Annotated in this window: 49 protein-coding genes, 1 tRNA gene, 1 other RNA gene and 2 pseudogenes (2 of these 53 running past the window's edge); 32 read left to right on the top strand and 21 right to left on the bottom strand. The window is 65.6% G+C overall.

Annotated elements, in window-relative coordinates; all coding sequences use genetic code 11:
- The 8 genes from ACSBOB_RS34080 to nhaA form a co-directional block, all read left to right on the top strand.
- A protein-coding gene (locus ACSBOB_RS34080; protein ID WP_442580409.1) for an imelysin family protein crosses the window boundary here: on the top strand, window positions 1–496 show its final stretch. It extends 545 nt beyond the left edge of the window; only the last 496 of its 1041 coding nucleotides appear in the window; its start codon lies beyond the left edge, outside the window; the stop codon is at window positions 494–496.
- 12 nt (window positions 497–508) lie between these two features.
- On the top strand, window positions 509–1609 hold the full coding sequence (locus ACSBOB_RS34075; protein ID WP_442580408.1) for a DUF1513 domain-containing protein: 1101 nt from the start codon (window positions 509–511) through the stop codon (window positions 1607–1609).
- Window positions 1610–1642: 33 nt separating this feature from the next.
- Entirely contained in the window at window positions 1643–4285 is a 2643-nt protein-coding gene (gene hrpB / locus ACSBOB_RS34070) for an ATP-dependent helicase HrpB (protein ID WP_442580407.1), read from the top strand.
- A 75-nt stretch (window positions 4286–4360) separates the two neighbouring features.
- Window positions 4361–4612 (top strand): type II toxin-antitoxin system prevent-host-death family antitoxin, encoded by a 252-nt coding sequence (locus tag ACSBOB_RS34065; protein ID WP_442580406.1) that lies wholly within the window; start codon window positions 4361–4363, stop codon window positions 4610–4612.
- Window positions 4609–5019 (top strand): hypothetical protein, encoded by a 411-nt coding sequence (locus ACSBOB_RS34060; protein ID WP_442580405.1) that lies wholly within the window; start codon window positions 4609–4611, stop codon window positions 5017–5019. The genes ACSBOB_RS34065 and ACSBOB_RS34060 overlap by 4 nt, the downstream gene beginning before the upstream one ends.
- Before the next feature lie 86 nt (window positions 5020–5105).
- On the top strand, window positions 5106–6431 hold the full coding sequence (locus tag ACSBOB_RS34055; RefSeq protein WP_442580404.1) for an ActS/PrrB/RegB family redox-sensitive histidine kinase: 1326 nt from the start codon (window positions 5106–5108) through the stop codon (window positions 6429–6431).
- A gap of 63 nt (window positions 6432–6494) precedes the next feature.
- Window positions 6495–7058, top strand: coding sequence for an ActR/PrrA/RegA family redox response regulator transcription factor (locus ACSBOB_RS34050; protein WP_442580403.1), 564 nt, complete (start codon window positions 6495–6497; stop codon window positions 7056–7058).
- A gap of 98 nt (window positions 7059–7156) precedes the next feature.
- Entirely contained in the window at window positions 7157–8356 is a 1200-nt protein-coding gene (gene nhaA / locus ACSBOB_RS34045) for a Na+/H+ antiporter NhaA (RefSeq protein ID WP_442580402.1), read from the top strand.
- Between the two features lie 117 nt (window positions 8357–8473).
- On the opposite strand, the gene ACSBOB_RS34040 is transcribed toward nhaA, so the two are convergent.
- Entirely contained in the window at window positions 8474–9334 is an 861-nt protein-coding gene (locus ACSBOB_RS34040) for a hypothetical protein (RefSeq protein WP_442580401.1), read from the bottom strand.
- Between the two features lie 488 nt (window positions 9335–9822).
- Complete coding sequence (locus tag ACSBOB_RS34035; protein ID WP_442580400.1) at window positions 9823–10323, bottom strand: MmcB family DNA repair protein; 501 nt, start codon at window positions 10321–10323, stop codon at window positions 9823–9825.
- Between the two features lie 280 nt (window positions 10324–10603).
- On the opposite strand from ACSBOB_RS34035, the gene ACSBOB_RS34030 reads away from it, so the two are divergent.
- Window positions 10604–11224: a L,D-transpeptidase gene (locus ACSBOB_RS34030; RefSeq protein WP_442583926.1), complete on the top strand. Its 621-nt coding sequence runs from the start codon at window positions 10604–10606 to the stop codon at window positions 11222–11224.
- Window positions 11225–11323: 99 nt separating this feature from the next.
- Here the strand turns inward: ACSBOB_RS34030 and ACSBOB_RS34025 are convergent, their stop codons facing one another.
- From ACSBOB_RS34025 to ACSBOB_RS34005, 5 genes are all read right to left on the bottom strand, one after another.
- Complete coding sequence (locus ACSBOB_RS34025; RefSeq protein ID WP_442580399.1) at window positions 11324–11899, bottom strand: NifU family protein; 576 nt, start codon at window positions 11897–11899, stop codon at window positions 11324–11326.
- A gap of 111 nt (window positions 11900–12010) precedes the next feature.
- Window positions 12011–12502: a universal stress protein gene (locus ACSBOB_RS34020; RefSeq protein ID WP_442580398.1), complete on the bottom strand. Its 492-nt coding sequence runs from the start codon at window positions 12500–12502 to the stop codon at window positions 12011–12013.
- 97 nt (window positions 12503–12599) lie between these two features.
- A complete protein-coding gene (gene trpS, locus ACSBOB_RS34015; RefSeq protein WP_442580397.1) occupies window positions 12600–13667 on the bottom strand; it encodes a tryptophan--tRNA ligase in 1068 nt (355 codons plus the stop codon).
- A 131-nt stretch (window positions 13668–13798) separates the two neighbouring features.
- Window positions 13799–15388 (bottom strand): murein biosynthesis integral membrane protein MurJ, encoded by a 1590-nt coding sequence (gene murJ / locus ACSBOB_RS34010; protein ID WP_442580396.1) that lies wholly within the window; start codon window positions 15386–15388, stop codon window positions 13799–13801.
- A 190-nt stretch (window positions 15389–15578) separates the two neighbouring features.
- On the bottom strand, window positions 15579–18383 hold the full coding sequence (locus ACSBOB_RS34005) for a [protein-PII] uridylyltransferase (protein ID WP_442580395.1): 2805 nt from the start codon (window positions 18381–18383) through the stop codon (window positions 15579–15581).
- 211 nt (window positions 18384–18594) lie between these two features.
- On the opposite strand from ACSBOB_RS34005, the gene ffs reads away from it, so the two are divergent.
- From ffs to ACSBOB_RS33985, 4 genes are all read left to right on the top strand, one after another.
- Window positions 18595–18691, top strand: an RNA gene (gene ffs, locus ACSBOB_RS34000) — signal recognition particle sRNA small type.
- 114 nt (window positions 18692–18805) lie between these two features.
- On the top strand, window positions 18806–20656 hold the full coding sequence (locus tag ACSBOB_RS33995; RefSeq protein ID WP_442580394.1) for a DNA polymerase III subunit gamma/tau: 1851 nt from the start codon (window positions 18806–18808) through the stop codon (window positions 20654–20656).
- 12 nt (window positions 20657–20668) lie between these two features.
- On the top strand, window positions 20669–20992 hold the full coding sequence (locus tag ACSBOB_RS33990) for a YbaB/EbfC family nucleoid-associated protein (protein ID WP_442580393.1): 324 nt from the start codon (window positions 20669–20671) through the stop codon (window positions 20990–20992).
- Between the two features lie 357 nt (window positions 20993–21349).
- A complete protein-coding gene (locus ACSBOB_RS33985; RefSeq protein WP_442583925.1) occupies window positions 21350–22348 on the top strand; it encodes a cell wall hydrolase in 999 nt (332 codons plus the stop codon).
- A 126-nt stretch (window positions 22349–22474) separates the two neighbouring features.
- Here the strand turns inward: ACSBOB_RS33985 and ACSBOB_RS33980 are convergent, their stop codons facing one another.
- Window positions 22475–23098, bottom strand: a complete 624-nt coding sequence (locus ACSBOB_RS33980; protein ID WP_442580392.1) for a hypothetical protein — start codon at window positions 23096–23098, stop codon at window positions 22475–22477.
- 158 nt (window positions 23099–23256) lie between these two features.
- On the opposite strand from ACSBOB_RS33980, the gene recR reads away from it, so the two are divergent.
- Genes recR through ACSBOB_RS33965 form a run of 3 tightly spaced genes read left to right on the top strand, consistent with a single transcriptional unit; the run spans window position 23257 to window position 25621 of the window.
- Entirely contained in the window at window positions 23257–23862 is a 606-nt protein-coding gene (recR, locus tag ACSBOB_RS33975) for a recombination mediator RecR (protein ID WP_442580391.1), read from the top strand.
- A 26-nt stretch (window positions 23863–23888) separates the two neighbouring features.
- The gene (locus ACSBOB_RS33970) at window positions 23889–25145 is read left to right on the top strand and encodes a lytic murein transglycosylase (protein WP_442580390.1); all 1257 of its coding nucleotides are present in this window, start codon (window positions 23889–23891) and stop codon (window positions 25143–25145) included.
- On the top strand, window positions 25142–25621 hold the full coding sequence (locus ACSBOB_RS33965) for a GNAT family N-acetyltransferase (protein ID WP_442580389.1): 480 nt from the start codon (window positions 25142–25144) through the stop codon (window positions 25619–25621). Before ACSBOB_RS33970 ends, ACSBOB_RS33965 begins: the two co-directional genes overlap by 4 nt.
- Window positions 25622–25653: 32 nt before the next feature.
- Here ACSBOB_RS33965 and ACSBOB_RS33960 read toward each other — a convergent pair whose 3' ends face one another.
- The 3 genes from ACSBOB_RS33960 to ACSBOB_RS33950 all read right to left on the bottom strand — a co-directional run bounded on the left by ACSBOB_RS33960 (window position 25654) and on the right by ACSBOB_RS33950 (window position 29012).
- Window positions 25654–26655: an LLM class flavin-dependent oxidoreductase gene (locus ACSBOB_RS33960; protein WP_442580388.1), complete on the bottom strand. Its 1002-nt coding sequence runs from the start codon at window positions 26653–26655 to the stop codon at window positions 25654–25656.
- 66 nt (window positions 26656–26721) lie between these two features.
- A complete protein-coding gene (locus ACSBOB_RS33955) occupies window positions 26722–27873 on the bottom strand; it encodes an AI-2E family transporter (protein ID WP_442580387.1) in 1152 nt (383 codons plus the stop codon).
- Between the two features lie 80 nt (window positions 27874–27953).
- Window positions 27954–29012 (bottom strand): LLM class flavin-dependent oxidoreductase, encoded by a 1059-nt coding sequence (locus ACSBOB_RS33950; protein WP_442580386.1) that lies wholly within the window; start codon window positions 29010–29012, stop codon window positions 27954–27956.
- 217 nt (window positions 29013–29229) lie between these two features.
- On the opposite strand from ACSBOB_RS33950, the gene ACSBOB_RS33945 reads away from it, so the two are divergent.
- Complete coding sequence (locus tag ACSBOB_RS33945; protein WP_442580385.1) at window positions 29230–29643, top strand: DUF6481 family protein; 414 nt, start codon at window positions 29230–29232, stop codon at window positions 29641–29643.
- 82 nt (window positions 29644–29725) lie between these two features.
- On the opposite strand, the gene sugE is transcribed toward ACSBOB_RS33945, so the two are convergent.
- Complete coding sequence (gene sugE / locus ACSBOB_RS33940) at window positions 29726–30040, bottom strand: quaternary ammonium compound efflux SMR transporter SugE (protein WP_442580384.1); 315 nt, start codon at window positions 30038–30040, stop codon at window positions 29726–29728.
- Window positions 30041–30313: 273 nt separating this feature from the next.
- On the opposite strand from sugE, the gene fmt reads away from it, so the two are divergent.
- Together fmt and truA are read left to right on the top strand one after the other, a co-directional pair.
- A complete protein-coding gene (fmt, locus tag ACSBOB_RS33935) occupies window positions 30314–31249 on the top strand; it encodes a methionyl-tRNA formyltransferase (RefSeq protein ID WP_442580383.1) in 936 nt (311 codons plus the stop codon).
- A gap of 68 nt (window positions 31250–31317) precedes the next feature.
- A pseudogene (truA, locus tag ACSBOB_RS33930) lies at window positions 31318–32058 on the top strand (tRNA pseudouridine(38-40) synthase TruA); the annotation flags it as partial.
- Here the strand turns inward: truA and ACSBOB_RS33925 are convergent.
- Together ACSBOB_RS33925 and dapE are read right to left on the bottom strand one after the other, a co-directional pair.
- Window positions 32037–32645, bottom strand: coding sequence for a transporter (locus tag ACSBOB_RS33925; protein WP_442580382.1), 609 nt, complete (start codon window positions 32643–32645; stop codon window positions 32037–32039). The pseudogene truA and the gene ACSBOB_RS33925 sit on opposite strands and share 22 nt — an antisense overlap.
- A gap of 4 nt (window positions 32646–32649) precedes the next feature.
- A complete protein-coding gene (dapE, locus tag ACSBOB_RS33920; RefSeq protein ID WP_442580381.1) occupies window positions 32650–33837 on the bottom strand; it encodes a succinyl-diaminopimelate desuccinylase in 1188 nt (395 codons plus the stop codon).
- Window positions 33838–34172: 335 nt separating this feature from the next.
- On the opposite strand from dapE, the gene ACSBOB_RS33915 reads away from it, so the two are divergent.
- The 3 genes from ACSBOB_RS33915 (at window position 34173) to ACSBOB_RS33905 (ending at window position 36240) form a co-directional block, all read left to right on the top strand.
- Window positions 34173–34811 carry a DUF6875 domain-containing protein gene (locus ACSBOB_RS33915; protein WP_442583924.1) on the top strand — a complete coding sequence of 213 codons (639 nt, stop codon included), beginning with the start codon at window positions 34173–34175 and terminating at the stop codon, window positions 34809–34811.
- Entirely contained in the window at window positions 34808–36001 is a 1194-nt protein-coding gene (locus tag ACSBOB_RS33910) for a GNAT family N-acetyltransferase (RefSeq protein WP_442580380.1), read from the top strand. The genes ACSBOB_RS33915 and ACSBOB_RS33910 overlap by 4 nt, the downstream gene beginning before the upstream one ends.
- A 162-nt stretch (window positions 36002–36163) precedes the next feature.
- Window positions 36164–36240: transfer RNA gene (locus ACSBOB_RS33905), tRNA-Arg, on the top strand.
- A 70-nt stretch (window positions 36241–36310) separates the two neighbouring features.
- Here the strand turns inward: ACSBOB_RS33905 and ACSBOB_RS33900 are convergent.
- The 5 genes from ACSBOB_RS33900 to ACSBOB_RS33880 all read right to left on the bottom strand — a co-directional run bounded on the left by ACSBOB_RS33900 (window position 36311) and on the right by ACSBOB_RS33880 (window position 42137).
- Entirely contained in the window at window positions 36311–36718 is a 408-nt protein-coding gene (locus tag ACSBOB_RS33900) for a tyrosine-type recombinase/integrase (RefSeq protein WP_442580379.1), read from the bottom strand.
- A 411-nt stretch (window positions 36719–37129) separates the two neighbouring features.
- Window positions 37130–39244, bottom strand: a complete 2115-nt coding sequence (locus ACSBOB_RS33895; RefSeq protein WP_442580378.1) for an acetate--CoA ligase family protein — start codon at window positions 39242–39244, stop codon at window positions 37130–37132.
- A gap of 10 nt (window positions 39245–39254) precedes the next feature.
- Window positions 39255–40067, bottom strand: a complete 813-nt coding sequence (locus tag ACSBOB_RS33890; protein ID WP_442580377.1) for an enoyl-CoA hydratase/isomerase family protein — start codon at window positions 40065–40067, stop codon at window positions 39255–39257.
- A gap of 32 nt (window positions 40068–40099) precedes the next feature.
- Entirely contained in the window at window positions 40100–41020 is a 921-nt protein-coding gene (locus tag ACSBOB_RS33885) for a pseudouridine-5'-phosphate glycosidase (protein ID WP_442580376.1), read from the bottom strand.
- A 7-nt stretch (window positions 41021–41027) separates the two neighbouring features.
- Entirely contained in the window at window positions 41028–42137 is a 1110-nt protein-coding gene (locus ACSBOB_RS33880) for a carbohydrate kinase (RefSeq protein ID WP_442580375.1), read from the bottom strand.
- A gap of 278 nt (window positions 42138–42415) precedes the next feature.
- Here ACSBOB_RS33880 and ACSBOB_RS33875 point away from each other — a divergent pair, with 278 nt between their 5' ends.
- From ACSBOB_RS33875 to ACSBOB_RS33855, 5 genes are all read left to right on the top strand, one after another.
- Window positions 42416–43384, top strand: coding sequence for an isopenicillin N synthase family dioxygenase (locus tag ACSBOB_RS33875; protein WP_442580374.1), 969 nt, complete (start codon window positions 42416–42418; stop codon window positions 43382–43384).
- A 57-nt stretch (window positions 43385–43441) separates the two neighbouring features.
- Window positions 43442–44482, top strand: coding sequence for an ABC transporter substrate-binding protein (locus tag ACSBOB_RS33870; protein WP_442580373.1), 1041 nt, complete (start codon window positions 43442–43444; stop codon window positions 44480–44482).
- 117 nt (window positions 44483–44599) lie between these two features.
- Window positions 44600–45658, top strand: coding sequence for an ABC transporter ATP-binding protein (locus ACSBOB_RS33865; protein WP_442580372.1), 1059 nt, complete (start codon window positions 44600–44602; stop codon window positions 45656–45658).
- Window positions 45655–46524: an ABC transporter permease gene (locus ACSBOB_RS33860; protein WP_442580371.1), complete on the top strand. Its 870-nt coding sequence runs from the start codon at window positions 45655–45657 to the stop codon at window positions 46522–46524. Before ACSBOB_RS33865 ends, ACSBOB_RS33860 begins: the two co-directional genes overlap by 4 nt.
- Entirely contained in the window at window positions 46521–47303 is a 783-nt protein-coding gene (locus ACSBOB_RS33855; protein WP_442580370.1) for an ABC transporter permease, read from the top strand. Before ACSBOB_RS33860 ends, ACSBOB_RS33855 begins: the two co-directional genes overlap by 4 nt.
- Before the next feature lie 69 nt (window positions 47304–47372).
- Here ACSBOB_RS33855 and ACSBOB_RS33850 read toward each other — a convergent pair whose 3' ends face one another.
- Together ACSBOB_RS33850 and ACSBOB_RS33845 are read right to left on the bottom strand one after the other, a co-directional pair.
- A complete protein-coding gene (locus ACSBOB_RS33850; protein ID WP_442580369.1) occupies window positions 47373–48368 on the bottom strand; it encodes an MDR family oxidoreductase in 996 nt (331 codons plus the stop codon).
- A 31-nt stretch (window positions 48369–48399) separates the two neighbouring features.
- Window positions 48400–49158, bottom strand: a complete 759-nt coding sequence (locus tag ACSBOB_RS33845) for a FadR/GntR family transcriptional regulator (protein ID WP_442580368.1) — start codon at window positions 49156–49158, stop codon at window positions 48400–48402.
- A 123-nt stretch (window positions 49159–49281) separates the two neighbouring features.
- On the opposite strand from ACSBOB_RS33845, the gene ACSBOB_RS33840 reads away from it, so the two are divergent.
- The 5 genes and pseudogenes from ACSBOB_RS33840 to ACSBOB_RS33820 all read left to right on the top strand — a co-directional run.
- Window positions 49282–50736 carry an FAD-binding oxidoreductase gene (locus ACSBOB_RS33840; RefSeq protein WP_442580367.1) on the top strand — a complete coding sequence of 485 codons (1455 nt, stop codon included), beginning with the start codon at window positions 49282–49284 and terminating at the stop codon, window positions 50734–50736.
- Window positions 50733–54161: an indolepyruvate ferredoxin oxidoreductase family protein gene (locus ACSBOB_RS33835; RefSeq protein WP_442580366.1), complete on the top strand. Its 3429-nt coding sequence runs from the start codon at window positions 50733–50735 to the stop codon at window positions 54159–54161. The genes ACSBOB_RS33840 and ACSBOB_RS33835 overlap by 4 nt, the downstream gene beginning before the upstream one ends.
- A gap of 12 nt (window positions 54162–54173) precedes the next feature.
- Window positions 54174–55109: a nucleoside hydrolase gene (locus ACSBOB_RS33830; protein ID WP_442580365.1), complete on the top strand. Its 936-nt coding sequence runs from the start codon at window positions 54174–54176 to the stop codon at window positions 55107–55109.
- A 103-nt stretch (window positions 55110–55212) separates the two neighbouring features.
- Window positions 55213–55608, top strand: a pseudogene (locus ACSBOB_RS33825) (transposase); the annotation flags it as partial.
- Between the two features lie 491 nt (window positions 55609–56099).
- A protein-coding gene (locus ACSBOB_RS33820) for a multicopper oxidase family protein (protein ID WP_442580364.1) crosses the window boundary here: on the top strand, window positions 56100–56819 show its 5' portion. It continues 879 nt past the right edge of the window; only the first 720 of its 1599 coding nucleotides appear in the window; its start codon is at window positions 56100–56102; its stop codon lies beyond the right edge, outside the window.

Here is a 56819-nt window from a genome sequence, read left to right as displayed (position 1 = left end):
AATCGCCGGCACCTGGGCCAATCCGGGGCCGGACAATCCGCTCTACAGGACCGACGACGAGGCGCTGACCGAACTGTTCGATGTCTTCGTTCACGGCCTGGAGATGACCCGTGACGTGCGGTTGAACGGTTTTCTCGGCGCCAACGCCGACGACGACAAGCCGAAGCAGGCAATCTACTGGCGCTCGGGCGCGACGGTGGTCTCGCTGGGCGCCAATCTGGCCGGCATGAAGACACTGTTCGAGGCGTCGAAACTGGCGAACCTGCTGCCCTCGGACGCCGACTGGATCGCCGGCTCCATCAGTTTCGAATTCAATACATCCGGCAGGATGATCGGACATGCGATAACACCCATCACCGAAGTGCTGGCCGCGCCCCAACGCGGCGGACTGCCGGCGTTTCGTTTGATCACCTCGCATCTGTCTGAATTGTTCGGCGTGAACATGGCCGGAGCACTGGGGCTGTCCGCCGGCTTCTCGTCGCTGGACGGGGATTGAGCGAAGGTCGCCATGCGTACACCGCTCTTCGACCGCCGCGATTTCCTGAAGGCCGCCGGCGCGTCATTTGTCGCCGCGCTTGCGCCGGCGGCACGGGCATCGGCAACGGAAGCCGACGCGATCTTCGCCACCGCCTATCAGAGCCGCGACGGCGGCTACGGCGTGGCGATCCTGACCGAGCAGGGCCGTCTGGTGCATTCGCTCGCCTTGCCGGATCGCGGCCACGACATCACTTTCGACCCGGTCTCCCGACGCTCGGTGGTGTTCGCGCGTCAGCCGGGCACCTTCGCCGTGGTTTTCGACCATGCCGGCAAGGCAGAGCCGGCGACCATCCCGAGCGTCGAGGGGCGGCATTTCTACGGGCACGGGGAGTTCTCGCCGGACGGCTCCCTGCTCTACGCGACCGAGAACGATTTCGAGAATGCCGTCGGCATGATCGGCGTCTATGATGCAACGGATGGTTTCCGCCGCGTCGGCGAGTTTCCGACGCACGGCGTCGGCCCGCACGAACTGCTGCTCTGTCCGGACGGGAAAACGCTCGCCATCGCCAATGGCGGCATCGAGACGCATCCGGATTTCGGCGCGGCGAAGCTCAACATCCCGACCATGAAACCCTCGCTGGTGTTTGTCGACCGCACGACCGGCGAGCGGCGGGAGAGTCACGAACTCGACCCGGCTTTGCACAAGCTGTCGATCCGCCATATGGACTTCGACCGCGCCGGCACGCTGTGGTTCGGCTGCCAGCACGAGGGACCCGCGACCGAACGGCCGGCGCTGGTCGGGCGCGCCCGCATGGGCGAGCGGTTCGAACTGATCGGCTTCCCCGAGAAAGTGCTCGCCGGCCTGCGCAACTATGTCGGCTCGGTCGCCGCCAATCCGGCTGCCGGCACGGTCGCGGTGTCTTCGCCGCAAGGCAATGCGCTGGTGGTGGTCGACGCAAAGGATGGCGCGGTGGTCTCGGCGCGCGACCTCACCGAAGTCTGCGGCATCGCGCCGGACAGCACCGGGTTCCTGGCCAGCACCGGCACGGGCCAGATCGTGCCGCCGGAAGGTGCGGCCAGTTCCGACGCGCGGCATGTCTGGGACAACCACATGCTGCGGATTTTGGTGTAGACGCTGCCGGCACATCGTGTAGCTGGTTGCCGAATGGTTGGCTCAGTTCTCCCCGTCCTCCCCGTCGTCGAAGCGCTGCCGCCGCTGCTTGCCGCGCTGGAAGAGGGCAGCAGCGCCGTGCTGGTGGCGCCGCCGGGCGCAGGCAAGACCACGCTGGTGCCGCTGGCGCTGCTCGACGCGAAATGGCGCGGCGACGGCACGATCCTGCTGCTCGAACCACGCCGGCTGGCGGCGCGCGCGGCAGCCCGGCGCATGGCCGAAATTCTCGGCGAGGAGCCGGGCGGCATGGTCGGCTTCGCCATGCGCATGGAGCGAAAGGTTTCGGCCAGGACTCGCATACTCGTCGTCACCGAAGGCATTCTGGCGCGCATGATCCTCGACGATCCGGAACTGCCGGGCATCGCGGCCGTGCTCTTCGACGAGTTTCATGAACGCTCGCTGGACGGCGATTTCGGACTGGCGCTGGCGCTCGACGTGCAAGGCGCGCTGCGGCCCGATTTGCGTCTTCTGGTCATGTCGGCCACGGTGGATGGCGCGCGCGTGGCGGCGCTGCTCGGCGACTCCGCGCCGGTCATCGAAAGCGCCGGCCGAAGCTTTCCGGTCGACATCCGCCACGCTGAACGCGCGCCGGGCACGCCGATAGAGGATGCGGTCGGGGCGGCGGTGCGCGAGGCGCTGGCCACCGAGGAAGGAAGCGTGCTCGCCTTCCTGCCCGGCCAGCGCGAGATTCTCCGCACGGCCGAGCGGCTTGAGGGGCGCGTCGCGGAGACGGTCGACGTGGTCCCGCTCTACGGTCAGCTCGACGCGCGCACGCAGGACGCGGCGATCAAGCCCGCACCGGCGGGCCGGCGGAAAGTGGTGCTGGCGACCTCGATCGCCGAGACCTCGATCACCATCGACGGGGTGCGGGTGGTCATCGATTCCGGCCTGTCGCGGGTGCCGCGCTACGAGCCGGCATCCGGCTTGACGCGGCTGGAGACGGTGCGGGTGAGCCGTGCCTCTGCCGACCAGCGCGCCGGCCGCGCCGGACGCACGCAACCCGGCGTGGCGATTCGGCTGTGGCGGGCGGAGCAGACCGCGTCGCTTGCAGCCTACAACACGCCGGAAATGCTCGAGGCCGACCTGTCGTCGCTGCTGCTCGATTGCGCGGCCTTCGGTGTCGCCGACCCGCGCGCGCTGGCTTTCCTCGACCCGCCGCCCGCGCCGGCATTGGCCGAGGCGCGGGCGCTGCTGGCATCGCTGGATGCGCTGGACCCGGACGGGCGGCTGACCGGGGCGGGCGCGGCGATGCGCAAACTCGCGCTGCCCGTGCGGCTGGCGCATATGGTGGCCGAAGCGGCGGGCGACGGGGTCGGGCGCGAGGCGGCGATGCTTGCGGTGCTGCTGACCGAACGCGGGCTTGGCGGCGACAGCGTCGACCTGGAGCGCCGGTTGGCGCGGTTTCGCGGCGAGAAATCGCCACGGGCGGTGGCGGCGAGGCAATTGGCGGAGAGGCTGGCTCGGGCGTTACCCTCCCCCTTGCGGGGAGGGTCGGCGAGCGTTCGGAGCGAAGCGGAGAGCGCGAGACGGGGTGGGGGTGACCAGACACCTTCGTCTCAGACCCCCACCCCGGCGCTACGCGCCGACCCTCCCCACAAGGGGGAGGGTGGCGCGCTGCCTCCACCAACCCCCTCCGCCCGCTTCGCGGGCACCTCCCCCTCAAGGGGGGAGGAAACCGCAGGCACCCTTCTTCTCCTCGCCTGGCCGGACCGCGTCGCCAAGGCGCGGGGCGAGCGAGGGCGTTTCGTGCTGGCCAACGGCAGCGGCGCGATGCTCGATGCCGCCGATCCGCTGGCGGGCGAGACGTATCTGGTCGTCGCAGATATTCAGGGGAAGGCGCAGAACGCCCGCATCACCGCCGCCGCCGTGGTGAGCGAAGCCGACATCCGCGCGGTGCTGGGCGGGCGGCTGGAGCGCAGGCGCATCACCGAATTCGACGTCGAGCGGCGCGCCGTGCGGACGCGCGAAAGTGTGCGGCTCGGCGCGGTCGTGCTTTCCGAGCAATTGCTGCCGCCACCGAAGGGCGCGGAAGCCGACCGGGCGATCGTCGATGCCGTGCGCGAACATGGCCTGTCGCTGCTGCCATGGGGCAAGGAGGCCGAAGTCTTGCGTGCCCGCTTGGAATGGCTGCACGCCCACGTCGGTGCGCCGTGGCCGGACGTGTCCGACGCGGCGCTGACGGAAACACTGGAAGACTGGCTGCTGCCCTTCCTCAGCGGTGAGGCGTCGTTCGCCCGCATCGACCCTAACGCGGCAACGCAGGGCTTGCTTTCGCTGCTGCCGCACGATCTGCGCCGTCGGCTCGACCAGGCCGCCCCGACGCATTTTTCCGCTCCTTCCGGCAGCAGCGTGCCCATCCGCTATGACGGCGAGACGCCGGTGCTGTCGATCCGCGTACAGGAACTGTTCGGGCTGACCCGGCATCCCGCGATCGGCGGCGGAAAAGTGCCGCTGACGCTGGAACTGCTGTCGCCGGCGCACCGGCCGATCCAGACGACACGCGACCTGCCCGCCTTCTGGCAAGGTTCCTGGGCGGATGTGCGCGCCGACATGCGCGGGCGCTATCCGAAGCATGTCTGGCCGGAGGATCCCGCCAAGGCAGCGGCCACCAGCCGGGCAAAACCGCGCGGAACGTGACGGAGTTGCATCGGGATATCTGGCTTGCGAGAGACTCAGCATTGCTGTATTTTGCAGCAAATTCAGGATTTCGGCATGTCCAGCTTTTCGACCAGCGACCTCAGCAGAAAGTCGGGAGACATCATCGCGCAAGCACTGCGCGCGCCGGTGACGATCACTCAGCGCAACAAGCCGCGGCTCGTGCTGCTCAGCGTGGAAGATTATCGCGATTTGCTGGCCCGAGCCGATACGCGCCGGAGCGGCACGATCGAGACGATATCCGATACGCTACTGGCCGAGATCGAGATGGCGGTTGCGGATTATGAGGCCGAGGACAGCAATCGGTGACCCGGGATGACCTCAGGACAGGTGCAGTCATCCGATATCAGTTCCTTTGGTCACATGAAGCAGGAAGAGGCGAGACCGAAGGGCGCAAGCCGCGTCCAGCCACGGTCGGCGTACACATCCCGAGACAATCAGGCGATGTCCTGCTGCTGTTTCCGATCACCACGAAGCGTCCGCCAGAGACGCGGTTTGCGGTTGAGGTACCCGAGACAGAGAAGCGCCGCGCCGGACTCGATGCGTTGACGCGCTGCTGGCTCATTCTCGACGAATACAATGAAGATGCAGTCGGACGGTCGTTCTATATTGACCCGTCGCCACCCCTAGGCCATTTCAGTAAGGCTTTCTTCCTTCCCCTCATCAAGCAATTCGTGGCTCGCGCCAGGAAGGCAACGCGCGTCTCGCGGCTTTGACATTCGGCGTCGTTGTGCGAGTGATCCGGCGCAACGGCGCGCAAGATAGCGCTTGGCGTGGCGACCGGCGGGCGTCATAAACCGGCATGATCAAGTCGCTTACCACGCCCGATTTCGAGCAGGCCCACCGGCTCAGGCTGAACACGCTGATCCGGTTGCGCTGGCTGGCGGTGGTCGGCCAGAGTGTCACCGTCGTCGTCGTCGCCTACTGGTTGGATTTTCCGCTGCCCGTCAGCCTGTGCTTTGCGCTGATCGCCTGCTCGGCTTGGCTGAACCTCTATCTGACCTTCCGCTACCCGTCGGCGCACCGGCTGGCGCCGACTTCGGCGCTGGCGACGCTGCTGTTCGATTCGCTGCAGCTTGCCGGCCTGCTCTATCTGACTGGCGGCCTCACCAATCCCTTCTCGCTGCTGCTGACCGTGCCGGTGGTCATCTCGGCGACGACGCTGTCGCTGAAGATGACGGCGGTGCTCGGCGGCCTGGTGATGGCGATGGCGAGCTTGCTGGTGTTCTACCATTTCCCGCTGCCGTGGATCGAAGGCGCGGAACTGATCATCCCCTTCGTCTATGTCGCCGGCATGTGGATGGCGGTGTTCTCATCGATCACCTTCACCGCGGTCTATGCCTGGCGCGTCGCCGAGGAGGCGCGGCTTCTCGCCAATGCGCTCGCCGCGACAGAACTGGTGCTGCAGCGCGAACAGCATCTTTCGGCGCTCGACGGGCTGGCTGCGGCGGCGGCGCACGAACTCGGCACGCCGCTTGCCACCATTACCGTGGTCGCCAAGGAGATGGAGCGGGCGCTGGGCAACGACCCGAAATACCGCGAGGACGTGACCCTGCTGCGCTCGCAGAGCGAGCGCTGCCGCGAGATATTGAAGCGCCTGACCAGCCTGTCGACCGAAAGCGACGAACATCTGGCGCGGCTGCCGCTGACCTCGCTGATCGAGGAGGTGATCGCGCCGCATCGCGACTTCGGCATCACTATACGCCTCGATCCCGGCGAGCGCATCGGCGAGGAGCCGGTCGGCCACCGCAATCCCGGCGTCATCTACGGACTGGGCAATCTCGTCGAGAACGCGGTCGACTTCGCGGCGGGCGTGGTCACGGTGCGCTGGCGCTGGGACGACACCGCGGTGATCATCGACGTCGTCGACGATGGGCCGGGCTTTCCGCCGGAAATCCTCGACCGCATCGGCGAACCCTATATGTCGACCCGCCAGGGCGCGGAACCGGGCGGAGGGCTGGGCCTCGGCCTGTTCATCGCCAAGACCTTGCTGGAACGCTCGGGCGCGACGCTGTCGTTCTTCAACGCCAACCAGCGCGGCCAGGGCGCGGTGGTGCAGGTGGCATGGAGCCGTGACCAGTTCCTCAGCCGGCGAAGCGCCCCGAACGACATGTACGAGACGGCGTGAGGTGGTATTCGGTGGCTAGGAAAGCTATATCCTGCATAGCCAATAAGAAACGGATGGACGCCGATGATCGCCGAGGAAACGTTGCAGGACAAGGCCATAGGACCCGACGCCTCGCTGCTGCTGGTGGATGACGACAAGCCGTTCCTGACACGTCTGGCGCGCGCCATGGAAGCGCGGGGCTTTACGGTCGATACAGCGGAAAGCGTCGAGGAGGCAGTGGCCAAGGCGAAGGCCGGCGCGCCCGCTTATGCGGTGGTCGACATGCGACTCGGCGACGGCAACGGGCTCGACGTGGTCGCCGCCATCCGCGAAAACCGCGCCGACACGCGAACGGTGATCCTCACCGGCTACGGCAACATCGCCACCGCTGTTACGGCGGTAAAACTCGGGGCCATCGACTATCTGTCGAAGCCGGCCGACGCCGACGACATCTACGCCGCGCTGACCCGCACCGGCGGCCAGCGCGCCGCGCCGCCGGAAAACCCGATGTCGGCCGACCGCGTGCGCTGGGAGCATATCCAGCGCGTCTACGAAATGTGCGACCGCAACGTTTCGGAAACGGCGCGCCGGCTCAACATGCACCGCCGCACGCTGCAGCGGATCCTGGCCAAGCGCGCGCCGAGGTGACGGGCCGTTTGTCACAACAGCCTCTTTAGGGGTTGCCGCGACTTCTTTCGCACGGCATTCAGTCGGGATGACCTGATGCGACTGCGAGGGAGAGCCGCATGACTGGCAAACCGGCCCGCCCTGTCTCCGTCTTCCGCGAATTCCTCGACAGCGAGGCGTCGGGCGGCATCGTTTTGATGGGTGCCGCGCTGCTGGCGCTGGTCGTCGCCAACTCGCCGCTTTCGGGCGCCTATTTCGCCGCGCTAAAAACCTATGTCGGTCCGCTCAACGTCGAGCATTGGATCAATGACGGGCTGATGGCGGTGTTTTTCCTGCTGGTCGGGCTGGAGATCAAGCGCGAGATGCTCGACGGGCAGCTTTCGACCTGGCCGCGCCGCGTGCTGCCGGGCATCGCAGCAGCCGGCGGCATGGCTGTGCCGGCGCTGATCTACGTCGTGCTCAACCTGCAGAACGAGCAGGCCTTGCGCGGCTGGGCGATCCCCACCGCCACCGACATTGCGTTTGCGCTGGGCGTGCTGTCGCTTCTCGGCAGCCGCGTGCCGGCCTCGCTGAAAGTGTTCCTCACCGCGCTCGCCATCATCGACGACCTCGGCGCGGTGATCATCATCGCCATTTTCTATACCAGCGGCCTTTCCATGCCTTATCTCGCGGGCGCGGCGGCCGTTCTCGTCATTCTGATGGCGATGAATCGCATGGGCGTGCTGAACCTTTTGCCTTATGCACTGCTCGGGCTGGTCCTGTGGGTGCTGGTGCTGAAATCCGGCGTGCATGCAACCTTGGCCGGCGTCGCGCTGGCGCTGACCGTGCCGCTTCGCACGTCGCCCGGCGTCGCGCACGACCTCGAACATTCGCCGCTGCACCGCATGGAGCATTCGCTGCACAAAATCGTGCCGTTCGTCGTCATCCCGATCTTCGGTTTCGCCAATGCCGGCGTCTCATTCACCGGTATGAGCCTGTCGTCCCTGGTCGAACCGCTGACGCTGGGCGTCGCCGCCGGGCTGGTCATAGGCAAGCTCGTCGGCGTGCTCGGCACCTCGGCGCTGGCCATAAAACTCGGCCTCGCCGACCTGCCCCGAAACGCGAACTGGGCGCACCTGACCGGCGTGGCGTTTTTGTGCGGTATCGGCTTCACCATGAGTCTGTTCATCGGCTTGCTCGCCTTCGCCGACGACCCGGACCTGCAGAAGGCGGTAAAACTCGGTATACTGGCGGGCTCGCTGGTGGCGGCGCTGGCAGGCTCGGCAGTGCTGATGTTGGCGCCGAGGGCGGGGGAGGAACTGGAAGAGGACGAGCGTTAGGCGGCTTGGTCAGCCAAGCCGATGGATGAGCACTTACCGGCAGCACTGATCGCCACCACGCGGCGAAAAATCCGCGCCGGCCGTCGATCCTTCGCTATGTGCCCGGCAAGCACGCCGTCAGGACGTGTTTGGTTTCTCCATCGCCCACTGCGCCAGCCCATGCACGACCTCCAGCACGTCCTGCACCTCATGGGTGGATTTTGGCCGCCAGCCGGGCGGTCGGCCGGGTTTCAGCGGCCATATGCGATGGAACCGTACCGGCTTGCCGGCCCTCCTGAATGGCGCGATTCCCGCCTCCTGGCGCAGCTTTTCCTTCGCGATCGCCGCCTCGTTGCGCGCCCGCCAGCGGGCGAACCGGTTTGCCTGCCCTGGCAAATCGTCGAGTGCGGCGGCCAGCGCTTGCAGGCGCAGGGAAATCCGCGTCGCGTCGACCGGATCGTCGCCGGGCAGGCGGCGGAACGGCATGCCGGACGGCGCGCCATCGGCTGCCACCGGCCACCTGCGGACGCTCCACGGCCGCAGCGGATCGAACAGCGGCAGGCTGCGTTTTTTCGGGCGGGCGGCGCGGAGTTCGGCGGCACGCCGGGCGGTGGCGGCGCGTCTCCGGTCCTCCCGCGACACGGTGACGGCGATGCCGAAGCCACGCAGCAGCGGCTCGATGGGTTTCGGCTTCGGTTTTCGCGGACGCAGCGGCGGCAAGGTTATCACCAGCCCGCGCGCGGCGACGATGATCAGCCGCCGCACCGCCGCTTCGGCCGGACGCAGCAGTTTTGCGATGGCGCGGTGGAGGTTTCGGGGAAGGGTTAATGCCGGGGGCAGTTTACTTTTTTCCGCTTGCGCCTCGTTCTGAACCGCCGTGCCCTTCTGCCGAAAGAAAGGAAACTGTCCCCCAGCGCCAAGACCGGCCATGGCGACGAGCATGGCGAGTACGCGCTTCAGCGCCTCCCGGTTCTTGTCGATCGCCGCAGTCCAGTCCATCGCTGCCTTCCTTCCGATACAGGCGGCGAGGATTATCGCGCAGGTGTGGAGGGTGGGGGGAATTTCTCGGGGAAATAGTCCTGACGGATGCTGACAGGGATGGTGGCTGAGAAATCCTTAGAGAGGGTTTCTTTTGCAATTCCAGGATCTTACCATCGGCGGGTCACGTCGACTGTCGGCGCTGCCCCTTATCTGCCTGCCGGCATCTTCTCCCCGTGAAGGACGGGGAGAAGGGCGCTGGGAGTGCCGGTTTCGCCAACCGGTCCGTTGGAGATCTACGAAGGGGGGCGGCCGGCGGAGCTCTCGCCTTTCTTCACGGCTATCGCGTTCATTGATAGATCAGGACCGGCGATCACCGATCGGCAGGTGACACTGGCGACATCGGGAGCCTCATCAGGTCATGTGCCCCCTGTTCATGGACGCCGACATCCTCCCAGTTCGACGCTTCCCCGAGGCCACGGAAGCGAAGCACGATCCAAAAACCGTCCCTACTCGCTCTCGCCCTCCAGCGCCGGCACGGCGACGCCGGCAAGTTCCGCGGCGAGCAGGCGGGCCGCGCCGGCGCGGGCGAAACGCAGCATCAGCGCTTTTCGGGTGGCCGCCGCCAGCCGATGTTCAGGCGCCTCGCGAAGAATCTCGGCGCCGTAGCCGTCCGAGAGGATGAAGCCGCAATCCTCGGGGAAGATCGCCGCCGGCACGTCGGGGTGGGTGGCGAAGAAGAAGCGGTCGGAGTGCAGGCGGTATTCCGGCCATTTTCGGTCGACCCGAAAATCCTCGATCGAGGATTTGATCTCGATGATCCAGATGTCGCCCTGGCGGGTCAGCGCGACGAGGTCGGCGCGGCGGCCCGTGGCCAGCGAAATCTCGGGCAGGACATGCGCGCCCATCTCCATCAGCAGGCGCTGCACGCCGCGCCGCACGCGCATGGCGCGTTCCGACTGGCGGCCGTCGATGAGCGGGTTTGAGGCAAGCGGCGAGATGATCGGCATGGCCCATAGTACAAAAGAGGAACATCGCCGCAAGAGGCGATTGACCTGATCCGTGACCGAAAATCGTCATTCCGTGGAGGAACGGGCAAAAATCTCGCAAAACATCACGGGTTCGTGAAGGAATGTTGCGAAAATGCAATAACCACGGTCTTCCCGCAGGCGAACCCCACACTTGACCAAATCACCGCTTGGCAGCGGAAGGCAAAGCTTCCTACTAGATGACGACGAGAACGTGGCCGAATCGGGCAGGATCGTCATCAGGGGAGCAACAGATCTCTTCATGCGGCTAAAGACCTTTGCATTGCTGGCCGGATTGGCCCTGACGACCGCGATTTCGGGCTGCAGCTCGATCGGCTCCTTCGAGATGTTTTCCGTCGCCGACTACAGCGCCCGCACCGATGCCGGCTACAGCGTGCCGGCCATCCCGATCTACAAGGTACCGTCGCAATATCGCCGGCAGATCGTCCGCTACCGGACGGACGAGGCGCCGGGCACGATCATCGTCGATACCGGCGCCAAGCACCTGTATTTCGTGCTGCCCGACGGCAAGGCCGTGCGCTACGGCATCGGCGTCGGGCGCGAAGGTTTTGAATGGAAGGGTACGGCCCGCGTCGGGCTGAAGCGCGAATGGCCGGTGTGGACGCCGCCATCGGCGATGATCAAGCGCCAACCCGAACTGGCCAAATGGCGCGGCGGCATGCCTGGTGGGCCAACCAACGCGCTCGGCGCGCGCGCCCTCTACCTCTACAACAAGGGCGACACCGGATACCGGCTGCACGGAACCCCGGAATGGTGGTCGATCGGCAAGGCGATGTCGTCGGGCTGCGTGCGCATGCTCAACCAGGATGTCATCGACCTCTACAGCCGCGCCGATGTCGGCGCGAAAGTCATCGTCGAATAGAGATACTTACGCGAACCGTCTCGGCAACAAGGACGTCGCAAGCAGAAAACCGGGCTTTTGGCCCGGCTTTTTGTTATGTCCGGCATTTTTCGCCGATCGTCAGATCTGCTCGACCTGCTGGACCTCCGGCACGAAGTGGCGGAGGAGGTTCTGGATGCCGTGCTTCAGCGTCGCGGTCGAGGACGGGCAGCCGGAGCAGGCGCCCTTCATGTTGAGGAAGACGGTGCCGTTCTCGAAGCCGCGGAACGTGATGTCGCCGCCGTCCTGGGCGACCGCCGGACGCACCCTCGTCTCCAGCAACTCCTTGATGGTGATGACGATCTCGGCGTCGGCCTTGTCGTAGAACTCGTCGCCGGTCTCGGCCGCGTCGCCGCGCGCCTGGGCTGCGCTGGTCATGACCGGCTGGCCGGACATGAACTGTTCCATGATGGCGCCGAGAATGGCCGGCTTGAGATGCTGCCAGTCCGGGCCATCGGCCTTGGTGACGGTGACGAAGTCGTAGCCGAAGAACACGCCGGTGACGCCGTTGATGTCGAACAGCCGGCCGGCCAGCGGCGAGGCTTCGCGGGCAGCAGTGGCGTCGCGGAAATCGGCGGTGCCTTCCGGCAGGACCTCGCGGCCGGGGAGGAATTTCAGCGTGGCGGGATTGGGGGTCGCCTCGGTCTGGATGAACATCGCCGCGTCTCCGTGCGTCATTCTTTGGAATTATTCTAAATAGGCCTATTCACCGGCCGGGACAAGCGCATTCGCCGCCTGTTCTCCAAATGGAGATCACGCCGGGACGGATCAAGCGAGGCTGGCGATTTCCTCGTCCGATAAGTTCTGCGGCACCACCGTGACGGGAATCGGGAAGGCCGCATTCTTGCCGGCGATCGAGGCAACCAGCGGCCCCGGTCCCTCCTTCGCTGCGCCGGCGGCCAAAACCAGGATGGCGATGTCCTGGTCGTCCTCGATCAGCTGGTGGATCTGTTCGGTCGGCTTGCCTTCGCGCACCACGAGTTCCGGCTCGATGCCGAGCCTGGCGCGCACCTTGGCGGCATGCATGTCGAGCGCGGCATGGGCGGCGGCCTGCGCCTCGTCGCGCATGATCTTCTCCACCCCCAGCCAGTGCTGGAAATCGCCGGGTTCGATGACGTAGAGCAGCACGACGACCCCGCCCGTCGACTTGGCGCGCATCGAGGCATAGGCGACAGCGCGCTCGCATTCCGGCGTCTCGTCGACGACGGCCAGGAATTTGCGGCGGTGGCCGGCTTCCCGGCTGAGACGTTTCGAGACCATCAGCTACTCCCTCAACGAGGCTCCGGTCGGTGCACCGCAATCTGCCACCCGCGGGGGCGGGCGGCAAGCGGCGGCGATAGACCAACCGCCGGTGCGGTCAGCCCTGCAAAAGTCCGATGATGTCGCGCACCGTCTTCATGGTCGTCTCGGCAAGCTTGCCCGCGCGCTCGCCGCCGTCGCGCAGCACGCTGTCGACATAGGCATGGTCGGCGGAGATGCGGCGCATCTCGGAAGCGATCGGCGCGAGTTTGTCGACCGCCAGATCGGCAAGCGCCGGCTTGAAGACGGAGAACTGCTGGCCGCCGAACTCTTTCAGCACGGCGTCCTTCGTGACCTCCGCCAGGCCGGCGTAGATGCCGACCAGATTTTCCGCTTCGGGCCGGCTAGCCAGGCCGTCGATCTCGCTGGGCAGCGCTTCCGGATCGGTCTTGGCTTTCCTGATCTTCTTGGAGATCGTGTCTGCATCGTCGGTCAGGTTGATGCGCGACAGGTCGGATGGATCCGACTTCGACATCTTCTTCGACCCGTCGCGCAGGCTCATGATGCGCGCCGCCGGCCCGCCGATCACCGGCTCGGTGATCGGGAAGAAGCCGTTCACCGTCTCCTCGCCGACCTGCATCTCGACGCCGACGCCGAGATCGGCGATGCGGGTCGAAAAATCATTGTTGAACTTCTGGGCGATGTCGCGGGTCAGTTCCAGATGCTGCTTCTGGTCCTCGCCGACCGGCACATGGGTGGCGCGGTAGACCAGGATGTCGGCCGCCATCAGGCTCGGATAGGCGAGCAGGCCGAGCGAGGCGTTCTCGCGGTCCTTGCCGGCCTTGTCCTTGAACTGCGTCATGCGGTTCATCCAGCCGATGCGCGCGACGCAATTGAAGATCCAGGCAAGTTCGGCGTGCTGCATGACGCGCGACTGGTTGAAGACGATGTGCTTCTTCGGATCGATGCCGGAGGCGAGAAACGCGGCGGTAATCTGGCGCGTCTGGTCCTGCAAATCGGCATGGACGAGCTGGGCCGTCAGAGAATGCAGGTCGACGACGCAGTAGATGCAGTCCGACGTGTCCTGCAGCGCGACGAATTTCTTGATCGCGCCGAGATAATTGCCGAGATGCAGATTGCCGGTTGGCTGGACGCCCGAGAAGACGAGCGGCTTGAAGGCGGTCATGAGAACAATCCTCGTGGCTTGTGGAGGGCCGTTTCGCACGCGGCGAAAATCGAGACGGGCTTATGGCGGAAGGCGCGGCGGAGAGCAAGAGGGCTGCCGGCTCGGTAGTGAGCGGCCCGCGCGCCGCCTGATCACTCCACAGGAGGCTCGGTCTTTGCGCCGGATCGCTTCACACTGCGCTTGATCATGCCGATATCCGCACCGCCTATGGCGAAGACGGTGACGAAATATAAAACCATCGCGCCCGCCACCATCGTGCCGAGAACGACCGCCTGCTCGTAGAACGGTGCGGCTGAACTCAGGCTGCCGGAAAACCAGCGCGAAGCGGCGTAGAGCGCGCCGGCCATGACGGCCGAGGCGAACAGCAGGCGGGGGATGCGTTTCATGAGGCCGGCGTCGCGTCCCCAGTGGCCGCGCCGCACCAGCACGCCGAGCAGCAGCGCGGCGTTGACCCAGCCGGCAATGGCCGACGCGGTGGCGATGCCGGCACCGCCCATGGTCGGGAACAGCGTTAGCGCGACTGCGACGTTCACCGTGACCGAGATGGCGGCAAAAATCATCGGCGTGCGCGTGTCCTCGCGGGCGAAATAGCCCGGTGTGAACGCCTTGATCAGCACGAAGGCCGGCAGGCCGAGCCCGAATATGGCAAGGATGGCTGAAACCGTCGGCGTGCCGTTGGAGGCGGCGAAGGCGCCGCGTTCGTAGAGCAGACGCACGATCGGCTCGGAAATCACCAGCAGCGCGGAGGCGGCCGGCAGCGTCAGGAACAGCGTGAACTCGACCGAACGGTTCTGCAGGTTGGATGCCTCCTGCAGATTGCCCGCCTTCAGGGCGCGGGCCAGTTCCGGCAGGAGCACGATTGCCACCGCGATGCCGACGACGCCGAGCGGCAACTGGTAGACGCGGTCTGCATAGGCGAGCGAGGAGACGGCGCTTTCCTTGCCGGAGGCGATCGCCGTGCCGATCAGCTGGTTGATCTGGGTGATGCCGCCGGTCACCGCCGCCGGGAAGGCGAGCACCAGCAGGCGCTTGACGTTCGGGGTGAAATGCGGCCGGCGGAAGCCGATCGACACGCCGGCATGGCGCACCGCGACCCAGACGATGGCGAGCTGCACGACGCCAGCGGCCAGTACGCCCCAGGACAGCGCATAGCCGATGTCGAGACCGCCCAGCCCTTCATGCCAGGCGTAGCCCAGCACGCCGATCAGGATGATGTTCAAAAATACCGGCGCCACGGCGGCCGCGAAGTAGCGGCGCAGCGAGTTGAGCATGCCGGCCATCATCGCAGCCAGCGACATGCACATCAGGTAAGGGAACATGATGGTTGCCAGCGCGACGGTGAGGTCGTGTTTTTGCGGATTGTCGGAGAAGCCGGGCGCCACCACGGTCGACACCAGCAGCGGCATGGAAAATTCCATCAGGATGGTCAGTGCCACCAAAGTGGTGAACAGCACCCCGAACACTTCTTCCGAGAATCGTTTCGCACCTTCTATGCCTCCCGCCTCGATCTCCTTGGCGAACAGCGGCACGAAGGCTGCGTTGAAGGCACCTTCAGCGAACAGCCGGCGAAACGTGTTGGGGAACTGGAAGGCGGCGTTGAAGGCGTCGGCGATCGGCCCGGTGCCGAGGGCCGCCGCCATCAGCATCTCGCGCGCGAACCCCAGCACCCGGCTCATTAGCGTGCCGGAGGCGACGGTGGCGAATTTCTTGACGAGGCTCATGCGGAGGTTCCCCTCCCCCCTGAGGGGAGGGTCCGGCCGAAAGCCGGGGGAGGGGTCGGCGCGGCAGTGCTCGACGCCTCTTTTTGCATCGCCGAGTCAGAAGATTGGCGCACTGCCGTAGCGCCCCCCTCTGGCCGCTTCGCGGCCCTCTCCCCCTCAAAGGGGGAGAGGGCGTCGGCGCTCTCGTCCCTCATTCGGCGGCGGCCCGCTCTGTGGCCTTGCCGTTGCGGGCCGGCTCGCCTTCCAGCGTGGCCGCCAGAGACGTGCGGATCGCTTGCAGGCGCGTCGGATTCTCGATCTTCGCCCCGGTCAGGTCGCTGACGTAGAAAGTATCGATCACCTTTTCGCCGAAGGTGGTGATGTGGGCTGACGCGATGTCGAGCGACAGGTCCGACAGTGTCCCGGTGATCTCCGACAGCAGGCCCGGCCGGTCGAGGCACGAAACCTCGATGACGGAAAGCCGGTTCGACAGTGTGTTGCGGATGTCGACGCGCGGCTCGATGCGGAACGCTTTTGATCCGCGCTTCGGCTTGGCGCGCTTGGCGATGATTTCCGGCAGCCAGCTCTTGCCCGACAGCACGTCCTCGATCAGCCCGCCGACACGCTCGGCGCGGCGCTGCTCGTCCTCGTCGCGGTCGAACTCTCGCGAGATCAGGATGGTGTCGAGCGCCCGTCCGTCGGACGTCGTGAAGATCTGCGCGTCGACGATGTTGGCGCCGGCTGCGGCACAGGCGCCGGCGATCACCGACAGCAGGCGCGGATGGTCCTGGGCCAGGACCGTGATCTCGGTCACCGCCTCGAAGCCATGGGTCTTGACCATGGTCGAAAGCTGCTTGCCGGACTGGTCGGCGGCGCGGATGAATTCGGCATGCCGCACCTGGTCGTCGACGGCGACGGCGAGCAGATAGTTCTCGTAGTGGAGCTTGACCAGCTTGGCCCGCGCTTTCTCGCTCCAGCCAGAGAGCGCCTCGGCCAGCCGGTCGCGCGCCGCCTGGGCCCGCAGCGAGCGCGAGACTTCGGAAAAGCCGCCGGTGAGCAGCAGTTCGGTCTCATAATAGAGGGTGCGCAGCAACTGGCCCTTCCAGCCGTTCCAGACGCCGGGGCCGACACCGCGTATGTCGCAGATGGTGAGGATGAGCAGCAGCTTCAGCCGCTCGACCGACTGCACCACGTCGGCGAAGTCACTGATCGTCTTGCGGTCGTTAAGGTCGCGCGTCTGCGCGGTCATCGACATCAGCAGGTGGTTCTCGACCAGCCAGGCGACCGTCTCGGTGTCTTCCGCCGACAGGCCCATATGCGGACAGATGCGCCGCGCCATTTTCGCGCCCGCCTCAGAGTGGTCCTCCGGCCGGCCTTTGGCGATGTCGTGCAGCAGGACCGCTACATACAGCACCTCGCGCTGGGCGATGAGACCCGGCATCAGCTTGTGCGACAGCGGATGCAGCTTTTCGCCGTCACCACGCTCGATTTCCGAAAGCACGCCGATGCAGCGCAGCAGGTGCTCGTCGACCGTGTAGTGATGATACATGGAGAACTGCATCATCGCGACGATGCGGCCGAATTCCGGGATCAGCTTCCCCAGCAGGCCGGCCTCGTTCATGCGGCGCAAATTGAGCTCGGGATTGCGGTCCGAGGTCAATATGTCGAGGAAGATGCGGTTGGCCTCGGGGTCGCGGCGCAGCCCCTTGCCGACGAGGTCAAGCGAGCGGCGCAAAAGTTTAAGCGCGTCGGGGTGGTATTCCAGCCCGTGCCGGTCGGCGAACCAGAAGAGCCGCAGCAGATTGACCGGGTCGCGTGTGAAAACGTCCGGGTCGGTAACATTGATGCGATGGTTGTCGACGATGAAGTCGCTGGTGCCGGCGAGCTTGCGCTTGCGGCGGGAAAAGCTCTGGAAGATGCGGTTGAAGCCCGGCACGTGCTTCGCCTGCTCCTCCTCCAACGCCGCACAGAAAATGCGCGTCAGGTCGCCGACGTCCTTGGCGATGAGGAAGTAGTGCTTCATGAAGCGCTCGACCGCCGACATGCCGGGATGGCTGGTGTAGCCGAGCCGCTCCGCGATATCGCGCTGGATGTCGAAATGCAGGCGTTCCTCGGCCTTGCCGGTCAGGAAATGCATGTGGCAGCGCACCGCCCACAAAAAGTCCTCGCATTTCAGGAACTGGTTGTATTCGGCGCGGGTGAAGACGCCAGCCTTTACCAGTTCCTCGCCGGAGCGAACGCGATAAAAATACTTGGCGATCCAGAACAGCGTCTGCAGGTCGCGCAACCCGCCCTTGCCGTCTTTGATGTTGGGCTCGACGAGATAACGGCTTTCGCCTGCCTTGGCGTGGCGCTCGTCGCGCTCACCGAGTTTTGCCTGGACATATTCGGGGCCGGTGCCCTTGACCACTTCGCGGTCGAAGCGGGCCAGCATCTCGTCGAACAGCGCCTGCTCGCCCCAGACGAAACGCGCCTCGAGGATAGCGGTGCGGATCGTCGTGTCGGAGCGCGACAGGCGGACGCAATCGTCGATGTTGCGGGTGGCGTGGCCGACCTTCAGGCCGAGGTCCCACAGCATGTAGAGCATGTATTCGACGATCTGCTCGCCCCACGGCGTCTGCTTGTAGGGGAGCAGGAACAGCAGGTCGATGTCGGACCCCGGCGCCAGCGTACCGCGGCCATAGCCTCCGACCGCGACGATCGCCATGCGCTCCGCCGAAGACGGGTTTTTGGCACGATAGACGTGGGTCGCGGCAAAATCGTAGAGGACGCGGATCACCTCGTCCATCAGATGCGACAGCCGCTGCGCGCAGGCCGTGCCGCTGCCGTCCTCCATCAGAAGACGTTCGGCGAGACGTTTTCCCGCCGCGATGCGATCCTTCAGCGCACAAAGCACCAGCCCGCGTACGGCAGCCGTCGAGCCGTCGCCCGAACTGGGCGCGGTCAGCGCGGTGAGGTCGTGGCGAAGCTGGGTGGCGTCGACCAGCTCTTCCAGCTTCAGGGGCACTTTCGTCATCGGGCGGCGTGGTTTCTCGCGGCGGTCGCGGGTCTATAAACTGTTTTGCGACAAGTGGGTATGGCCCGAAAGCGTTGCGAGAGGCTGAAGAAAGCAGGGCGAACGCCGATCAAACAGCGTCTGGTCCATCTTGTTAGCCATCGGGTGTCGCGAAAGGCAAAGGCGCGCACGGCCCTTGCAATCCTGCCTCAAATCCCCGATATGACCCTCGGGAGGTTGGTGGTGGACGCGCCACTCGCCAACCGGGTCAGGTCCGGAAGGAAGCAGCCCTAACGAGCCCGGAACGGGTCATTGTTCCAGCCTCCCACCCTCCTATATGCGTCTGGCTTGGCCGTCATGCCGTTGACGGGGCGATGCGGCGCGGGCGAAACTCGCGCTGAGCGAAACGGCTGCACAGGCGGCCAGCGGAGACCGACCTTCGGATGAGCGACCCCGCACTGGAGCAGACGGGAAAGACCGCCGCCTATCGGGTGCTGGCGCGAAAATACCGTCCCGCCGACTTTTCCGCCCTGATCGGCCAGGAGCCGATGGTCCGCACGCTGACCAATGCATTTTCATCGGGCCGCATCGCCCAGGCGTGGATGCTGACCGGCGTGCGCGGCGTCGGCAAGACCACCACCGCCCGCATCCTGGCCCGCGCGCTCAACTACAAGACCGATTCGGTCGACCAGCCTTCCGTCGATCTCACCATCCCCGGCCAGCACTGCCAGGCGATCATGGAAGGCCGGCATGTCGACGTGATTGAGATGGACGCCGCCTCGCATACCGGCATCGACGACATCCGCGAGATCATCGAGCAGGTGCGCTACGCGCCGGTCTCGGCCCGCTATAAGGTCTACATCATCGACGAGGTGCACATGCTGTCGACGCAGGCCTTCAACGGCCTGCTGAAGACGCTGGAGGAGCCGCCGCCGCACGTCAAATTCATCTTCGCCACCACCGAAATCCGAAAGGTGCCGATCACGGTGCTGTCGCGCTGCCAGCGTTTCGACCTGCGCCGTGTCGGCGCCGAGACACTGGTCGCGCATCTGGGAAAAATCGCAGGGCTCGAGGCGATCGAGGTGGAGGACGCCGCGCTCGCCATGATTGCGCGCGCGGCGGAAGGCTCGGTGCGCGATTCGCTGTCCATCTTCGACCAGGCGATCGCGCACAGTGCCGGCGCGGTGACCGCCGAGACGGTGCGCGGCATGCTCGGCCTCGCCGACCGCGCCCGCGTCATCGACCTGTTCGAGCACGTGATGAAAGGCGACATGCCGTCCGCGCTCGCCGAGTTCCGGGCGCAATACGATACCGGCGCCGACCCGGCGACGGTGCTGACCGACCTCGCCGAGTTCACCCATTTCGTCACGCGGCTGCGTTTCGTGCCGAGTGCGGCGGGCGACGCTTCGCTGACAGAGGACGAGCGCACGCGCGGCGCGGCTTTCGCCGGAACCCTGTCGGTCAAGGTGCTGTCGCGCGCCTGGCAGATGCTGTTGAAGGGAATTCCCGAAGTGCAGTCGTCGAACCGTCCGGTCAGCGCCGCCGAAATGGTGCTGATCCGGCTGGCGCATGCCGCCGACCTGCCGACGCTGGACGAGGCCATGAGACTGCTGGACGGTGCGCAGCCGCCAGTTCCCAATGGTGGTGGATTGCGTCCGCCGACACAAGGTGGCTCGGGGGCACCGGCAATGGCGCGGACCGCGCCAGCGGCGATCTCCGCTGGTCCCCTCGCGCCGGCAAGGATGCTGCAGGGCGGCGGCCCGGTGGCGCGCCTGGTCGAAAGCGAGCCTGCCGCGCGACCGCAGGAGACGGCGCCTGCGGCGGAGGCAAGGGCCGAACCGGTGGCGGACGCCGTGCCGGTGCGCTCGCTGGCCGACATCGTCGGGCTGGCCGACGCCAACCGCGACATGGCCTTCAAGGTGGTGCTGAGGCGCTGTGTCCGCCCGGTCCGCATCGAGCCCGGCCACCTTCAGATCGCATTGACCGCCGACGCGCCGAAAACCTTGCCGACTGATCTCAGCAACAAGCTGAAGGCCTGGACGAAACGCAACTGGCTGGTTTCGCTGTCACGCGAGGAAGGTGGCAGGACGCTGGCCGAGGAAGAGGCGGCGCGGCGCGAGACGGCTTTTTTGGACGCCAGCCAGGATCCGGCCGTGGCGGCGATCCTGGCGCGCTTTCCCGGCGCCAAGGTGATCGACGTCCGCATTCCCGATGCGCAGGACCTGCCGGACGCCGGCGGCGCCGAAGCCGACCTTCCCCTCGACCCGACGGTCGATGACGACGACGAGAACTGAAAGGACCAGACAATGAAAGATCTGCTCGGCCTGATGGGCAAGGCGAAGGAAATGCAGGCGAAATTCCAGGCCATGCAGGACGAGATTGCCGGCATCGAGGCCTCCGGCCAATCCGGCGGCGGCCTCGTTTCGGTGACGCTGACCGGCAAGTTCGACATGAAATCCCTGAAGATCGACCCTTCGCTGTTCAAGGAGGACGAGGTCGAGATTTTGGAAGACCTGATCCTTGCGGCCCACAACGACGCCAAGGCCAAGGTGGAAGCGGTGATGAAGGACAAGACGTCGGCGCTGACCGCCGGCCTGCCGCTGCCTCCCGGCTTCAAGCTGCCGTTCTGATCGCTGGAATCACCCCGCGATTCGACCGATTCGTGCAGGAATCCAGCAGGTGCCGGCCATTGTGACGTGATGAGCCGGATTTCCGGCATTTGTGGTTAATTTTATTTAAATTGCTGAATTGAAAGGAGAAAACTGGTCGCCGAATCGGCCTTGCGACGCTGCATCAAGCCACCGATCACGAATTGGAAACGCAAAAGTCATCATTTCGCCCGAAAATTGCACAGTGTTGCCATTCGTACACACAGCCGCCGGAGCGATGATGAGGGCATATCCGTGAGCGCGCGAAAGCGCGTGTCGGCCGTTCTGGTGGCCGCAATCCTTCCCCTGCTGATCTCGGCCTGCAGCCAGACGGGCGATCTGGCCGGCGGCGTGAGATCGATGGTGATGCCGGGCAATTCCCACGGCTACTCGTCCCGCGAGAAGGAATGCCTGATGCGGGCGATGTTCTTCGAGAGCAACCGCTCCAGCCGCGACGGGCTGGTCGCCGTCGGCACCGTGGTGATGAACCGCGTGCGCTCCGGTAAATATGGCAATACGATCTGCGAAGTGGTGGGCCAGCCGCGCCAGTTCGCTCCGGGCGTCATGACCCGCAAGATGAACTCGACGGCGTTGCCCGATGTGGAAGCCGCAGCCGACGCAGTGCTGAAGGGCGAGAGGCACCCGAAGGTGAAGAACGCCATGTTCTTTCACACGGCGGGCCTGAGATTCCCCTATAAGAACATGCATTACACCGTGGTGGCAGGTGGCAACGCTTTCTACGAGAAGCGCGGCCGCAAGGGCGAACCGGTTGTGCTGCCACCGGAGCGCACACCGGTGCAGCCCGTGGTGATGGTGGCGCAGGCCGACATCAAGCCGGTTACCGTCACCCGGTCCGCCGCCACCGCGCGCGCGACGGCGATGACGAGTTCGCGCGACGATGGTTCGCAGGTCGCCATGGCCCGCCCGGCGCCGAGAGCCGTGGCCGTACAGGCGCCGGCCGCGATGCAGCCGGCCGAATCCAGTGTGCCGGCCTCCCAGCCAGATACTGGACAGCCCGCCGCGGTCGCCATGGCGATCGACGGGCCGTCGCCTTCGGGGCGGACTGCAAAGGCGGCGCCGTTCCCCGACGCGCCCGCACAAGGCGATCCGGTGCTGCCGGCGGTGACGGAAGCCGTGCCGACGCAGGACGCGAAAGCCGTCCAAGCGGCGCGCGCCGATGGCTGGACGACCGGTGCTCCGGCGCTGGCCGCCGCAGGAGCGGCAATGCCGGAACCGGAAACGCCGACGGCCGTGTCCTTCGACGTCGATCCCGATGACGCCGACGCCATCGGCGCGATGATCTCCAGCCAGGACCGGCCGGCGATGAGCTTCAACTGAGGCGGCCGGCGCCCGCGTAAAATCCCGTCGCAGCCCTATGCCTGTCGGCTTTTGGACGGCGTTGCCCGGCAGAGGTGTCGCTTGACACGACCCCGCGCCGCCGTCTCGACACCGCGGTGAAAGGCTTCACCCCTCGACATATTTCCGGCGTGCCCGATCCTGCTCCAGTTTCATGAGCAGCAGCACGAATTTCTTGTTGTAGGTGGTGTCGTAGCGCTCGGATATGTCGAGGCATGCCTTCTTGTACCAGTCGGGGTGGCAGGTCTTCTGGATGATGTCCTTGTTTAATTCGGTCTGGAGGTTCTTCGCCAGCTTGAACCAGAAATACAGGTCGTCGGTCAGCATGTATTTGCGGATGATCCGGAAGCTCCTTTTCGCCACCACCCGGCCCTGCGAGATGATGTTGAGGTGGCTGATGTGGATGAAGCGCGCGCCCCAATAGAGCTTCTCCCACTCTTCCGGGCTTTGTTCCTTTTCCTGCCTCAGTTCCCGCATCCGGTCATCCTCGAGGTCGAGGAACACGTTGATCGCGATGCGCCTGTATGGATCGTCGGCGATCGCCTTGTTGTGCTCCATGATGCGCGCATACATGTTGATGATGTTGTTGTGGTAGGCCTGCCGGCGCGACACGAAGAGCAACAGCACCGCCACGCAAAGGCTGAGCGAAAGCACGAAGGCCGTGATCAGCGAGGCGTAACCGACGCTGTTGCTGATCGCGGATGCAAGACTGTCCCGGATGAATGACAGCATGAAAATTCCCCTTAAGGTTGATAAAATCATCTTAATACAACTTTTAAGGGCGGCACAATAGGAATTATATCATATCTTGTCTGTTGGCGGCACCAAGGAAAATGGGGGTGCGGGCCTTCAGCATTCGCAGGCCCGGGGAGTTGTTATATGGGTGCTGCATGTCCAAGCGAATCGCCGGTCCCGAGATCGAACGCCTGATCCAGCTCCTTGCGAAGGTGCCGGGGCTCGGGCCGCGCTCGGCGCGCCGCGCAGCCCTGCACATGATCAAGAAGAAGGAGCAATTGCTCGGCCCGCTTGCCGGGGCGATGAGCGAGGCGGCGGAGAAGGTGCGCATCTGCTCGACCTGCGGCAATGTCGACACCATCGACCCCTGCATGATCTGCTCCGATCCGCGCCGCGACGGCGCCACCATCGTGGTGGTCGAGGACGTGTCGGACCTGTGGGCACTGGAACGGGCGGCGGCGCTCAATGCGAAATACCATGTGCTGGGCGGCACGCTGTCGCCGCTCGACGGTATCGGTCCCGACCAGCTCAACATCAAGGGGCTGGTATCGCGCGTTGCCGAGGGCGGCGTGTCGGAGATCATCCTGGCGGTGAACGCTACGGTCGAGGGCCAGACCACGGCACACTACCTCACCGACCAGCTTTCCGGCTTCGGTGTGAAGGTGACGCGGCTGGCGCATGGGGTGCCTGTCGGCGGCGAACTCGACTACCTTGATGAAGGGACGCTTGCCGCGGCGTTGAAATCGCGGACCGTGTTTTGACATGAATGGGCTGTAGGCGGTTTCGGATGATCCTTATCCTTCATCGGCTAGCCAGAACGTTTTTCCCTGCATTCGCGGTCCTCGCGGTTTGCTTGTGTGTCGCTCCCGCTTCCGCCGCGAAGATCGACGACCAGTTCCGCGCCTGGCTGGAAACCGACCTCTGGCCCGACGCCAAGGCGCAAGGCGTATCGAAACAGACGTTCGACGCGGCGTTCAGCGGCATAAAACCCAACCTGAAACTCCCCGACCTCGTCATTCCGGGCGAAAAGGCGAAAACGCCGAAGAAGCAGCATCAGGCCGAATTCGGGTCGCCCGGAAACTATTTCGCCGAGAAGACCATCGGCGCAATGACGGCCGGCGGACGCGCGAGGGCCGGCAAATATGCCAAGACGCTTGCGGCGATCGAAAAGAAATACGGCGTGCCGGGCGAGGTGGTGCTTGCCATCTGGGGCCGTGAATCCGGTTTCGGCGCGGCGAAGATGCCATACGATGCCTTCGAGGTGCTCGGCACCAAAGCCTTCATGGCGACGCGAAAGGATATGTTCCGCAAGGAGGTGTTGGCGGCGCTTGTGATCGTCGAGCGCGGGCTGGCTTCGCGCGATGCCATGAAATCCTCATGGGCCGGCGCCCTCGGTCAGCCGCAATTCCTGCCGACCTCCTTCCTCGACCATGCGGTCGATTTCGACGGCGACGGCCGCGCCGACATCTGGAATTCCGTGCCGGACACGCTGGCCTCGATCGCCAACTACCTCGTCCACTACGGCTGGGTGAAGGGCCGCGACTGGGGTTTTGAGGTCACCGTGCCCGACGGCGTATCCTGTTCGCTGGAAGGGCCGGACCGGGGCAGGAAGATCGGCGACTGGGCAACGGCTGGAATCAAGCGCACGATTGGCAAGCCATTCCCGGCGGGCGAATTGCGCGCCGAGGGTTTTCTGCTGATGCCCGCCGGGCGCAGCGGCCCGGCGTTCATCGTCACCGCGAATTTCTACGTCCTCAAGGAATACAACGAGAGCGACCTCTATGCGCTGTTCATCGGCCACGGTGCCGACCGCATTGCTGGCGGTGACAGAATTTTTGCCGGCCGATGGGGCAAGGTCGGCGGCCTCTACCGGTCCGACATCGCCGGCTTGCAGAAGGCGCTGGAAGCCAAGGGTTACGATGTCGGCGGCGCAGACGGCCTGCCCGGCTTCAAGACGAGGCGGTCGATAGGCGACTGGCAGGCGAAGAGCGGCCATGACGCGACATGCTTTCCGGACCAGGAACTCGTCGAGGTACTGCGGTGATCGAACGGCGCGCGTGGCGCATGCGCAAACTGCTGGACGGCGACCAGCCGGCGCCGCGCTGGCCCACCGGCTTCCACATTCGTACGCTGAAAACGGACGATGACGCGAAAGCCGTGCACGCACTGCTGATCCGGGCCTATGAAGGCGATGAGGACATCTTTCCCTCCTTCGAGGACTGGTGGGACCGGTTCTCCGGCGACCCCGAATTCGACGGCGATCTGTGCTTCCTGGCCTTCGAGGCCCAAGGCGGGCTGGCCGGAGTGGCCCTATGCTGGACCAGCGCCTTCCTGAAAGACCTCGCGGTGCGCGCCGACATGCGAAGGCGCGGACTGGGTGAGGCCCTTTTGCTTCACGTCCTGTCGATCTTCCGCGCACGCGGCGCGACACATATCGACCTCAAGGTCGAGCTCGACAACACCATAGGTCTCCGGCTCTATCAGCGCTGCGGCATGGTGCGCGTGCCATGGGATGGGTGAGCGCTCCGCGATTTGGGTGCGTCCGTCCAGTCTCAAGCAGCCTTGGCAAGCTCCTGGTGCACGCTCGCCAAAATCTCGAACGAACGCTTTCGCGCCGCGTGGTCGAAGATCTGCGCCGTCACCATCAATTCGTCGGCGCCGGTGCGGCGGATGAAGGCCTCGAGCCCTCGGCGCACGGTCTCCGGCCCGCCGACAATGGCGCAGGACAGCGCCTGCAGCAGCATGGCCCTGGCCATGCCATCGAGGTCTTCGAAATAATTCTCGACCGGCGGAGGCAGTTTTCCCGGCCGGCCGGAGCGCAGATTTACGAAGGCCTGCTGCAGCGAGGAAAAAAGCAGTTTTGCCTCGGCGTCGGTCTCGGCGGCGACGACATTGAGGCCAAGCATCAGACGTGGCTTCGCCAAGTGTTCCGAAGGCTGGAACTGCGTCCGGTATATGTTGATCGCACTCTCCATCTCGGCCGGCGCGAAATGTGAGGCGAAGGCATAGGGCAGGCCGAGTATGGCGGCGAGCTGCGCGCCATAGGTACTGGAGCCCAGGATCCACACCTTCACGTCCTCGCCTTCTCCCGGCACGGCACGCACATGCTGCGTCGGCTGCGCTGGCCCAAAATAGGCCATCAGCTCGACGACGTCGTTCGGGAACCCGTCGACGCCGGCCTCAAGATTGCGGCGCAGGGCGCGCGCCGTCGCCATGTCCGTGCCCGGCGCGCGGCCGAGGCCGAGGTCGATGCGGCCGGGAAACAGCGCCGACAGCGTGCCGAACTGCTCGGCGATCACCAGCGGCGCATGGTTGGGCAGCATGATGCCGCCGGCGCCGACGCGGATCGTCTTCGTACCTGCCGCGACATGGCCGATCACGACCGCGGTCGCAGCGCTGGCGATGCCCGGCATGTTGTGGTGCTCGGCCAGCCAGTAGCGCTTGTACTCCAGCGCCTCGGCGTGGCGGGCGAGGTCCAGCGTGTTGGCAAGCGATTGCGAGACGCCGCTGCCTTCCGGCACGGGCGACAGGTCGAGGACGGAAAGCTCGGTCATGACGGGAATCCGGTCTTGGGGACACCGGATATAGGCATGCGCCGGGCGCGTGCAAAGGCCGTCGACCTATCTGTCGACCGTGGCCGGAGCGGCCTCCTCCTCCGGCACCTCGATGGTCTGCTGCGCGGCCAGAAAATTGCCGACATGGCGCAGGCTGTCGAAATGGTCGCAGAAGACTTTTATCACGACGAGGATCGGCACGGCGATCAACGCCCCGACGAAACCCCACAGCCAGGACCAGAAGGCGACGGCGATGAAGATTGCAACCGCGTTGATCTCCAGCCGCCGGCCGACCACCAGCGGCGTGACCACCTGGCCCTCGATGACGTTGCAGATCACCACGAAGGACGGTGCGATCAGCGCGTAGGAGAGACTGTCGAAGGTGATGATCGAGATGGCCGCGACCAGCAGGATGGTGGTTGCCGCGCCGATATAGGGCAGGAAATTCAGCAGCATCGCGGCCACGCCCCAGACCAGCGGCGTCGGCATGCCGACGGCCCACATGCCCAGGCCGACGGCGAAGCCCAGGCCGGCATTGATCAGCGTGACGGTGAGCAGGTAGCGCGAGATTTCGCGCTCGACGTCGTAGACGACACGCAGCGCCCGTTTCTTCTCGCTCATGCGGGTGAAGGACTGGATGATCTTCTCGTAGAACATCGTGCCGGACGCCAGCAGGAACAGCGACAACACGAAGGTGATGGCGATCGTCGTGCCGCCCGAGAGAAGATTGCCCGCCGCCTGTGAGACGATTCCGGGCTGCGCCACGACGACCTTCTGCAGTCCCGGCTCCTGCGTCGTCTCCGCCGCGCGGTCGACCTGGTTGAGGATTTCCAGCAGCCTTTCGAATGGATGCCGCAGTTCTGTCAGGCGCTCGCTGAGCTTGCGGCCGATCGCCGGCCAGTCATTGGCGAGCGCGATCACCGGGCCGCTCATGAAATAGCCGATTGCAGCGACGACCGCGACCGTCAGGAACACCAGCATGGTGGCCGAGACGAATTCCGGCACGCCGTGACGGCGCAGCAGGCGGACGATAGGCGTCAGCATCAGCGCCAGCATGAAGGCGAGGATGACCGGCATGAAGAAATCGCGGGCGAAATACAGCGCATAGACCAGCGCGAACAGGAAGATGCCGATCAGCAGCGAGCGCATCAGCCGGGTGTCGGAAGCTGCACGCGCCATGTCCGGCGCCTCGCTGCCGGAAGAAACTTGATCTGACATATGAGCCCCCAGGACGCGCGCGCAAACGAGATGCGCGCCGCGCTCCGCTCAACGCGGCGAGGCGATCCAGGTTCCGATGCTTAGCCGGTGGCATCCCAAAGCGCTGGGCTCGCGGCCGTCTCCCGGCGAACGAGCGGTGCGACCCTGGTACCGTATAGCTCGATCGCCTTCATGAGCTTGTCGTGCGGCATCAGGCCGATTGCCATCTGCAGCAGGAAGCGGTCGTTGCCGAAGATCTTGTGCATGGCGACGATCTTCTCCGCCACGGCTTCCGGATCGCCGACGAACAACGCGCCGTCCGGCCCACGCGAGGCGTCGAATTGCGCACGATTGGTCGGCCCCCAGCCGCGCTCGCGGCCGATGCGGTTCATCACCTCGGCCTGCGGGCCGTAGAAATCGTCGGCGGCCTGGTTCGTCGTCTCACCGACGAAGCCATGCACGTTGATGCTGGTGGCCAGCGTCTTCGGATCCTGTTTTGCTTGCGCGGCGGCGCGGCGGTAGAGTGCGAACAGCGGCGCGAAACGCGCCGGCTCGCCGCCGATGATGGCAAGCGCCAGCGGCAGGCCGAGCACGCCGGCGCGAGCCACCGAGTTGGGTGTGCCGCCCACCGCGATCCACACCGGCAGCTTCTGCTGGTGGGGACGCGGATAGACGCCGCGATCGTTGATCGGCGCGCGCAGCCGGCCCGACCAGGTGACCGTCTCGCTGTCGCGCAGCTTCAGCAGCAGGTCGAGCTTTTCCGCGAACAACTCGTCATAGTCGCCGAGGTCGTAGCCGAACAGCGGGAAGGATTCGATGAAGGAGCCGCGCCCCGCCATGATCTCGGCGCGGCCACCGGAGATGAGGTCAAGCGTCGAGAACTGCTGGAAGACGCGGACCGGATCGTCGGAGGACAGCACGCTGACCGCGCTGGTGAGCCGTATTCGCCTGGTCCGCTCTGCTGCTGCCGCAAGGGCTACGGCCGGGGCCGAAGCGAGATAGTCGGGCCGATGATGTTCGCCCAGTCCGAAAACGTCGAGGCCCACCTGGTCGGCAAGTTCGATCTCCTCGATCAGATTGCGCATGCGCTGATGCGGCGAGATTTTTCGCGTCGCCGAATTGGGATCGAGGTCGGCGAAGGTGTAAAGGCCGAGTTCCATGGCTTCAGACTTCCGGTGCGGAGAACTTCTCCTCACTTAAGGACCGGGCCGTCCAGGCACCAGTCTCGCCCTCGTGAACAGTGCATTCGCTTAAACAACCGTTTCGCCACGGCAACACTGCGGAAATTCATACGTGGCATACGCAATTGGCGCTTGATCTCGCCACAATCGTGCGTATGTAAGCGGCGCATATCGACTGACATTTCGAAGGCGACACTTGGCACTCTACAGGGAAAAAGACATCTTCGAACGCCGCGGCGCGGCGAACGAGGCGAAGAGAGCATTGCTCGACCGTTTCAAGGCGCGTCCTGCGGAAGACGATCCGCAGGTGCTGGCCCGCAGGGCTGAACGGCAGGCGATCATCGAGGCTCGCGAGAAGCGGGCGATCGAGAAGGAAAAGCAGCGCAAGGAGCAAGAAGCGCTCGAGGCTGCCGAACGGGCACTCCGCGAGGCCGCAGAGGCGGAGCAGCGCAGGATCGAGGAAGAGCGGCTTGCCGCAGAAGCCAAGATCCGCGAGCAGCAGGAAATCGAGCGCATTGCGCTTGAGCTCTCCGAAGAGGCAGAGCGCAAGGCGAAGCGCGATGCGCGCTACGCTGCCCGCAAGCAGCGCAAGCGCGGCGGCCGCAGCTAATACCAGCAGCCCTCGAGGCTTCCAGCACTTGAAGAGCCGGAGCGTGGTTGCGCCCCGGCTTTTTGTGCCGGTGTTGCCGCGTTCACGCCACCAGCTTGAGCCCGACGATGCCGGCGACGATCAATCCGATGCAGGCGAGCCGCATCGCCGTTGCCGGTTCGCCGAGCAGCCATATGCCGAGCATCGCGGTACCAACCGTGCCGATGCCGGTCCAAACCGCATAGGCGGTGCCGACCGGCAGCGTCTTCAGCGCCAAGCCGAGCAGCCCGAGACTGACGATCATGCTCGCCGCCGTCAGCAAGGACGGCGTCAGGCGGGTGAATCCGTCGGTGTATTTCAGGCCGATCGCCCAGCCGATCTCGAACAGGCCGGCGAAGAACAGCAGAACCCATGCCATGGGAAAACTCCTTATGGCGGGCCGTCCCGACCGATTTTGTCTGGAAGCGCAGGGCCGTCCCTGCACTGATCCATATAGGGCCTGGCGACACGGCGCACAATGTCGGCAATGCATAGCTGATGGGCACCGGCGGCAAGGCCGCGACTTTGACGGACTTGACCTCAAGCCCGTAAACCCGTTTGAAGCAGTGGCCAGACGGATCGCAGCCGCAACCGTCGCGCAAGAAGCACCCGGCGATCGATTTCCAGAGGCCGCCGGCAACGCGGGAACCGCATGACGCTCCGCATCATCTTCATGGGGACGCCGGATTTTTCGGTGCCGACGCTGAAGGCCTTGGCCGAGGCAGGCCACGAAATCCTTGCGGTCTACACCCAGCCGCCGCGCCCCGCCGGCCGGCGCGGGCTCGACCTGACGCCGTCGCCCGTGCAGCGCGAGGCTGAGCGGCTGGGGATCGAAGTGCGCTGTCCGGTCTCGTTGAAGCAGCCGGCCGAGCAAGAGGCCTTCGCGGCGCTGGGGGCGGATGTCGCCGTCGTCGTCGCCTATGGGCTGCTGTTGCCGCGCCCGGTCCTGGAGGCGCCGAGGCTGGGCTGTTTCAACGGCCATGCCTCGCTGCTGCCGCGCTGGCGGGGTGCGGCACCGATCCATCGCGCCATCATGGCCGGCGACGAGACGACCGGCGTGATGGTGATGAAGATGGAGGAAGGACTGGACACCGGGCCGGTGGCCGCCTCGACGCGGGTGCCGATCGGCCCGGACATGACGACGGGTGAGTTGCACGACCGGCTGAGTGAGCGCGGCGCCGTGCTGATGGCGGAGGCCATGGCCGAGCTGGAGCGCGGCTGGCTGGTGCTGACGCCGCAGTCGGACGCCGGAATCATCTATGCGAAGAAGATCGACAAGGCGGAAACGCGCATCGACTGGTCGCTGCCGGCCGAGGAGGTGCATAACCGCATACGTGGGCTGTCGCCCTTTCCCGGCGCATGGTGCGAGTTCACGGCCGGCGCGAAGACGGAACGGCTGAAACTGCTGCGCTCGAAAGTTTCCGAAGGCGCAGGCGCGCCGGGCACGATGCTCGACGACAGGCTGACGGTGGCGTGCGGCAGCGGCGCGGTGCGGCTCGTCGAGGTCCAGCGCGCCGGCGGACGCGCCGTCGAGGCCCAGGAGTTCCTGCGCGGTGCGAAACTGGCGGCCGGAGACAGGCTGTCATGAGCGGTGTGACGAATTGGCGAGGGCAGGCAGGGATCGGCCGTGCCGCTGTCCTTGCGGATCTGTAAGCGATGCCGCGCTACCGCCTCGACATCGAATATGACGGGACGCCCTATGCCGGCTGGCAGCGGCAGGACGGACCGCATTCCGTGCAGGCGGCGATCGAGCAGGCGATCCGGAAATTCTGCGGCGACGTCGTCAGCCTGCGCGCCGCGGGGCGCACCGACGCCGGCGTGCACGCCACCGCCCAGGTCGCCCATGCCGACCTGACCAAGGACTGGCCCGTCGACACGGTGCGCGACGCGATCAACGCGCACCTTCATAGCGCCGGCGAGACAGTGGTCATTCTTGCCGCCTCGGTCGCGGACGCCGATTTCGACGCACGGTTTTCCGCGACCGGCCGGCGTTACCTCTACCGCATCCTCAACCGTCGCGCCCCGGCGGCGCTCGAAAAGGGCCGCGCCTGGTGGGTGCCGAAGCGGCTCGACGCGCAAGCGATGCAAGCCGCCGCGCAAAGACTGGTCGGGCTGCACGACTTCACCACTTTCCGCTCCGTGCAATGCCAGGCTGACAGTCCGGTGCGCACGCTGGATCGGCTGGATGTTCGCCGCGACGGCGAGATCATCGAGGTTCGGGCCGCCGCCCGGTCCTTCCTGCACAACCAGGTGCGCTCGATGGTCGGCTCGCTGAAGCGCGTCGGCGAGGGTGGATGGACAGCCGACGACCTTGCCGCCGCGCTCGCCGCCCGCGACCGCGCCGCTTGCGGCCAGGTGGCGCCAGCGGACGGGCTCTACCTGGTCGGCGTCGAATATGCTGCGGACAGGCCCAGCACGCTCTCAAGGCCGAACAGCGCGACCAGCGACGCGACGAGCATGGCCGCGAAAACGGCCGTCGCGACCGCCGCCCCGCGGCCGATGACGGCGTTCGTGAGCCGCCAGGTCAAGGCGAAGGTCAGGCCATAATACAGATAGGCCAGCAGCACGAAAACATCGTCCGAAACCGGCAGCACCAAGGTCGCAAGGACGAACGGGACGGCCATCCATGCAATAATGACGGAACCCCAATTGGAGGCGACGACGTAGGCGGCGAAGCGGTCGCCAAGTCCCGCCGTCCGCGCGACAAGAGCAAATCCAAGCAGTGGCAGCAGCCAGATGCCCAAATCCCGCGCCGCCAGGCGCAGGATGACACCGGCGTGTGAGATGCCGCCGATGTCCGCGGCCAACTGGTCCGCGGAGGCGGCCCAGCCGAGAATCATGGCCGGCAGCGCCACCAGGATGGAGAAAAACGAATTCCAGAAACCGTCGGCGCTGAGATCGAGCAGGCGCAGGCCGTCGGACTTGCCCATCAGCAGGCGCCAGGCGCCGGTCAGGCTGCGTTGTATCTCCTCGGCCGGAAGCATTTTTTCATCCGAACCAGTCTTGCAGGAAGCGTTCGTAGATCTGCGTCAGCGTCTCCAGGTCGGACAGCGCCACGCGCTCGTCCACCATGTGCATGGTCTTGCCGACGAGCCCGAACTCCACCACCGGGCAGAAATCCTTGATGAAGCGCGCGTCGGAGGTTCCGCCGGAGGTCGACAGCGCCGGCGTCCTGCCGGTCACCGCTCCGATAGATGCCGACAGCGTGCCGACGAGCTTGTCGTCACGGGTGAGGAAGACATGGCTCGGGCGATCGCGCCAGACGAGTTCGAAATCGATGCGCTGCTTGCGGCCTGCACGATATTTCCTGCGCCCGGCGGCGCGGTCGAGGCGATTGTGGATCTCGGCCTGCACCGTCTCCGCCGTCCAGGTGTCGTTGAAGCGGATGTTGAAGACCGCGGTCGCCCTGGCCGGGATGACATTGGAGGCCGGGTTGCCGACGTCGATGGTGGTGACCTCGAGGTTGGTCGGCTGGAAATCCTTCGTCCCCTTGTCGAACACCGGAACCAGCAGCGCGTCCACCAGCGACATCAGTCCGCGTACCGGATTGTCGGCGAGGTGCGGATAGGCAACGTGGCCCTGCCGGCCGTTGACGGTTATGATGCCGGACAGCGAGCCGCGCCGGCCGATCTTGATCATGTCGCCCAGCGAATCAGGATTGGTCGGCTCGCCGACGATCGCCGCGTCCCAGGTCTCGCCGCGCGCCGCCGCCCAGTCGAGCAGTTTTGTCGTGCCGTTGATCGACGGGCCTTCTTCGTCGCCGGTGATCAGCAACGACACCGAACCGCGCGGGGCGCGGCCCGCGGCGACGACACGCGCCACCGCGGCGACGAAGCAGGCGATGCCGCCCTTCATGTCGACCGCGCCACGTCCGTACATCTCCCCGTTGCGTATCTCCGCGCCGAAGGGCGGCAGCGTCCAGGCCGCTTCATCCCCCACCGGCACGACGTCGGTGTGGCCGGCAAACATCAGATGCGGTCCGTTGCCCGACAGCCTTGCGTAGAGGTTCTCTACGTCCGGCGTGCCGTCCTCCGAGAAGGTCGGCCGGTCGATGGCGAAACCCATCGGCTGGAGCATCACCTCCAGCGCCGAGAGCGCACCGCCCTCGGCCGGCGTCACGGAAGGGCAGCGGATCAGCTGCGCGAGATTTTCGGCGGGATCGGTCGGCAGTGTCATGCGGCACAAATTATCATGTTGTCAGGCGAAAGGAGTCAGTGCGGCTTCGCCATGCGCAAGTCAACGAAAAGCAAGGGCATTTTGCGGCGAGGTCCGATCGATGGCCCGCTCTGGACCTGCCGGCGTTCTGTCCTTTCGCCGTTTTCACGAGCGCGATAACGGGCGACGCCCCCCGGCATTCCATGCAGCATGGCTTCGATCGCGGCATCGGCCCTTGCCGTTAAACCAACCGGAAACCATAAATACGCAAGGCGCGTCCGCCGTCCGGCGGTTCAATCATTCGGCAAGCGACAAGCGCTAGCGTTCTGTGCACCTTCGGAGAAAGAGTGGACGCCATGCTTGACAAGGTTGAAAGACCATCTGTCGGCACGCCTTTGCTGACCATGGACGAAGCGCGCCTCCGCGAGCCCGGCAACGGCGCGCTGGCGATGCTGCGCGGCTGGGTCGAGTCCTACCTGATGCGCAGCCATGCTGATCTCGGGCGCACCGGCGCCGTCTGTCCCTTCACCAAGCAGGCGGCGAAACTCGACCTGGTGCGCCTCGCCATCTGCGACGCAGGCCCGGACGGTGAGGAAGATGCCTTCAGGATCATCCGCAACGGTTTTGCCGACCTCGAAGCCATCCCGTGCAAACCTTCCCTGCGGCATTTCCGGACCGTCATCGTCGGGTTTCCCAATTGCGGGTCGCCGGAGGGCATCGACATGCTGCAGCGCGTGCAGCGCCGGCACAAATTCTATTCGCTCGCCCGCTTCCGCATGATCGGCTTCATGCATGCGGCCAACGACGCGCCGGGGCTGTGGAATCCCGACTTCCGGCCACTGCGCGCGCCGTTGCCGGTGCTCGCCATCCGCCATCTGGTCGAGCAGGACGCGCCCTTCGCGGCTCGCCACCCGCTGCTGCTCGCGCCCTATCTGCTGCGCTTCCCGATCGCCGGGCCGAAGCGGCTTCTCGCTTACATGCGCGGCGGCGGGTGAGCGGACTTGGCCTGCCGGCGATGGGATTGGCGACGGCAGATGGCGCACGACCGCCCGGCCGCGCCATGAGCGTTGAGCATGGTATCGAGATCGTTTCCGCGCTCGACGCCTTCGAGGCGCTGCGACCGGAATGGGACGCGCTGTTCGACCGCGCCGCGATGCCGCAGCAACTGTTCCAGAGCCATTCCTTCCTTTCGCACTGGGCAAGGCACTATCTCGACCGGTCGATGACGCTGCACATCGTCACAGGACGGCAGGACGGCCGGCTGGTCATGATCTGGCCGCTGGTCAGGCAGCGGCGTCTGGGCTTTACCTTGCTGCAATTCATGGGCAGCCCGGTGGCGCAGTTCGGCGACATCCTGCTGGATTCCGGGACCGATGCCGAAGCCCTGGTCGATGCCGGATGGGCCGCCGTCGAAGGCTCCGGCGCCGACCTGTTCCTGGCCCAAAAAGTCCGCGCCGATTCCGCCTTTTTCCGCCTGCCGAGCGTGCGCCAGCCGGTTGCCGTCGAATGCCAGCAGGCGCCGTTTGCCGATCTCGCGGTGCGCGTCTGCGGCGACGGGCCGGGCAGCGCCTATTCGCCGCGCGACCGCTCCAGCCATCGCCGCCGGCTGAGACGTCTTGCGGAGCATGGCGCCCTGGCGTTCCGCGCCTTCATGCCTGGCGCCGAGGCAGCGAAGCTGGCGCAGCAGGCAATCGCCTTCAAGCTCGGCCAGCTGGAACGCGGCGCGATCCTGTCGACGACCTTGGCCGATCCCCGCTTCGCGGCCTTCTTCCAGGACTGCGCCGCCGATCCCGCCTCGGCGCTGCGCATCTCGACGCTGGAGCGCGCCGGCCGGCCGATCGGCATCGACCTGTCTTTCGACTGCAAGGGCAAGAGTTTCGGCCATGTCATCGCCAGCGATCCAGACTGCGAGCGCGAGGGCATCGGCGGCGTCCTCATCCATCACGTCTTCGCCGCCGCCAAGGCCCGCGGTTCATCGGCCTTCGACATGATGGCACCCGCCGACCCCTACAAGCTACGCCATGCCGACGGACAGACCGGCGTCGGCAACCAGGCCTTTGCCTTCACGCTCGCCGGTCGGATCTACTGCGACGCCGTCCTGAAACATGTGCGGCCTTGGGCGAAGGGCATGGTGAAGAAGCTGCCGGCGGGGCTGCTGCGGCGTTTTGCGCGGACGGCGCGCTGACGAGGATACCGTCGCGACGCACTGCGCAGAGCCGTCGCGCAGACTTGTTCGCGGTCGGCTCACGCCGGTGCGGGTGACGACATCCTTTCCGCCATCGGTCACGATCCGCTTGGCTTGCGCGCGCTCATTGCGCTAGATGATCGCGACGCCCCACCGGGCGCAGCGCCCGTAGCTCAACTGGATAGAGCACCGGACTTCGAATCCGTAGGTTGCAGGTTCAAATCCTGCCGGGCGCGCCATCGATCCATATTGTTTTCATTCATCTTTTCGGCGTTTCGCATGGCGTCCACTTTCACGGATTGACGTTTTTCAGACGGGTTTGGCGGTTTTTGTTCGACGCCTGTTCACTTCGTTGAAGTCGGTCACCACGCCCGTCATCTTTTTCGGTCTGTTTGGGCGCTTGGCGTAGTGCCGCGCCATCTCGATTGTCTTCGGGCCGAGCATGTCGGCAATGGTGCGCTCGTCGCGCCCCCTCTCGGCAAGGATCGTCGCAACAGTGCGCCTCAGCCCCTTCAGGGCAGCCCTCGGCGCACCGCGCCCGGACTTCTCCAACCGCGTGCGGATCGGCCGCCAGGAGGTGCGGAAGCCAGTCAGCGTCCACGGCTTGCCGTAGCTATTGGCGCATAGCGTTATCACGTCATGCTTCGGGAGCGACCGCAAGCGCGTCAACGACGGGAGCCGGCGGCGGCTGTAGGCGGTATGGACGAGCGCGTGCATCAGGAAGCCTTGGGTATCAACGAGAGTGAGGCGTCGAACCTCGTGTGTTCAGCCAGTGTGATGTCATCCAATAGCTGAATGACCATCTCGCACATACTGCGGCTCGTGGCGTCATCTCCGCGTAGATAAAGATGGGCTCGATCAAGGTGTACACGCGCGGCAGCAAAATCAAACATCATAGGCCACTCCTTATTGCCGCCCGCAACCATTATCTGTCGATTTTACAAAATCGACCGTGGTCAAAACCTCACTATCCATAGACGGATTTGCTTCAAATCGTGAGCGTCAAGCTGGCCGCCGTTTCAAGGGTTCTTGAGTTTTCGCGGCGCCTGAATGCTTGCCAACGAACGCTCTGATTCTGGAAATAGCCCAGGGCGGAATCATGAATCGTAAGTGACGGTCGTCCGGACTTCAGGCGCGCGGGATAACAAGCGCATCGAGGATGCGCACGCCCTCGCCCAAAGGCAGCACGGCGACCGGATTCAGGTCGATCGCCTCGAGCCGGCCGCCATAGGCGGAGGCGAGATTGGACAGCGCCACCATCGTGGCGGCGAGCGCCTCGACATCGGCTTCCGGCGCGCCGCGATAGCCCGCGAGCAGCCGGCCAAGCCTGGTGCGGGCGATCATGTCCATGGCAAGCGCCCGGTCGACCGGAAGCAGCTCGAAAACAGTGTCCGCGACCAGTTCCACCAGCACGCCCCCGACCCCGACGACCATGCCAAGGCCGAACGGCTCGTGCCGGACAAGACCGAGCAGCGCCTCCACGCCGCCGGTTACCATCTCCTGCACGACCACGCCGTGAAGCCTCGCCTCCGGCGCGAATTCGCGGGCGTTGCGCATGATCTCCTCGAAGGCCGAGCGGGCACCGTCCTCCGACCGGATGCCGAGCCGGACGCCGCCGGCCTCCGTCTTGTGCGGCAAGTCTGTCGATTCGATCTTCATCACCACGGGAAAGCCGATGGATTTTGCCGCTTCGGCCGCCGCCTCTGCCGTGGTCGCCAGCACTTCGCGTGTCACCGTCATGCCGTTCGCCGCGCAGAACGCCTTGGCGTCTCGCTCGGTCAGTCTCTGGCCGCTGCCCAGGATCGCAGTCCAGCGCGGCTCCGCAACGTGCCGGTCGGCATGGCGCAGCGCGCGGCGCTCCGGCGGTGCGAGCAGAGCGCGAACAGCGCCCAGGCTGGCTCGGGTTCCGTTGAGCACGATGGCGCCTTCGGCCGCCGCCCGCACCGCCGGATGATGACCGGCCGACAGATTGCTCATCAAAACGGTCGGCAGGTTGGCCGTGCTAGCAAAGCTGGCGACCGCGCCGGCGATACCGACATATTCGGCGGCCGTCGCCTCGTCGAGGCAGGGCGGAGCGTCTTGCGCCGCCACGATGACACCGACCGACGGATCGGCCGCGACCGTTTCGAGCACCCGCGTATAGATCGAGGCATCGGCGAAGACCACGCCGGTCGTATCAAGCGGGTTCTGCGGCGAGGCGAAGGGCGGCAGGAGCGTCTTCAGTGCGCTGACCGTGTCCGGCGCAAAGGCGGAAAGCTCGAGGTCCGTCTCGTCTGCCAGGTCGGCGACATGCGCCACCCCGCCGCCGCTGACGCCGATCACGGCCACGCCCATGCGCGACGGCCGCGCCTTGACGCTGCCGAGCAATGCCGCCGTTTCGACAAAGCCGTCCATGTCGCCCACTTCGACCACGCCGGTGCGGCGGAAGAACGAGGCATAGGCTTCGTTGCTACCCGCAAGCGCGCCCGTATGCGCGGCCGTGGCGCGCTGCCCGCCGGCCGAGCGCCCGGCGCGAAGCGCTATTACCGTCTTGCCAGTCGCGTGAACGCCCTCCATTGCCGCGGCGAAGGCCTGCGGATCGCGGACCACCTCAACGACGATGCCGATCACTCTGGTCGCGTCGTCCTGAGCCAGCCAGCCGATATAGTCGGGCAGGTCGGTGGCCACGCTGTTGCCGGAGGAGATGATGTGGGAAAGGCCGAGGCGGCCGGTATTGCCGAGCGCGATCGCGCTCGCGCCCGAATGCGACACCAGCGCCAGGGCGCCCTGTTTCAGGTTCCCGGACAGCGTCGAGGCATAGAGCGCCGCGCCGCTGTGGAGGTTGAACAGTCCTAGGCAGTTCGGCCCGCAGATGGCCATCCCGTTCTGCTCGGCTATGGCGACGAGTTCCGCCTGGCGGCTGCGGCCCTCTTCGTCGGTCTCGGCGAAGCCGGACGCGAGCACGACGGCAGCCTTGATTCCCGCCTCGGCGGCCTCCCGCAGCGCCGCATTGACGCGATCGGCGGCAATGCCGATGACCGCCACGTCGGGAACCTCGTCGAGAGCCGCCAGCGAGGTAGCCGCCGGATGGCCGAAGATCTTGCCTCCCCTTGGGTTCACCGGCAGGATTCGACCGGCGAAGTGCTGCGCCATCAGGTTGCGGATGACGAAGCCGGAAGAGGCGTCGGCGCGCTCGGTCGCGCCGACGATGGCCACCGAACGCGGCGCGATCAGCGCCGTCATGGCCGCGTGCGAGGCCGGCATCGCGAAAGCCCTAGATATCCAGGCCCTTGAACGGGCTGTCGCGGTAGTCGAGATATTCCTTGAGGCCCATTTTGGCGAGGTTGGCCATCCATTCGCGGCCCTGTTTGGTCACATGCAGGGCGGCGATCGCCTCGATATTGTACTGGAAGGACGGCATGAGGCCGGCGACGATCTGCTGGTTGTTGACCGAGGCCTTGGTGTATTTCAGCGCCGGCACCGGCATGCGGGCGAGCTTGCGGGCGAGCTTGTCGGTCGCGTCCTTCAACTCGGCGGCGGGCACCACCTTGTTGATCAGGTGCATGCGCAGTGCCTCCTGCGCGTCGACGAGATCGCCGGTATACATCAGCCAGCGCACGTCGCGCGTCGCCAGCAGCCACGGCATCATCAGCGCCGGCGGACCTGAATTGTGCCGCACCTCCGGCTCGCCGAACTTCGCCGTATCGGCGGAGATGGCAAGGTCGCAGCACATCATGAGTTCCAGCGCGCCGGCCAGCGCATAGCCGTTCACCGAAGCGATGACCGGGATCGGCGCCTTCCAGATGTTGAGCAGCGCCGTGGCGTTCTCGCTCATGTCCTCGCGCCAGAAATCGATGTCGACGTCGAAATCCCCGCCCTGCAGGTCGTAGCCCGAGGAGAAGGCGCGGCCCGCGCCGGTGATCACCAGCGCGTTCACGTCGGGATCGGCAACCGCCGCGGCCAGCGCGGCGTCGATCTCGCGGATCACCGTCTTGTTCATCGCATTGAGCTTGTCCGGACGATTGATGGTGATCGTCGCGAATTTGTCCTGCCCGTCCTTGTCGTAGAGGATGGTTTCGTAGCTCATGCGGCGCTCCTTGATCCGAAGGATTGGTTGGTTCAGGCGGACTTCTTCAGCCGCGCATGCGCGACGGCCACTTTAGCCGCCAGCGCGGCATTGTTTTTCACCAGCGCGATGTTGGCGGTGAGGCTCTTGCCGCCTGAAAGCTCGTTGATGCGCGCGAGAAGGAACGGCGTCACCTCCTTGCGCTGGATGCCGCGGCTTTCGGCCACGGCGTCGGCGATGGTGCCGTCGATGAAATCCGGCGAAAGCGCATCCGCCTCCGGGATCGGATTGGCGATCAGGATGCCGGTGCCCGAGCCCAGCACCTCATGCGCGATCATCGCCATGGCGATGTCTTCCGGCGTGTCGAGGCGATGATCGGCCTTCTCGCCGCTCTGGCGCGTGAAGAAGGCGGGGAAGTCGTCGCTGCCATAGGCGATGATCGGCACGCGCTGCGTCTCGAGAAATTCCAGCGTCTTCGGAATATCGAGGATCGACTTCACGCCGGCGCAGACGACGGTCGTGCCCGTGTGGCCGAGTTCGGTGAGGTCAGCCGAGATGTCAAAACTCTGTTCGGCGCCGCGATGCACGCCGCCGACGCCGCCCGTGGCGAAGATTCTGATACCCGCCAGTTCGGCGATGCGCATGGTGGCCGACACGGTCGTGCCGGCGGAGCCCTTGCGCACCATCACGGCGGCAAGATCGCGGCTCGATGCCTTGACGACATCTTTTGCCTGCGCCAGCGCCTCAAGTTGCGCGTCGGTCAGGCCGACATGGATCGCGCCGCCGATCACCGCGATGGTGGCGGGTGTCGCGCCATTGTCGCGCACCACTTGCTCGACGGCCCGCGCGGTCTCCAGATTGGCCGGATAGGGCATGCCGTGCGTGATGATGGTCGATTCCAGCGCGACGATCGCGTCGCCGGCGGCGAGCGCGGCCGCTACGTCGGCGCTGAGCTTCAGGTCGGGTTTTGTCATTTGAACCTCAGGCTGGAATGCGGACCATGCCGGCGGACAGGAAGCGCGGCGACAGGTCGGGGTGGACGCTGGCGTCACTCTCGGTGGTCAGCGTGGCGAGCAAGGCGCCGGTCTGCGTAGCCTGGACGGTGTCCTCGCCGCCGAGCACGCGATACAGCGTCCCCGCGATCATGGCATCGCCGGCGCCAGTGATGTCGACCGGGTGGGCCGGTACGGAACGCATGGTGGCGACCCCGTTGCCGCCGGCGACGGCGTAGCCGCTGGAACCCATGGTGACGATCACCTCGGCGGCCCCCCGGCCGCGCAGCGCCTCGGCCGCTTCCTTGGGCCGCATACGCTTCTCCGGATTGATGATGCCGAGCATGGCGTTCGCTTCGTCATGATTGGTGAACAGCAGGTCGATGCCTGACAGGTCCTTCGGCAGGCGCATCGCCTTGGGCGACGAAACCGTGTCGATCGCCAGCTTGAAACGCGCGCCCGCCTTGCGTGAGATCAGCGCCTCGATCACCCCGGCCGGCATGTTGCAGTCGCAGAATACCCAGGTGGCGGAGGCGAGGTGCGGCCAGAACCGGTCGAGATAGGACGGTTGGAAGAGGTCGAATATCTCCATGTCGGCGATGCCGAGCACGAGGTCGTTCTGCGGCCCGAGTATGGCCGCGTATTCGGCTGTCGGGCGCTCGGTGGTGGTGATCACCTGGCTCACATCGCCGCCGAGATCGCGCAGGTGCCTGGTCAGCGAGCGGCCGACCTCGTCGTCGCCGACGATCGAAACGAAGCTGACGTCCACGCCCAGGCGGACCAGGTTCTCCGCGACGTTCCTGGCGACGCCACCGTAGCTGCGATAGCCGTTGACCGGGTTGGAGGTCTCGAAGATGAGTTCCTTCTTGGCGTGGTACTTGCGGTCGAGCACCGCGCCGCCGATGCAGATCATGCGCTGCTTGGCCGGCAGCACGTAGCCACGGCCGAGGATGTAGCCCTTGTTGACCAGTTGCACGACATGCGCGGCGACCGTCGACCGGGCAAGCCCGAGTGCCGTTGCGATGTCCTGCTGACCGGCAAACGGATTGGCGGCGATCAGGTCGAGTACCGCCTGTTCCTGCGCTCCGAGGTCTTCCATGGATCCCCCAGGATGGTGCGAATGCGCACCTTTCTGTAAATGATATGGGCAACAACAGATGCTCTTGTCAACATCTGTTTGTCGGCTTATCGTGTCTCGTGGTGGTGCCTTTGAGGACGCTACTTCGGCGATCAAGCCGATCGTGACGGTGGCAGGAAAGCAATGCAGACAGGCATGCGTACCCAGCAGTCCCCGCTCCCCGCCGGCAGGCGCCTGCCTGCTTCGGCCGCTCACCCGTTCACCCATCTTCCATTCCAGGCAGCAGAGTGAGTTCGCCCATGCAGGTTGCCACCGACGAACGCCAGGCAGCACAGCTAATCCCCGTGGTCGACGTCGGGCCGTTCATCAGGGGCGAGGCCGGCGCGAAGGACGTTGTCCAGGCCATCGAGGCCGCAGCCCGCGACACCGGCTTTTTCCTGGCCACCGGCCACAATGTGTCGCCGGAGGTGACCTCCAGGCTGTACGGTCTCGCCCGCGCCTATTTCGACCTGCCGGAAGAGTACAAGCGCGCCCATGGCCGAGGCACCGGCGTCGCGGGCGGCGTTGCCTTCTCGCCGATCGCGGACGAGGCGCTGGCCGCCACCAAGGGCATCCAGACGCCCGGCGACTACAAGGAGAGCCTGAATTTCGGCATCCGTCTGCCCGGTGACGCCTGGCCCGGCAGGCCGGAAGGGCTGCAGCAGGCATTCCGCGACTATTTCGCGGAGATGGAGACGCTGGCCCGCCATTTGCGCCGCATCTTCGCTTCGGCGATCGGCCTTGAGCCGGATTATTTCGAGCCCGCCTTCGAGAACCATCTTTCGGCGCTGAGGGTCATCAACTATCCGGAGCAGGAGGAGTCCCCGCTTCCGGGCCAGATGCGGGCCGGCGTCCATACGGATTACGGCTTCATGACCATCCTGCGCTCGGAGGCATCGTCGGGCGGGCTTCAGGTGCAGAGCCGCGACGGGCGCTGGATCGACGCGCCTTCGATCGATGGCGCCTATGTCATCAACATTGCCGACGCTTTCATGCGCTGGACCAATGACGAGTGGGTCTCGACTCCGCACCGCGTCGCCAACCCGCCGCGCGAAAAGAAAGTGTCCTCCCGCCGCCAGTCGATCCCCTTCTTCGTCAATCCGGGCAAGGACACCGTGATCTCCTGCCTGGAGCCGTTCTGCGCGGACGGCAAGCAGGCGAAGTACGAGCCGATCACCTACGGAGACTACATCAACCTCAAGACCAGCCAGGCTTTCGGCAAGAAGTAGCGGCGGCGGAACGGCTGCCTCGAACGACGCAACGCATAACGCAACAGGGGAAAAGCAATGCTCAATCTCAACAGACGACAGGCTCTGGCCGGCTTGGCGGGTCTCGGCGCGGCCTCCATGCTCGGCATCCAGGGCGTTCGCGCCCAGGGCAAGACGCTGATCGTTCCGACGCTCGGCGGTGTATGGGAGCAGTTCTGGCGCTCCACCATCGTTCCGGCCTTCGAAAAGGCGAGCGGCGCCACCGTGACGCTCGACGTCGGCAATGGCCGCGTCTTCGGCGCCAATCTGCGCGCCGCCGGTCTCGCCAATCCGCCTTACTCGGTGATCATGACCAACGAGGTCTTCGCATCGAGCCTGCGCAAGGAGGGCTATTTCGAGAAGCTCGATATGTCGAAGGTCCCGAACTACGCGGATCTCTACCCGATCGCCAAGGTCGCCGACGGTTTTGCCGCCACCGGCGCGCTGTCGCCGATCGGCATCGGCTACCGCACCGATCTCGTGAAGACCCCGCCAAAGTCCTGGAAGGATCTCTGGAACAATCCCGAGTTCCAGGGAAAGATCGGGCTCTACAATTACGCCAACAGCGCCGGCAAGATGGAACTGCTGCTGGCGTCAAAACTGTTCGGCAAGGACCAGTATGACGCCGACGCCGGCTTCGATGCTCTTGCCAAGCTCGGCCGCGTCATCCAGGTCGACTTCAACCTGTCGACGGCGCTGTCGTCCGGCGAGATCGTCGTGGCGCCGTTCGATTTCGGCGAGATCACCCGCCTGCGCAAGCAGGGCCTTCCCGTCGATTGCGTGATCCCGGAAGAGGGCATGATGATGTTCGACCAGAACCTCGTCATCCTCGCCAACGGTCCCGAGAAGGAACTCGGCTACCAGTATCTCAACTTCATGATCTCGCCGGAGATCCAGGACCTGATGATGCGCCAGTTCTTCACCTCGCCGACCAACTCCAAGGTCATCGTGCCCGATGAGCTGAAGGCGGACATCCCGGTGTCGGGCGAGGCGATGAGCAACATCCTCACCTGGGACTGGAACTTCGTGAATGAGAAGCAGGGCGAGTTCGCCGACCGCTGGGCAAAGACCATCCAGTAAATCCTTCAGGACGAGGCGCGTCCCGGCGACGGGACGCGCCTTTTCTTTCGAACCGGAAAAGAAGCGAGCCGGAACCGGCCGACCGCGCGCCGAGCGCCACGCAGGGAACAGAAGATCATGACCGAAGTGAGCATCGAAGGGCTGACGAAGGTGTTCGGACGCTCGCGCGCGGTCGACAAAATCTCGCTACGGATTGCCGATGGCGAGTTCATCTCGCTGCTTGGACCGTCCGGCTGCGGCAAGACCACCACGCTCAAGATGATCGCCGGCTTCGAGGCTGTCAGCGACGGCGCCATTCGCTTCGACGGCTCGGATGTGGTCAACGTCCCGGCGGAGAAGCGCGACATCGGCATGGTGTTCCAGAACTATGCGCTGTTTCCGCATATGACGGTGGAGCAGAACCTCGCCTTCGGCCTCGAGATGCGCAAGGTGGCCAGGCCGGAGATGCAGACGCGCATCGCCAAGGTGCTCGACATGGTTCAGCTTGCCGGCTACGCCGAGCGTTATCCCAGCCAGCTCTCCGGCGGCCAGCAGCAGCGCGTCGCGCTTGCCCGCGCGCTGGTGATCGAACCCAAGATCCTCCTCCTCGACGAGCCGCTCGCCAATCTCGACGCTAAGCTTCGCGAGGAGATGCGGGTCTTCATCCGCGACCTGCAGCGCCGCGTCGGCATCACCACCGTCTATGTCACCCATGACCAGGCGGAGGCGATGACCATGTCCGACCGTGTCGTCGTGATGTTCGGCGGACGCATCGCGCAGCTCGGAGCGCCGGCCGATATCTACCAGAAGCCCGAGACGCTGGAGGTCGCGCAGTTCGTCGGCCAGGTCAATCTCATCCAAGGCAAGGTGACCGGCGTCGAGGCCGGCCAGGCGCGCATCGCGACCGTCTTCGGCGCCGTTGCCGTGCCCGACCGCGGCATCGCCCGGCCCGGCATGGCGGCGACGCTTGCGCTGCGTCCCGAGGCGCTTGACTTCGCCTCCGCCGGCGAACCGGGTGCGGCCGGCCGCGTCATAGCGCGCTATTATTCCGGAAGCTTGGTCGACTACCGCGTAGCGCTCTCCTCCGGCGAGGTGCTGCATGTGCAGACCTTTCCCAATGTGCGCCACAGTGAGGACGACGAAGTCACGGTGCGGGCGCCCGCCGATGCGTTCTGGCTGATCGGGGCGTCGACATGAGCTCCGCCCGAAGCACGGGCGTTGCGCGTCCCTGGCTGCTGCTGCTTCCCGCAGCCCTGCTGCTCGGCGTTTTCCTTGTCATCCCCTATCTCAACATCGTGCTGATGAGCTTGCGCACGCCGGGAGAGGGGACGCCTTACGGAACGGGCTTCACCATCGGCAACTATGTCCGTTTCTTCTCCGACGGCTTCTACCTGTTCCAGGTGTTCAACACGCTGTGGATCGGTCTTCTCACCACTGCGCTTTGCCTCGTGATAGGTTTTCCCGTAGCCTGGCAACTCGCGCGCGGCGACATGCGCTTTCGCGGCCTCGCCTACGGCCTCGTCCTGTCGCCGCTGCTCGTCGGCATCGTCATCCGCTCCTATGGCTGGACCATCCTTCTCGGCAATGCCGGATTGATCAACCGCACACTGCAGTCGCTGGGCGTCATCGATGGTCCGCTGCCGCTGATGTACAACGCGCTCGGCATCACCATCGCGCTAGTGCACGTCTTCCTGCCCTTCATGATCCTGCCGATCATGGCGGCGATCCAGGGCGTCGACCCTTCGCTGGAATCGGCGGCGCGTTCGCTCGGCGCGTCGCGTTTCACCGCCTTCCGGCGTGTCATCCTGCCTCTGTCGATGCCGGGCATCCAGGCCGGCTGCATCCTGGTGTTCGTGCTGTCGCTGTCGGCCTACGTCACGCCGTCGCTGATCGGCGGCCTGCGCGTCAAGACGATGGCGGTGACCGTCGTCGATGCGCTGATCGACACGTTCCAGTGGCCCTGGGGTTCCGCGCTAGCGCTGATGCTGTCCGTCACCGGGGCGATCTGCGTCGTCATCTTCGCCCGGCTGACCCGCATGAAATGGAAGGTGGCACGGTCATGAAGCGCCCGGTCCTGACGCTCTACTGCCTGCTGGTCTACGCCTTCCTGCTGGCGCCGATCCTCGTCGTCGTTGGTGCTTCCTTCAACGCCGGCAACTTCCTGACCTTTCCGCCGCAGGGTCTGTCGCTGCGTTGGTACGTCACCTTCTTCAACAACGAAGTCTTCATGCGTGCCATCCGCACCTCGCTCGGACTGGCTGCCGTGGCGACCGTCATCTCCACGATCATCGGCACGATGGCCGCGCTCTACTACGTCCAGCACGCTGGCCGCTGGAAGGAGGCCATGCGCATCGCCATGCTGTCGCCGTTGCTGCTGCCCGAGGTGCTGACGGCGATCTCGCTGCTGTTCTTCGTGTACACGATCGGCATCGGCACCCGAACCATGTTCGGCCTGGTCGTCGGCCATGTGCTGATCACGCTTCCCTTCGTCTTCATCAACGTCTCGGCGTCGCTCGAGAGCTTCGACACCTCGTGGGACATGGCGGCGCGCAGCCTCGGCGCCGGCCGCTGGACCCGCTTCCGCCGCATCATGCTGCCGCTCATCAAGCCTGGCGTCATCGGCGGAGCGCTCTTCGCCTTCATCATCTCGTTCGACGTCTTCACCATCTCCTTCATGCTGAAGGGAATCGGCATGTCGACGCTGCCGATCCAGTTGTTCGACTATCTGCGCACCAACTTCACGCCGGAGGCGGCAGCCGTGTCGACCCTGTCGATCGTCCTGACGCTCGGTGTCGTGATCGTCTCGGAAAAAGTGCTCGGCCTGCGTATCCACCGCTTCTGAGCGGGCCCCGCCAACGAAAAGGGCGCGCGGCTCGGCCGCGCGCCATTTTGCTTACCAGTGAAAAAATCCTCAGGCGCTGACGTCAATCACAACCCGGCCACGTATACGGCCCGCCACGATATCCTCGGCGAGACCGGGCAGCGCCGACATCGGTTCGACCCGGGCGATCGAGCGGATGTGCTCCGCATCGAGATGCCGGGCCAGCGTCTGCCAGGCCCGTTCGCGCCTGGCCCGCGGAGCCATCACGGAATCGATGCCGATCAGCGTCACGCCGCGCAGGATGTGCGGGGCGACGCTGCCCGGCAGGTCCATCCCTCCGGCCAGCCCGCAGGCCGCCACCGCGCCGCCATAGAAAGTCTGCGCCAGCACATTGGCGAGCGTCGTCGAGCCGACCGAATCCACGGCGCCGGCCCAGCGTTCCTTCTGCAGCGGCCCGCCCTTCTCGGAGAGGCTGGCGCGGTCGACGAAGCTGCTCGTGCCGAGGCCGGCGAGATAATCATGCGTATCCGGCCGGCCCGTCGACGCGGTGACCGTGTATCCCTTGTTGGCGAGCAGGCTGATCGCGGTCGAGCCGACACCCCCGGCCGCGCCGGTAACCAGCACCTCCTTGCCGCCGGGCGCGATCGAGCCCCAGTCCTCCAGCGCGTCGACGCAAAGCGCTGCCGTATAGCCGGCCGTACCGATCGCCATCGCTTCCTGGAACGAGAACGTATCGGGCAGCCGCACCAGCCATTCGGGCTTGACGCGCTGGTATTTCGTGTATCCGCCCCATTCGGTCTCCGACATGCCCCAGCCATTGGCGACGACCTTGTCGCCTAGCTTCCAGTCTGCGGAACGCGATTCCACCACTGTGCCGGCAAGGTCGATCCCAGCCACCATCGGCAGGCGGCGGGCTATGCGCCCCTTGCCCGCGACCGCCAGACCGTCCTTGTAGTTCAGCGTGGAGAAGGCGACTTCCACCAGGACGTCGTGATCGGGCAGGTCGGCAAGCGTCAGCTTGCGGAACTCGGCTTTCGGCTTGCCGTCCTGGTCGACGATCATCATCGCATTGAAGGCTTCGCTCACCGCATGTCTCCTTGCCGGTCTATGTATGGGTTCAGGCCGCCGGACCGCCGGCGGCACTCTTCTCGGCGCGTCGTTCCAGCGCCTGCACAAGCACCACGCGCATGCCGGTGAGGTGGTCGCGCAGCCGCTCGACCGCGCGGTCGGCGTCCTGCTCGCGGATGGCGACAAGAATGGATTCGTGCGAGTCCGCCGCGCCCTGGCGTTCGAACAGCCCGTAGGTCAGCATGTTGGTGATCGGGATGAAGCTCTCGATCACGGTGTACATCATCAGCCGCAACGGACCGTTCTGTGTGGAGTCGACCAGCGCCCGGTGGAAGCGCACGTCCGACGCGCAGAAATCCTCGCCGCTGATCGACCGGCTGCGCTGCAGGCCGATCTCGGCGGCCATCGCAGCAATGTTCTCCTCGGTCCGGTTGCCGGCCGCTAGCCTCGCGCAGACGCTTTCAGTCTCCATGCGTGCAGTCACCAGTTCGTCAACGTCGAAGGCGCCGACGCCGACCAGTAGGGTAGCGGCGCCAGTGATCGCCTTGGAGAGGCTTTCCGGATCGGGCCTCGTGACGAAGTTGCCGCCGGTCGGCCCGCGCCGCGAGCGGATCAGGTTCTGCGCGGCGAGGCGCTTCAGCGCCTCTCGCACGGTCGGGCGCGAGATGCCGAAGCGCTTGGCCAGTTCTTCCTCAGTGGGCAGGCGCTCGTCGATCTTCAGGCGCCCCTCGAGAATGGCGCTGCGGATCTCGTCCGCCACCTGCTTGGAGAGGCCTGTCCGCACCACATCGTCATAGTTCAGCGACATGTCTCTTTCCTCGCAGTGCGATGGAGGTTTGTCCAGTGTCGGAGGTTAAAAATATATAGGTTTGACAAATAGCACAATTCGGATAGCGTTGAGACATCGGCCCGCGGCCAAGGGAACCGCCGAATGACGCTCGATATTTCTCCGCGCTTGGTTGCCGGCGACGCCGCAACGGACGCGGTCCCGCCGGCCCTGGAACGCCTCATGCGGCAACTGCCGGCCGAGGCCCTGCTGTCGGGAGACCGGATCGACGCCCGTTTCCGTGAGACGCTCAGCGACTTTCCGGCTGCCATGCCGGCTTTCGTCATGCGGCCGCGCAACGCCGCCGAAGTGTCGCTCTGCCTTGCGACCTGCGATGCCGTCCGTCAGCCGGTCGCCATCCAGGGCGGACGCACCGGCTTTCACGGTGGCGAGCGCGTCTGCGCTGGTGAGGCCGTGCTGTCGCTGGAGCGCATGACCGGCCTTTCACCCGTAGACCCGGTGGGCGGCACCATCGTCGCCGAAGCGGGCGTCCCGCTGCAGGCGGTCCAGGAGGCGGCCGATCGCGCCGGCATGCTGTTCGGTGTCGACATCGGATCGCGCGGCAGCGCCACCATCGGTGGCAATGTCGCCAGCAATGCCGGCGGCATCCGCGTCCTGCGCTACGGCATGTTCCGTGCCCAGGTGCTCGGCCTTGAGGCGGTGCTCGCCGACGGGACGATCCTCACCTCGCTGAAAGGCCTGGCAAAGGACAATTCCGGCCCCGATCTCAATCAGCTCTTCATCGGCAGCGAAGGCACGCTCGGCGTGGTCACGCGCGCCTGCCTGAAGCTGCATCCGAAGCCGGCAGCCGAATCCGCAGCCTTCTGCGCCGTCCCCTCGCTTGCCGCGGCGATTGCGCTGCTCGCTCGTCTGCGCGCCGCGCTTGGGCCGCTCCTGTCGGCCTGCGAGCTTATCTTTCCCGATGCCTTCGAAGGCGCCCTCGCGCTGACCGGCGCGCCACGCCCCGTGGCGCCGGCGGCCTTCTATGTGCTCGCCGAATTGCACGCCATCCACCCGGGACACGACACCGACGGTTTTGCGGCGGCGCTGATGGCGGCGCATGGGGATGGCATGATCAGCGACGTGACCGTGTCGCAATCGCCGCGCGAGTTCCGCATGCTGTGGGATTTGCGCGAGGCCTGCTCCAGCTACATCTTCACGCTGGAACGCATCATCGGATGCGACGTCGCCGTTCCGCTGGCGAAGATGGAAAGCTTCGTCCTAGAGGCGGCGGGTGTCGTGCGGGCGCTCGATCCCGCGGCACGTTTCCCCGTCTTCGGCCATCTCGGCGACGGCAATCTCCACTACATCATCGAGACGGATCGCAGGGAAGGTGTCGTCGATGCCGTATACCGCTGCGTGCAAAAGCTCGGCGGCTCGATCTCGGCCGAACATGGGATCGGCATCGATAAGAAGACGCATCTGCATTTCAGCCGCAGTGATGCGGAGATCGACACGATGCGCAGGCTGAAGCGCGCTTTCGACCCCAACAACATCCTCAATCCCGGCCGCATTTTCGATCCGCTGCCGGCAACCTCGACGCAAGGAGCCGCCGCATGAACGGGAACGCGCTCGACGCTCGCTACACTGTCACCCGAGGGCGCATCCTGGTTTCCGGAACGCAGGCGCTGGTGCGCCTGCCCATGATGCAGCGCCAGCGCGACCTTGCCGCTGGCCTGAACACCGCGGGCTATGTCTCCGGCTACCGCGGCTCGCCGCTCGCCTCCTTCGACCGCGAAATGGGCGTGGCGCGCAAGCATCTGGAAGCCAACCACATCGTCTTCCATCCCGGCCTGAACGAGGACATGGCCGCGACCGCCGTCTGGGGCACGCAGCAGAATGGCATGTTTCCCGGAGCCCGCTACGACGGCATCTTTTCCATGTGGTATGGCAAGGGTCCCGGCGTCGACCGCAGCATGGATGTCATCAAGCATGCCAACGCCGTCGGCACCGGCAGGCATGGCGGCGTGCTCCTGCTGGCCGGGGACGATCACGGCGCGGTCTCCTCGACGCTACCGCACCAGAGCGAGCACAACCTCATCTCGGCGATGGTGCCCATGCTTTCGCCGGGCGGCCTGGCCGAATACATCGACTACGGCCTGCTCGGCTGGGCGATGAGCCGCTATTCCGGCGCCTGGGTCGGCTTCAAGGCGCAGACCGAGATCGTCGAATGCTCGGCCACCGTCGATGTCGATCCCGACGCACTGGTGATCGCGACGCCGGGCTTCGACCTGCCCGGTGACGGGCTGTCGATGCGCTGGCCCGATGGACCGCATGCGATGGAACTGCGGCTGCAGCGCAAGATGGAGGCCGTGCACACCTTCGCCGCCGCCAACCGGATCGACCGTGCCTGGTATCGCGACGGCAAGCCGCGCATCGGCATCGTGTCCACCGGCAAGTCATGGCTCGACCTTCAGGGCGCGCTTGGCGCGCTCGGCATCAACGAGGTTCGCGCGGCCGAACTGGGCATCGCCCTCTACAAGGTCGGGCTGACCTGGCCGGTCGAGCCGTCGGGACTGATCGCCTTTGCCCGCGACCTCGAAGAGGTCTTCGTCGTCGAGGAGATGCGTCCGGTCCTGGAGGACCAGATCAAGTCGCTGCTGTTCAATCTGCCAGATGGGCGCCGCCCGCGCGTGATCGGCAAGGCCGACGAGGCAGGCCGCCCGCTGCTGCCGTCGCATGGTGAGATCGACGCGATTTCGGTTGCGCTGGCGCTGGCGAAGCGGCTGCCGGCCGACGCCTCGATCGCTCGTCACGTCGCGCGGCTGGAGGAGATCGTCCGCTCCGCGCCTTCCGGGGCGGCAGCGTTGAAGCGCGACGCCTATTTCTGCTCGGGCTGCCCGCATTCCATCTCGACCCGCCTGCCGGAAGGCAGCCGCGCCACGACCGGCATTGGCTGCCACATGATGGTGATCGGCGTCGAGGACCGCAACACCTCCACCTTCACCCAGATGGGCGGCGAGGGCGGCGCCTGGATCGGGCTGTCGCCCTTCACCGACGAGAAGCACATCTTCGTCAACATGGGCGACGGCACCTATTTCCACTCAGGCCTGCTGGCCATCCGCGCGGCAATCGCCGCAAAGGTGAACGCCACCTACAAGATCCTCTACAACGACGCAGTTGCCATGACCGGCGGGCAGCGTCATGACGGCGAGAACACCGTGCCGTCGATCGTCGCGCAACTGCTCGCGGAAGGCGCCGGCCGCGTCGTCGTCGTCGCCGAGCAGCCGGAGCGCCTCCAGGGCGTCCTGCCGCGTGGCGTCGCCATCCATCCGCGCGACGAGCTCGACGCCGTGCAGCGTGCACTGCGCGAGGTCCCCGGCGTCACCGCCATCGTCTACGACCAGGTCTGTGCCGCCGAGAAGCGCCGTCGCCGCAAGCGCGGCGCCCATCCGGTCTCACAGAGGCGCGCCTTCATCAACGAACTCGTCTGCGAGGGCTGCGGCGACTGTTCGGCCGTCTCGAACTGCATCTCGGTCGAACCGGCCGAGACCGAGTTCGGCCGCAAGCGCCGCATCAACCAGTCGAGCTGCAACACCGACCTCTCCTGCCTCAAGGGTTTCTGCCCGAGCTTCGTCACGGTCGAGGGCGGCCGCCTGCGCAAGCCACGGGCGGCGGCCGGTCGCTTCGACCCGGCGATTTTGCCTCAGCCGGTGCTGCCACGGGTCGACGGCGCCTACAACATACTGCTTGCCGGCATCGGCGGCACCGGGGTGATCACCGTCAGCGCCATCCTCTCCATGGCCGCGCATCTCGACGGCCTGTCGATCCTGACGCTCGACCAGACCGGTCTTGCCCAGAAGAACGGCGCGGTGGTCAGCCATGTGCGCGTGGCCAGCCGGCCGCGGGCACTCTACGCGGCCCGGATCGGCCCCGGCGAAGCCGACCTCGTGCTCGGCTTCGATGTCGTCGTGTCCGCCTCGCCGAAATCGCTCAAGACCTTCGCCAGGGGGCGTACCCGCGCCGTCCTCGACGATCATTTCGCCCCGACCGCGTCCTTCGTCCAGAACACCGCGATCGACTTCCGCCAGGAAGCGACGCTGAAATCGTTGCGCGGAGCGGCCGGCGATGACGCCGTCCACATGGTCGCCGCGACCCGGCTTGGAACTGCGCTGATGGGCGACGCCATCGCCGCCAACATGTTCCTGCTCGGCGCGGCATGGCAGCGCGGCCTCGTCCCGGTCTCGCTCTCCGCCATCGATCGCGCGATGGAACTCAACGGCGCCGGCCTGTCGATGAACCGCGCCGCCTTCGCCTGGGGCCGGCGTTCGGTCGTCGACCCGGACGCGGTGAATGCCGCGGGTGGACTGACGCCCGCCGTTGCGGTCGCTGAGACGCTCGATGCGCTGGTGGAGCGGCGCGCGGAATTCCTCACCGCATACCAGGATGCCGCCTATGCCGCCCGCTACCGCGACCTGGTGGCGAAGGCCCGCGCGGCTGCAGGTCCTTCCGGTGAAGCCTTCGCCATGGCCGTGGCGAAGAACGCCTACAAGCTGATGGCCTACAAGGATGAGTATGAGGTGGCGCGGCTGCACACCGACCGCTCGTTCGAGAAGAAACTGGCCGAGCAATTCGAGGGCAAGCTCACCGTCCGCCACCTGCTCGCACCGCCGGCGATTGCCCGCACCGACCCGCGCACCGGCCATCCGGCGAAGATCAGCTTCGGACCCTGGATGCGGCATGTCTTCTCACTGCTCAAGCACGGCAAGGCGCTGCGCGGCACACGCTTCGATCCTTTCGGCCGGACACAGGAGCGCCGCACAGAGCGGCAGCTCGTCGCCGACTATTTCCAGGAGGTCGAACGTCTCTGCGCCGTGCTTTCGTCGGACACGATCAAGACGGCAACCGAACTCGCCGGCCTGCCGGACATGATCCGCGGCTTCGGCCACGTCAAGGCGGCCAGTATCGAGCGCTACCAAGCCCGCCGGGCGAAGCTCGCGCTGAAGCTTGCCGACGCCGGACACACCCTCAAGACGGCAGCCTGACCGGAATCCTCCATGACACGCAAGATCATCATCGACACCGATCCCGGCCAGGACGATGCGCTCGCTATCCTGCTGGCGCTGGCCAGTCCCGAGCTGGAGATTCTCGGCATCGTCGCCGTCGCCGGCAACACGCCGCTCAGCCTGACTCAGGTGAACATCCGCAAGATCTGCGAGGTGGCGGGGCGGCCGGACGTAAAAGTCTTCGCCGGATGCTCCAGGCCGATGATGCGCAAGCTGGTCACCGCCGAACACGTTCACGGCGCGACAGGGCTCGACGGCTACGACCTGCCCGAGCCCGTCATGCCGCTGCAAGACCGGGACGGCGTCGACTTCATCGTCGAGACGCTGCGCCGGGAGGAGCCCTGCACCGTCACGCTCTGCGCGCTCGGACCGCTCACCAATATCGGCACGGCCCTGTCGCGGGCGCCCGACATCGCGTCGCGCGTTCAGGAGATCGTGCTCATGGGCGGCGGCTATTTCGAGGGCGGCAACATCACGCCTTCGGCGGAATTCAACATCCATGTCGATCCGGACGCCGCCGAGATTGCCTTCACTGCCGGCATAAGGACAACCGTCCTGCCGCTCGACGTCACCCATCAGGTGCTGACGACCCGCAAGCGTGTCGCCGCGATCAGGGCGCTGGGCACCCGTCCGGCCGAGATCGCCGCAGGCTGGCTCGAATTCTTCAAGCGTTTCGACGAGGCGAAATACGGCATCGAGGGCGGCCCGCTCCACGATCCCAACGTCATCGCCTACCTGCTCAGACCGGAACTCTATTCCGGCCGCCTCTGCAACATCGAGGTCGAGACCTCGTCCGAACTGACGCTCGGCGAGACCGTGGTCGACTGGTGGGGCGTGACGCAGAGGCCGAAGAACGCGACCTTCCTCCGCCATGTCGACGCCGACGGGTTCTTTGCCTTGCTGACCGAGCGGCTTGCCCTCCTCTGAAGGAAGATTTCAGCCGGCTCACCCTGTGGCCAGGCACGAGGCGATCAACGCCGTCTTTCCCGAGACCGTCGTCCAGACCTGCATCGTGCACCTGATCGGATGAGCGAGCAGCCGCCTGATCGCTTTCGACGCGAGCGGCGTCACGTTCCGCTACAAGGACTACCGCCGCGACGAAGTGGACCGGCAGCAGGTCATGACGCTTGCGGCCGACGAGTTCATCCGTCGCTTCCTGCTCCATGTCCTGCCACGCGGTTTCCACCGCATCCGGCACTACGGCCTGCTTGCCGGCTCCGCCCGCAAGGCCAGCCTCGCGCTCGCCCGCCAACTCCTGGATGTCGCCGCGCCGCCCGATGCCCACACACCAGGCGCACCGGGCGGCTTCCGCCCGCCATGCCCCTGCTGCGGCGGACGCATGATCGTCATCGAGGTGTTCGAGCGTTGGAGGCAGCCGCGCGGACCGCCTGATGCAACCGCCACGAACCGGGAGGGTTGGCCATGACCCGGCATGGCAAAGTCGAACCTTCAGCCGCAGGCGCCCAGCCGCCGGCAACGAGCCCGCGCGCCGATGGTGACTGTCGCCGCCGACAGCGTCGCAACGTGCCTCGTGCGGGATCGGCTAGACCACGCGAAGAAACAACGAAGCGGCCTCTCCGCATCCATCCCCACGCTTCCAAGCGGCGGTAGCACCATCGCCGACATCGGCCGCAGATCGAAATCCCCATAGCCGTTGACTGTGCCCCGCGGGTTCCTTCCTCGGGGACTTTCCTACGCCTGCCGGCGCCCGAAACTCTTCACGAACTCGGTCATTCCTGAAGAATGAGCGCGACGACAAAAGCGGACTCGGGATTGGTCCTGCGAGCGGTTGTAGCGACCGGGTGCGCAATGCCGCTGCAGCACCGCTCACCTTGCATCCAATATTTCGACGAAATTCGTTCATGCTGAATTTACGGTCACAGTTTACTGGTGGTGGATCAAATGTGGGGGATCTGATTGCAGCGGGATTCGGAAGACAAAGACGCTTTTGCTGTCGCCGCGAACATCAAGAAATTGTCACGGCGCCAACTGCTCGAGGGCAGCATGGGGATCGGTGCCCTTCTGCTCAGCGCAGGGGCCGCAAGGACCGAAGACTCTGCCCACAGCATGCACGGCAACATGGACATGTCCCCTACGCTGGGGATGGTGCCGGACAAACCGGTTCCCGCCACGGATCAGCCGCTTGTCGAACCCGAGGTACGGCGGTCCGTCGATGGTGTGCTGAGCACGACCTTGCGGGCCGGTTATGCCTATCGGCAGATCGGCGGCGTCAGGCTCTATTTAAGGTCCTATGAAGGCGGCAGCCCAGGCCCCACCTTGCGCATGAAGCCCGGCGAAACGTTGCGCATCAAGCTCATCAACGATCTGCCGCCTAACCGGGACGCGCTTCCCGCCGACATCAGCCACCCGCATCAATTCAACAACACCAATTTCCACTTTCATGGCTCGCATGCGAGCCCAAGTGGCATTGCCGACAACGTCATGCGCTCGATGGCGCCCGGCTACACCTACGACATCGAAATCACGCTGCCGGACGACCACACCAGGGGCACCTACTGGTACCACCCCCACCATCACGGCAGTGCCGATGTCCAGATGTCGAGCGGAATGGTGGGCGCTGTCATCATCGAGGGCGATTTTGCCGATGTGCCCGAAATAGAAGCCGCCCGTGAGCGC

The organism is Mesorhizobium sp. KACC 23794, assembly GCF_052180275.1.
Classification (GTDB): domain Bacteria; phylum Pseudomonadota; class Alphaproteobacteria; order Rhizobiales; family Rhizobiaceae; genus Kumtagia.
Note: the sequence above shows the minus strand (reverse complement) of the source record. Positions and strands in the feature narration are given on the sequence as shown.

Bases quoted from the DNA above. Each gene is read 5' to 3' on its own strand.
- ACSBOB_RS33955 (WP_442580387.1), bottom strand. From the start codon at position 27,873: ATGTCAGATCAAGTTTCTTCCGGCAGCGAGGCGCCGGACATGGCGCGT.
- ACSBOB_RS34020 (WP_442580398.1), bottom strand. From the start codon at position 12,502: ATGGTCTCGAAACGTCTCAGCCGGGAAGCCGGCCACCGCCGCAAATTC.
- ACSBOB_RS34050 (WP_442580403.1), top strand. From the start codon at position 6,495: ATGATCGCCGAGGAAACGTTGCAGGACAAGGCCATAGGACCCGACGCC.
- ACSBOB_RS33970 (WP_442580390.1), top strand. From the start codon at position 23,889: ATGATCCTTATCCTTCATCGGCTAGCCAGAACGTTTTTCCCTGCATTC.
- ACSBOB_RS33950 (WP_442580386.1), bottom strand. From the start codon at position 29,012: ATGGAACTCGGCCTTTACACCTTCGCCGACCTCGATCCCAATTCGGCG.
- ACSBOB_RS34035 (WP_442580400.1), bottom strand. From the start codon at position 10,323: ATGCCGATCATCTCGCCGCTTGCCTCAAACCCGCTCATCGACGGCCGC.
- ACSBOB_RS34005 (WP_442580395.1), bottom strand. From the start codon at position 18,383: ATGACGAAAGTGCCCCTGAAGCTGGAAGAGCTGGTCGACGCCACCCAG.
- ACSBOB_RS34025 (WP_442580399.1), bottom strand. From the start codon at position 11,899: ATGTTCATCCAGACCGAGGCGACCCCCAATCCCGCCACGCTGAAATTC.
- ACSBOB_RS33960 (WP_442580388.1), bottom strand. From the start codon at position 26,655: ATGACCGAGCTTTCCGTCCTCGACCTGTCGCCCGTGCCGGAAGGCAGC.
- ACSBOB_RS33990 (WP_442580393.1), top strand. From the start codon at position 20,669: ATGAAAGATCTGCTCGGCCTGATGGGCAAGGCGAAGGAAATGCAGGCG.
- fmt (WP_442580383.1), top strand. From the start codon at position 30,314: ATGACGCTCCGCATCATCTTCATGGGGACGCCGGATTTTTCGGTGCCG.
- sugE (WP_442580384.1), bottom strand. From the start codon at position 30,040: ATGGCATGGGTTCTGCTGTTCTTCGCCGGCCTGTTCGAGATCGGCTGG.
- ACSBOB_RS33830 (WP_442580365.1), top strand. From the start codon at position 54,174: ATGACACGCAAGATCATCATCGACACCGATCCCGGCCAGGACGATGCG.
- ACSBOB_RS33880 (WP_442580375.1), bottom strand. From the start codon at position 42,137: ATGGAAGACCTCGGAGCGCAGGAACAGGCGGTACTCGACCTGATCGCC.
- dapE (WP_442580381.1), bottom strand. From the start codon at position 33,837: ATGACACTGCCGACCGATCCCGCCGAAAATCTCGCGCAGCTGATCCGC.
- ACSBOB_RS33840 (WP_442580367.1), top strand. From the start codon at position 49,282: ATGACGCTCGATATTTCTCCGCGCTTGGTTGCCGGCGACGCCGCAACG.
- nhaA (WP_442580402.1), top strand. From the start codon at position 7,157: ATGACTGGCAAACCGGCCCGCCCTGTCTCCGTCTTCCGCGAATTCCTC.
- hrpB (WP_442580407.1), top strand. From the start codon at position 1,643: ATGGTTGGCTCAGTTCTCCCCGTCCTCCCCGTCGTCGAAGCGCTGCCG.
- ACSBOB_RS33900 (WP_442580379.1), bottom strand. From the start codon at position 36,718: ATGCACGCGCTCGTCCATACCGCCTACAGCCGCCGCCGGCTCCCGTCG.
- ACSBOB_RS33845 (WP_442580368.1), bottom strand. From the start codon at position 49,158: ATGTCGCTGAACTATGACGATGTGGTGCGGACAGGCCTCTCCAAGCAG.
- ACSBOB_RS33895 (WP_442580378.1), bottom strand. From the start codon at position 39,244: ATGCCGGCCTCGCACGCGGCCATGACGGCGCTGATCGCGCCGCGTTCG.
- ACSBOB_RS33890 (WP_442580377.1), bottom strand. From the start codon at position 40,067: ATGAGCTACGAAACCATCCTCTACGACAAGGACGGGCAGGACAAATTC.
- ACSBOB_RS33885 (WP_442580376.1), bottom strand. From the start codon at position 41,020: ATGACAAAACCCGACCTGAAGCTCAGCGCCGACGTAGCGGCCGCGCTC.
- ACSBOB_RS33835 (WP_442580366.1), top strand. From the start codon at position 50,733: ATGAACGGGAACGCGCTCGACGCTCGCTACACTGTCACCCGAGGGCGC.
- ACSBOB_RS34040 (WP_442580401.1), bottom strand. From the start codon at position 9,334: ATGGACTGGACTGCGGCGATCGACAAGAACCGGGAGGCGCTGAAGCGC.
- ACSBOB_RS33860 (WP_442580371.1), top strand. From the start codon at position 45,655: ATGAGCTCCGCCCGAAGCACGGGCGTTGCGCGTCCCTGGCTGCTGCTG.
- ACSBOB_RS33980 (WP_442580392.1), bottom strand. From the start codon at position 23,098: ATGCTGTCATTCATCCGGGACAGTCTTGCATCCGCGATCAGCAACAGC.
- recR (WP_442580391.1), top strand. From the start codon at position 23,257: ATGTCCAAGCGAATCGCCGGTCCCGAGATCGAACGCCTGATCCAGCTC.
- ACSBOB_RS33915 (WP_442583924.1), top strand. From the start codon at position 34,173: ATGCTTGACAAGGTTGAAAGACCATCTGTCGGCACGCCTTTGCTGACC.
- murJ (WP_442580396.1), bottom strand. From the start codon at position 15,388: ATGAGCCTCGTCAAGAAATTCGCCACCGTCGCCTCCGGCACGCTAATG.
- ACSBOB_RS33875 (WP_442580374.1), top strand. From the start codon at position 42,416: ATGCAGGTTGCCACCGACGAACGCCAGGCAGCACAGCTAATCCCCGTG.
- ACSBOB_RS34030 (WP_442583926.1), top strand. From the start codon at position 10,604: ATGCGGCTAAAGACCTTTGCATTGCTGGCCGGATTGGCCCTGACGACC.
- ACSBOB_RS34065 (WP_442580406.1), top strand. From the start codon at position 4,361: ATGTCCAGCTTTTCGACCAGCGACCTCAGCAGAAAGTCGGGAGACATC.
- ACSBOB_RS33870 (WP_442580373.1), top strand. From the start codon at position 43,442: ATGCTCAATCTCAACAGACGACAGGCTCTGGCCGGCTTGGCGGGTCTC.
- ACSBOB_RS33995 (WP_442580394.1), top strand. From the start codon at position 18,806: ATGAGCGACCCCGCACTGGAGCAGACGGGAAAGACCGCCGCCTATCGG.
- ACSBOB_RS33855 (WP_442580370.1), top strand. From the start codon at position 46,521: ATGAAGCGCCCGGTCCTGACGCTCTACTGCCTGCTGGTCTACGCCTTC.
- ACSBOB_RS33925 (WP_442580382.1), bottom strand. From the start codon at position 32,645: ATGCTTCCGGCCGAGGAGATACAACGCAGCCTGACCGGCGCCTGGCGC.
- ACSBOB_RS34075 (WP_442580408.1), top strand. From the start codon at position 509: ATGCGTACACCGCTCTTCGACCGCCGCGATTTCCTGAAGGCCGCCGGC.
- ACSBOB_RS34055 (WP_442580404.1), top strand. From the start codon at position 5,106: ATGATCAAGTCGCTTACCACGCCCGATTTCGAGCAGGCCCACCGGCTC.
- trpS (WP_442580397.1), bottom strand. From the start codon at position 13,667: ATGACCGCCTTCAAGCCGCTCGTCTTCTCGGGCGTCCAGCCAACCGGC.
- ACSBOB_RS33865 (WP_442580372.1), top strand. From the start codon at position 44,600: ATGACCGAAGTGAGCATCGAAGGGCTGACGAAGGTGTTCGGACGCTCG.